The 57,671-nt window shown below is 58.0% G+C and carries 40 protein-coding genes (1 of these 40 running past the window's edge); 30 read left to right on the forward strand and 10 right to left on the reverse strand.

The annotated features are described in order from the left end of the window. On the reverse strand, positions 1–2,679 hold a 2,679-nt coding region (gene uvrA / locus HRF49_09110), incomplete at its 3' end, for an excinuclease ABC subunit UvrA (protein MEP0814804.1). A gap of 236 nt (positions 2,680–2,915) precedes the next feature. Here uvrA and HRF49_09115 point away from each other — a divergent pair. From HRF49_09115 to HRF49_09125, 3 genes are all read left to right on the forward strand, one after another. After that, positions 2,916–4,088, forward strand: a complete 1,173-nt coding sequence (locus HRF49_09115; protein MEP0814805.1) for a 1-deoxy-D-xylulose-5-phosphate reductoisomerase — start codon at positions 2,916–2,918, stop codon at positions 4,086–4,088. Between the two features lie 174 nt (positions 4,089–4,262). Continuing rightward, complete coding sequence (locus HRF49_09120) at positions 4,263–5,879, forward strand: efflux RND transporter periplasmic adaptor subunit (GenBank protein MEP0814806.1); 1,617 nt, start codon at positions 4,263–4,265, stop codon at positions 5,877–5,879. A gap of 15 nt (positions 5,880–5,894) precedes the next feature. Then, complete coding sequence (locus tag HRF49_09125) at positions 5,895–7,124, forward strand: ABC transporter permease (protein MEP0814807.1); 1,230 nt, start codon at positions 5,895–5,897, stop codon at positions 7,122–7,124. Between the two features lie 82 nt (positions 7,125–7,206). Here the strand turns inward: HRF49_09125 and lipA are convergent, their stop codons facing one another. Together lipA and HRF49_09135 are read right to left on the reverse strand one after the other, a co-directional pair. Further along, complete coding sequence (gene lipA, locus HRF49_09130; protein ID MEP0814808.1) at positions 7,207–8,103, reverse strand: lipoyl synthase; 897 nt, start codon at positions 8,101–8,103, stop codon at positions 7,207–7,209. Positions 8,104–8,339: 236 nt separating this feature from the next. Beyond that, positions 8,340–10,997 carry a PKD domain-containing protein gene (locus HRF49_09135; protein ID MEP0814809.1) on the reverse strand — a complete coding sequence of 886 codons (2,658 nt, stop codon included), beginning with the start codon at positions 10,995–10,997 and terminating at the stop codon, positions 8,340–8,342. Positions 10,998–11,197: 200 nt separating this feature from the next. On the opposite strand from HRF49_09135, the gene HRF49_09140 reads away from it, so the two are divergent. The 7 genes from HRF49_09140 (at position 11,198) to HRF49_09170 (ending at position 23,470) form a co-directional block, all read left to right on the forward strand. Continuing rightward, positions 11,198–12,901, forward strand: coding sequence for a phosphodiester glycosidase family protein (locus HRF49_09140; protein ID MEP0814810.1), 1,704 nt, complete (start codon positions 11,198–11,200; stop codon positions 12,899–12,901). A 270-nt stretch (positions 12,902–13,171) separates the two neighbouring features. Continuing rightward, entirely contained in the window at positions 13,172–14,320 is a 1,149-nt protein-coding gene (locus HRF49_09145) for an HD domain-containing protein (GenBank protein MEP0814811.1), read from the forward strand. Positions 14,321–14,432: 112 nt separating this feature from the next. Continuing rightward, on the forward strand, positions 14,433–15,194 hold the full coding sequence (locus HRF49_09150; protein MEP0814812.1) for an ABC transporter permease: 762 nt from the start codon (positions 14,433–14,435) through the stop codon (positions 15,192–15,194). 12 nt (positions 15,195–15,206) lie between these two features. After that, positions 15,207–15,962 carry an ATP-binding cassette domain-containing protein gene (locus tag HRF49_09155; GenBank protein ID MEP0814813.1) on the forward strand — a complete coding sequence of 252 codons (756 nt, stop codon included), beginning with the start codon at positions 15,207–15,209 and terminating at the stop codon, positions 15,960–15,962. Between the two features lie 11 nt (positions 15,963–15,973). Then, entirely contained in the window at positions 15,974–17,314 is a 1,341-nt protein-coding gene (locus tag HRF49_09160) for an MCE family protein (protein MEP0814814.1), read from the forward strand. 13 nt (positions 17,315–17,327) lie between these two features. Next, on the forward strand, positions 17,328–22,664 hold the full coding sequence (locus HRF49_09165) for a hypothetical protein (GenBank protein MEP0814815.1): 5,337 nt from the start codon (positions 17,328–17,330) through the stop codon (positions 22,662–22,664). 71 nt (positions 22,665–22,735) lie between these two features. Continuing rightward, a complete protein-coding gene (locus tag HRF49_09170; protein MEP0814816.1) occupies positions 22,736–23,470 on the forward strand; it encodes a hypothetical protein in 735 nt (244 codons plus the stop codon). Between the two features lie 13 nt (positions 23,471–23,483). On the opposite strand, the gene HRF49_09175 is transcribed toward HRF49_09170, so the two are convergent. Both HRF49_09175 and HRF49_09180 read right to left on the reverse strand, forming a co-directional pair. Next, entirely contained in the window at positions 23,484–23,735 is a 252-nt protein-coding gene (locus tag HRF49_09175) for a hypothetical protein (GenBank protein ID MEP0814817.1), read from the reverse strand. A gap of 102 nt (positions 23,736–23,837) precedes the next feature. Beyond that, a complete protein-coding gene (locus tag HRF49_09180) occupies positions 23,838–24,665 on the reverse strand; it encodes an acyltransferase (protein MEP0814818.1) in 828 nt (275 codons plus the stop codon). 132 nt (positions 24,666–24,797) lie between these two features. Here HRF49_09180 and HRF49_09185 point away from each other — a divergent pair, with 132 nt between their 5' ends. From HRF49_09185 to HRF49_09195, 3 genes are read left to right on the forward strand one after another with little or no spacing between them, the layout of a single operon-like run. Then, positions 24,798–25,868, forward strand: coding sequence for a TerC family protein (locus tag HRF49_09185; GenBank protein ID MEP0814819.1), 1,071 nt, complete (start codon positions 24,798–24,800; stop codon positions 25,866–25,868). 39 nt (positions 25,869–25,907) lie between these two features. Then, entirely contained in the window at positions 25,908–26,516 is a 609-nt protein-coding gene (gene maf / locus HRF49_09190; protein MEP0814820.1) for a septum formation protein Maf, read from the forward strand. Positions 26,517–26,521: 5 nt separating this feature from the next. Further along, positions 26,522–27,334, forward strand: a complete 813-nt coding sequence (locus HRF49_09195) for a hypothetical protein (protein ID MEP0814821.1) — start codon at positions 26,522–26,524, stop codon at positions 27,332–27,334. Positions 27,335–27,404: 70 nt separating this feature from the next. Here HRF49_09195 and HRF49_09200 read toward each other — a convergent pair whose 3' ends face one another. Continuing rightward, a complete protein-coding gene (locus HRF49_09200; protein MEP0814822.1) occupies positions 27,405–29,213 on the reverse strand; it encodes a hypothetical protein in 1,809 nt (602 codons plus the stop codon). 227 nt (positions 29,214–29,440) lie between these two features. On the opposite strand from HRF49_09200, the gene HRF49_09205 reads away from it, so the two are divergent. The 5 genes from HRF49_09205 to HRF49_09225 all read left to right on the forward strand — a co-directional run bounded on the left by HRF49_09205 (position 29,441) and on the right by HRF49_09225 (position 34,215). Beyond that, the gene (locus HRF49_09205; protein ID MEP0814823.1) at positions 29,441–30,097 is read left to right on the forward strand and encodes a dephospho-CoA kinase; all 657 of its coding nucleotides are present in this window, start codon (positions 29,441–29,443) and stop codon (positions 30,095–30,097) included. Continuing rightward, entirely contained in the window at positions 30,073–30,753 is a 681-nt protein-coding gene (thiE, locus tag HRF49_09210; GenBank protein MEP0814824.1) for a thiamine phosphate synthase, read from the forward strand. Before HRF49_09205 ends, thiE begins: the two co-directional genes overlap by 25 nt. Positions 30,754–30,803: 50 nt before the next feature. Further along, on the forward strand, positions 30,804–31,640 hold the full coding sequence (locus HRF49_09215) for a polyhydroxybutyrate depolymerase (GenBank protein MEP0814825.1): 837 nt from the start codon (positions 30,804–30,806) through the stop codon (positions 31,638–31,640). Between the two features lie 489 nt (positions 31,641–32,129). Continuing rightward, positions 32,130–33,602, forward strand: coding sequence for a hypothetical protein (locus HRF49_09220; protein MEP0814826.1), 1,473 nt, complete (start codon positions 32,130–32,132; stop codon positions 33,600–33,602). Between the two features lie 118 nt (positions 33,603–33,720). Beyond that, complete coding sequence (locus HRF49_09225) at positions 33,721–34,215, forward strand: hypothetical protein (protein ID MEP0814827.1); 495 nt, start codon at positions 33,721–33,723, stop codon at positions 34,213–34,215. Positions 34,216–34,282: 67 nt separating this feature from the next. Here HRF49_09225 and HRF49_09230 read toward each other — a convergent pair whose 3' ends face one another. The 3 genes from HRF49_09230 to HRF49_09240 all read right to left on the reverse strand — a co-directional run bounded on the left by HRF49_09230 (position 34,283) and on the right by HRF49_09240 (position 41,946). Beyond that, a complete protein-coding gene (locus HRF49_09230) occupies positions 34,283–37,930 on the reverse strand; it encodes a PKD domain-containing protein (protein ID MEP0814828.1) in 3,648 nt (1,215 codons plus the stop codon). Between the two features lie 87 nt (positions 37,931–38,017). Continuing rightward, positions 38,018–41,359: a M6 family metalloprotease domain-containing protein gene (locus HRF49_09235; protein ID MEP0814829.1), complete on the reverse strand. Its 3,342-nt coding sequence runs from the start codon at positions 41,357–41,359 to the stop codon at positions 38,018–38,020. Beyond that, positions 41,359–41,946 (reverse strand): hypothetical protein, encoded by a 588-nt coding sequence (locus tag HRF49_09240; protein MEP0814830.1) that lies wholly within the window; start codon positions 41,944–41,946, stop codon positions 41,359–41,361. Before HRF49_09240 ends, HRF49_09235 begins: the two co-directional genes overlap by 1 nt. 109 nt (positions 41,947–42,055) lie before the next feature. Between HRF49_09240 and HRF49_09245 the strand changes: the two genes are divergently transcribed. The 3 genes from HRF49_09245 to HRF49_09255 all read left to right on the forward strand — a co-directional run bounded on the left by HRF49_09245 (position 42,056) and on the right by HRF49_09255 (position 46,183). Continuing rightward, positions 42,056–43,672, forward strand: coding sequence for an aspartyl protease family protein (locus HRF49_09245; protein MEP0814831.1), 1,617 nt, complete (start codon positions 42,056–42,058; stop codon positions 43,670–43,672). Between the two features lie 94 nt (positions 43,673–43,766). Continuing rightward, the gene (locus HRF49_09250; GenBank protein MEP0814832.1) at positions 43,767–45,500 is read left to right on the forward strand and encodes a HAMP domain-containing histidine kinase; all 1,734 of its coding nucleotides are present in this window, start codon (positions 43,767–43,769) and stop codon (positions 45,498–45,500) included. Further along, positions 45,500–46,183 carry a response regulator transcription factor gene (locus HRF49_09255; GenBank protein ID MEP0814833.1) on the forward strand — a complete coding sequence of 228 codons (684 nt, stop codon included), beginning with the start codon at positions 45,500–45,502 and terminating at the stop codon, positions 46,181–46,183. The genes HRF49_09250 and HRF49_09255 overlap by 1 nt, the downstream gene beginning before the upstream one ends. Here the strand turns inward: HRF49_09255 and HRF49_09260 are convergent. Further along, entirely contained in the window at positions 46,180–47,226 is a 1,047-nt protein-coding gene (locus HRF49_09260; protein MEP0814834.1) for a hypothetical protein, read from the reverse strand. The two genes, HRF49_09255 and HRF49_09260, sit on opposite strands and share 4 nt — an antisense overlap. A gap of 208 nt (positions 47,227–47,434) precedes the next feature. On the opposite strand from HRF49_09260, the gene HRF49_09265 reads away from it, so the two are divergent. The 9 genes from HRF49_09265 to HRF49_09305 all read left to right on the forward strand — a co-directional run. Beyond that, positions 47,435–48,775 (forward strand): DUF4139 domain-containing protein, encoded by a 1,341-nt coding sequence (locus tag HRF49_09265; GenBank protein ID MEP0814835.1) that lies wholly within the window; start codon positions 47,435–47,437, stop codon positions 48,773–48,775. 235 nt (positions 48,776–49,010) lie between these two features. After that, the gene (locus tag HRF49_09270; GenBank protein MEP0814836.1) at positions 49,011–49,889 is read left to right on the forward strand and encodes a hypothetical protein; all 879 of its coding nucleotides are present in this window, start codon (positions 49,011–49,013) and stop codon (positions 49,887–49,889) included. Positions 49,890–50,054: 165 nt separating this feature from the next. Continuing rightward, positions 50,055–51,290, forward strand: coding sequence for a hypothetical protein (locus tag HRF49_09275; protein MEP0814837.1), 1,236 nt, complete (start codon positions 50,055–50,057; stop codon positions 51,288–51,290). Between the two features lie 126 nt (positions 51,291–51,416). Continuing rightward, the gene (locus HRF49_09280) at positions 51,417–51,926 is read left to right on the forward strand and encodes a CD225/dispanin family protein (protein ID MEP0814838.1); all 510 of its coding nucleotides are present in this window, start codon (positions 51,417–51,419) and stop codon (positions 51,924–51,926) included. A 126-nt stretch (positions 51,927–52,052) separates the two neighbouring features. Beyond that, positions 52,053–52,397: a DUF2752 domain-containing protein gene (locus HRF49_09285; GenBank protein MEP0814839.1), complete on the forward strand. Its 345-nt coding sequence runs from the start codon at positions 52,053–52,055 to the stop codon at positions 52,395–52,397. A gap of 76 nt (positions 52,398–52,473) precedes the next feature. Continuing rightward, positions 52,474–53,214, forward strand: a complete 741-nt coding sequence (locus tag HRF49_09290; protein MEP0814840.1) for an SIMPL domain-containing protein — start codon at positions 52,474–52,476, stop codon at positions 53,212–53,214. Between the two features lie 13 nt (positions 53,215–53,227). Next, entirely contained in the window at positions 53,228–54,310 is a 1,083-nt protein-coding gene (locus tag HRF49_09295) for a phosphodiester glycosidase family protein (GenBank protein MEP0814841.1), read from the forward strand. 358 nt (positions 54,311–54,668) lie between these two features. Next, the gene (gene pheT / locus HRF49_09300; protein ID MEP0814842.1) at positions 54,669–57,173 is read left to right on the forward strand and encodes a phenylalanine--tRNA ligase subunit beta; all 2,505 of its coding nucleotides are present in this window, start codon (positions 54,669–54,671) and stop codon (positions 57,171–57,173) included. A 31-nt stretch (positions 57,174–57,204) separates the two neighbouring features. Further along, positions 57,205–57,671, forward strand: the 5' portion of a protein-coding gene (locus tag HRF49_09305; protein ID MEP0814843.1) for a hypothetical protein. The gene runs 184 nt beyond the window's last position; the window shows 467 of its 651 coding nt (coding positions 1–467); it begins with the start codon at positions 57,205–57,207; its stop codon lies beyond the right edge, outside the window.

The following is a 57,671-nucleotide window of genomic DNA, read 5'->3' on the forward strand; positions in this document are numbered from 1 at the left end:
GAGGTCTATTATCCAATCCGCGCTCTTGATCACGTCCAGGTTGTGCTCGATGACGACGACGGTGTTCCCCGCGTCCACAAGCCTGTTGAGAACGCCCAGCAGCTTGCGAATGTCGTCGAAGTGCAACCCGGTCGTCGGCTCGTCCAATAGGTACAGCGTCCGCCCGGTCGCCCGCTTGGACAGCTCGCGAGCGAGTTTTATTCGCTGCGATTCGCCGCCCGAAAGCGTCGGCGCGGGCTGCCCCAGCTGGATGTAATCCAGCCCCACCTCCGCGAGCACCGAAAGCCCGCGCGCGATCGGCGGGATGTTCGCGAAATGCTCCTGCGCCTCTGCCACCGTCATATCCAGCACGTCCGAAATCGACTTGCCTTTGTACTTCACCGAGAGAGTTTCCCGATTGAACCTCCTGCCCTTGCACACGTCGCAGGTGACGTACACATCCGAAAGGAAGTGCATCTCGATTTTCTTCACTCCGTCGCCCTGGCACGCCTCGCACCTCCCCCCCCGCACGTTGAAGCTGAACCGTCCCGGCAGGTACCCGCGCACCTTGCTTTCCGGAAGCTCCGCGAACAGCCCGCGGATTTCGTCGAACAGCTTCGTGTACGTCGCCGGATTCGACCTCGGAGTGCGTCCGATTGGCGACTGGCTGATCTCGATCACCTTGTCTATGTTGTCGCCGATGCCGCGTATCTCCTTGTATTTCCCCGTGCGCCGCGGCCGGCCGCCGATAAGCTCCGCGGTGGCGTTGTACAGCGTCTCGTTTATCAGGCTGGACTTGCCGCTTCCCGACACGCCGGTGACGGCAACGAACCGCGCAAGCGGAATCGAGACGTCTATTTCCTTGAGATTGTTTGCGGAAGCGCCGATTATTTCGATTGCAAGCCCGTTTCCGTTCCGTCTCGTTCCGGGCAGCGGAATTTCGATTTTTCCTCCAAGATACTTGCCGGTCAGGGAGCCGTCGTCCTTCGCAAGTTCCTTCGCGGTGCCGACCGACACTATTTCCCCGCCGTGCACTCCCGCGCCCGGCCCGAAATCGAAAATCGCGTCCGCGGTGCGCATCATTTCTTCATCGTGCTCGACCACGATGACGGTGTTTCCAAGGTCGCGCAGCCCCACGAGCGAATCGATAAGCTTGCGGTTGTCGCGCTGGTGCAACCCGATGCTCGGCTCGTCCAAAATGTATAGCACGCCGACCAGCCCGCTTCCGATCTGGCTTGCGAGCCTGATACGCTGGGATTCCCCGCCCGAAAGGGTCGGCGCGCTGCGGTCCAGAGTCAGATAGTGCAACCCCACGTTTTCCAGAAACGAAAGCCGTTCGCGTATTTCCTTCAGCACTTCTTTGCCGATTTTTTCTTCTACGGCGGACAGCTTAATCCCTTTGAAAAACGCGGACGCGCTGGTGATGTCCTTCGAAACGATTCCGTCTATCGTCTCGCCGCCCAGCCTGACCGCCAGGGATTCCGGCCTCAGCTTCTTTCCCCCGCATGCGGGGCAGGGCTTCTTCGACATGAAATTCAAGTAGTAATTGCGCATGCCCTCGGACTGCGTTGTCTTCGCCAGCCGCTCGATCTGGTTCGCGAATCCCTCGAACCGTCGCCTTCCGCCTCGGTATTGAAAGCTTCCCCCGCGCAAAACAACATATTTGGCCTTGTCGGGAAGTTTGCACCACGGCATATCCATCGTCCCGCCGTACGCCTCGACCATCGCGCGAAGATATTTGCGCCATCCTTCGGTAACTTCCGCGGTGAAGCTCCAAAGGTTGATCGCCCCGCCGTCTATCGAAAGGCTGTCGTCCGGAATCAATATGTTCTCGTCAACCTTGAGCTGAACGCCCAGACCGTCGCAACCCTTGCACATCCCGTACGGGCTGTTGAAGCTGAAGTGGTGCGGCGAAAGCTCCTCGTACGAAATCCCGCACGGAATGCATGCCCGCTGCTCGCTGAACACAACGTCCTCGCCCGACTCCACCTTGTGCAGAATGAACCTGCCCTCGCCCTTGCGCAGCGCGGTTTCGATGCTTTCCGCCAGCCTTCCCGCGCCTTCCGCGTCCACGCTCAGCCTGTCCACGACAATCTCGATATCGTGCTTCCGCGTCTTCGCAAGCTTGATGTTTTCGTGCAGCGAGTAAATGTTCCCGTCTATGCGCACGCGCGCGAATCCGTCCTTTCGCGCTTCGTCCAGGAAATCCGCGTACTCGCCTTTGCGTCCCGATACCAGCGGCGCGAGTATGTACAACCGCGTTCCTTCCGGCAGCGCCTGGATGCGGTCTATCATCTGGTCTATCGTCTGCGCGGTCACCGGCTCGCCGCACTTCCAGCAGTGCTGCTTCCCGATGCGCGCGAACAGCACGCGCAGGTAGTCGTATATTTCCGTGACGGTGCCGACGGTGCTTCGCGGATTGTGCGACGCGCTCTTCTGCTCTATCGCGATGCTGGGCGATAGCCCCGCGATGTGCTCCACGTCAGGTTTGTCGAACTGGCCCAGGAACTGCCGCGCGTAGCTCGAAAGCGACTCAAGATACCGCCGCTGGCCCTCCGCGTAGATCGTGTCGAAGGCGAGCGAACTTTTGCCGCTCCCGGACACGCCCGTGAAAACGACCAGCTTGTTGCGCGGGATGCGGACGTCTATGTTCTTGAGGTTGTGAACCTTCGCACCGCGGATTTCGATGAAGTTTTCCATATGAAAAGGCCAAACGCTCCGGCAAAGCGGAAATTCACCGTAAATCGGCGAACCCTCAGATTACCACGGCTAAGTGAATCGCGGTAGCCCCATGAATGCCCGCAAATAGCGGCATGGAACGAGTCAGCGGATTCCCCGCAAGCCAAAGCTTAGCAGAATTTGGCGATAATTACTAGACGTGCGTATAGATTAAGCGGAAATCGCTTTCGGCGAGCGCCGTTGTATAATCGCTCCCCATGCCCAAACGCATCGCAATCCTCGGTTCCACCGGCAGCATCGGTCGGCAGGCGCTCGAGGTCGCGCGCGAAATGGCGCCGGACATCAGCGTCGTCGCGCTTTCCGCGCACTCGAACGCGGACCTGCTTGCCGGTCAGGGCGCGGAATTCGGCGTCCGGCACTTCGCAATCGGGGACGGAAACGCCAACGATTTGGCGGGCAAGCTTCCTTCCGGCTCGAAACTCTATCGCGGAATCGACGGGCTTTGCGAGCTCGCTTCGCTTCCGGACGTGGACTTGGTTGTATTCGCCGTCTTCGGCGCGGCGGGGCTTCGGCCGCTCGTCGCGGCAATCGAGGCGAAAAAAGACATCGCGTTCGCCTGCAAGGAAGCCCTCGTCGCGGGCGGCGAGCTTGTGATGAACCTTGCCCGCAGGAACGGCGTCGCGTTTCTCCCGATCGACAGCGAGCACAACTCCATCTGGCGCTGCATGAAAGGACGCGACGCGTCATCCATACGCAGGATCGTTCTTTCCGCCACCGGCGGGCCGTTCCGCGGCTGGACGCGCGACCGGCTTTCGGCGGTCACGATTAACCAGACGCTTGCACATCCGCTCTGGCAGATGGGCAAGCGCATAACGGTGAACAGCGCGACGATGATGAACAAGGGGCTTGAGATAATCGAGGCGCACCATCTTTTCGGCCTGCCCTCCGATAAAATCGGCGTGGTTGTGCATCCCGAAGGCGTCATACACGGATTCGTGGAGCTTTCCGACGGCTCGTTTCTGGCGCACGCAAGCCCGGCCGATATGAAATTTCCCATCCGCGCATGTCTGGCGTGGCCGGACGAGCCGCGCGCCGACAGGCCTGCGTTGGATGTTTCTTTGTTTTCCGGCCTCGCATTCGAGTCTCCGGATGAATCGGTCTTTGCGCCGCTCGCGCTCGCCCGCCGCGCGCTTACCGAAGACTGGAGCTTCGCCGTCGCGCTCAACGCGGCGAACGAAGTTCTGGTGGACCGCTTTCTGGCGGGCCAAATCGGATTCCTTTCCATTATCGACGGGCTTTTGTCCGCGGCGGAGTCTTTTCACCGCCACGCCGGCCGCCCGCATACGATAGACGAGGTAATCGCCCTGGACGCGGAAGTGCGACAAAGTTTCGAATCAGCAGGCTCAATCGCAACGGGCGATATCGGCTGATTCGCTCGAAATCGCCGGCGTTTAATTTTCTTTCGGAGCATTACTGCTACAATTATTCGCCCATTCCGGCTCCATTTGAACATCCCGGCGCCACGTGCGTCAATCCAACGGTAAAGAAAGATGTCCAATCACTCCTTGTTGGCGCTTAACCGCCCGCCGTCCCCGCGGCGGGCATTGGCGCGCTTGTTTCCCGTTATCGCCGCGGTTTCGTGTCTTTTTGCGGCGGCTTTGCTTGCTTCCTGCGCAAAGGAAGAAAAGGAAAAGCCGGAAGAGTACACAGTCAAACTCGGCCAGATTCGCGATTCGGTCATTTGCGACGGCACTATCGAGCCGGTCACCTCTGTTGAGGTTAAAAGCAACGCTTCCGGAGTTGTCGAGTACCGAGCCTTCAACATCGGCGATCTCGTTCGGGAAGGCGACGTGTTGTTCCGGCTGGACAAGAGGCAGATAGAGGAGCAGGTTACGCAGGCGCGCGCGCGCCTCAAGAGCGCGAAAGCCCAGCTTGCGCTCGCCAAAAAGAGCCAGACGCCGCGCGAGCTGGTGCAGCTGGAAAACGCGGTCGCGCAGGCCGAGTTCGATCTCGCTGACGCCGAAGAGCGTTACAACCGCATAAAGGAGCTGCACGAGAAGGACTTCGCCACTCAACAGGAGTTGGACGACGCGGCGGCCACGCTGGAGCGCGCCAAGCTCAAGCTTGAGCTCGCGCAAAAAAACCTGCGGGAAAGCAACGCAGGCGGCACGAAGGAAGAGGTGGAAATGGCCGAGGCGGCGGTGACGCTGGCGCAAGCGGATTTGTCCAACGCGCTGGAGGAGCTTCGTTACACGACGATTACCGCGCCGATGACCGGCGTGATACTTGCGCAAGATGTCGAAGTCGGCGATACGGTCACTTCGGCGACCCGCGGAAGCGGCGCGGGGACCACGCTCGCGGTCATCGGCGACCTGTCCAAAGTGTACGTCCGCGGATTTGTGGATGAAAGCGACGTGGGAAAGGTGACGCTTGGAATGCCCGCCGAGGTCAGCATCAACAGCTACGCGGGCCGTACGTTCAGCGGAAAGGTCGCGAAAATATACCCGCAGGCGACCGTCAACCAGAATGTTACGACGTTCCAGGTGGATGTCGAGCTCGACCAGGGTCAGTTCATTACACGCCAGACTGCGCCGGAAAAACTATCCGGCTCAAATCCTGCGATAGCGAAGCCGTATATCGGAGTCGAAGGCGAGACTGGAGATTCGGCGGAAAGCGATGCCGCATCCGCAACCGGAAAGGACGGCGGCGATGCGAAGGATGCATCCGGCAAAAATCCGAATTCGGGCGGAGAGACAAAAAAAACCGAACCGGAAAAAACGGGCGCTAAGGCGTCCGATGAAGTGCAGTCCAGCCAAAAGCAATCATCCGAGGCTGCGCAGGCAAAGCCCCCAGCAAATGGAGCCGGTACACCCGGAAGCCAGTGGAGCGGAAAGCGGAACAACAGGCGGGGCGGCGGAGCGGCAACGTCCGGCCCGGTGGAAATCAGAATCGGAATGACAGCCGATGTGGAAATAATCATCAAGGAAGTGCCGGACGCGCTCACGATTCCGGTTTCTTACGTCAACTTCCGCGCGCGCGAGCCGGAGGTAAATGTAAAGAAACCGGATTCAAAAAAGGAAGACGACTACGAAGTCAGAGCCGTCAAGCTCGGATTCAGCGACGGCGTAAACATCGTGGTCGAGGAAGGCCTTACTGAAGGAGACGTAATCCTCCGCCTGCCTAAGGAAGAGAAAGACATTCCGGGCAGGAGAAGGTTCTAGCGGAGGCGGGCGGCCATGAACCCGATAATCACATTGAGAATGGCAATGCGGGCGCTGAATGCGAACGCGTTGCGCACCATTCTTTCGGTTACGGGCATAGTCATTGGCGTGGGATGCGTCGTCGCGCTGATGGCGATCGGCGAGGGTCAGAAGCGGGAGACGATGGCGATATTCGAGCGGCTGGGGTCGAATCGCGTTAACGTAATGGCGTCTTGGGGCAGGCGGGGCGGCGCAAACATCCCGAATTTCCGGCCTATCGCGTTCGATTGGCGCGATTACCAGACTCTTTTGTCCGAATCGCGAACGATCAAGGAAATTTCCCCGACGAACGACACATCGGGTCAAGTCAAGTATTTGAACAACGTGATAAACGCGCGCATAACCGGCGTAATTCCGGCGTACTTTTCCGCCGAAAACTTCACCCTGTTCGAAGGCAGATTGATTACAGACGAGGACGTCGCCACCGCCGCGCGTGTGGCGGTTCTCGGAAGCAAAACCTCCGAAGATTTGTTCGGCACCCGCTCCCCAGTAGGCGAAGTTATAAAGATCAACGGCAAGCAGTTCGTAGTCGTCGGATTGCTCGAAGAAAAAGGGCAGTTCGCGTGGTACAACCCTGACGAGCAGCTCGTCGTCCCGCTCACTACGCTCCAGAAGCGGCTGACTGGCAACAAGGAAATAGACGAATTCGTGCTCAAAACCTGGAATCTGGACGACACAACCGAAGCCGAGCGCGAGGCGACGGAAATACTTTCCCGGCTGCACAATGTTCCATTCGGCCAGGAGGAGGACTACATCCGCGTTTTCAACACCGGCGAGATGCAGAAGGAGCGGGAGCGCTCGGCGCACGTCATCAAAGTGTTCCTGTCGGTCGTCAGCGGGCTGACGCTTTTCATCGGCGGCGTCGGCATCATGAATATCATGCTCGTCACAGTCACCGAGCGCACAAGGGAGATCGGCATACGAAAGGCGCTTGGCGCGACCCGCGCAAACATAATCGGCCAGTTCCTCACCGAGACGCTGCTCATCTGTCTAGGAGGCGCGATTGTCGGAATCGGCCTTGGCGTGCTCGCGGCGAAAGGGCTTGGCAAGCTTCCGGAGGACGTGCAGTTCCCGGTGCCGATAATGCAAACGGAGTTCATCTTCCTCGCCGCGGGAGTGTCTGTCGCGGTCGCGCTCGTGTTCGGCATCTTCCCCGCGATGCGCGCGGCCTCGCTGGATCCCATCGACGCGCTGAAGTACGAATAGCGCTTCACTGACTACTGAATCCGTATGCACGGTGCGCCGCCAGGGCGATGAACCGGAAAAATCAACTACGCGGCAAGTTTTCCTATCGTTGCGGCAGCTGGTTTTCCGCGAAGTAGCTGCTCCGGACGAGCGGGCCGGAGGCGACGCCGATGAAGCCCAAATCCCGCGCGATTCGTCCCATCTCGTCGAATTCCTCCGGCGTCACGTAGCGTACAACCGGCAGCATGAATTTGTTCGGCTGAAGGTACTGGCCGATTGTCACCATGTCCACGTCACGGGCGCGCAGGTCGCGGAGCACATCGACCACTTCTTCAAATTCCTCGCCCAGGCCGACCATCAGCCCGCTTTTGGTCAATCCTTCCGGGAACATCTTTTTCGCCTCGGCGAGGACGGCGAGACTGCGTTCGTATCGCGCCTGCGGGCGCACCGGGCGGTAGAGCCGCGGCACGGTTTCGACGTTGTGGTTGAAAACTTCCGGCCGCTCGTCCATCACGATTTTGAGCGCTTTGAAGTCGCCCATGAAATCGGGCGTGAGGACTTCAATCGTCGTTCCAGGCTTCAGCTCGCGTATTTTGCGGATGCACTCGGCGAAGACGCCCGCGCCGCCGTCGGGCAGGTTGTCGCGGTTGACGCTGGTTATCACCACATGGCGCAGGCCGAGACGCACCACGCTTTCGGCCAGGCGGGCGGGTTCGCTCCAATCAACTTCCTTCGATACGCCCATCTTGACGTTGCAAAAGCCGCATGAGCGGGTGCAGGTGTCGCCCAAAATCATAAACGTTGCGGTGCCGCGGTTGTAGCACTCGCCGATGTTGGGGCAGTTGGCCTCCTGGCAGACGGTGTGGAGGCCGCCCAAGTCTGCGAGCATCTTCTGCCAGTTGCCGCCGCGGACGGCCTTGACGCGCAGCCATGACGGGCGCGGCCCCGCAACGGGTGGCGCCTCTCCGCTCTTCGTAAGCGCCGAAATCCGGGCGGCCATCCTTGCCGCGCTGCAGGGCTTTCGTGAGGATGCGTCGTAGTTTTCGCGTCTTGCTTGCTCGTTGGCGAACGCCGCGGCCGCGCGCGCGACTTCATCCGCGTTTTCGGCATCGCGCGCGCCGCGCGCGCGGTCGAATTCCGGTTCGGATACGCGGGCCGCCGTTTCAGGTACCGCCTTGAATGAATGTGTCATGCCGGCGTATTGTACCAACCGGCGCGACGAATATCCGGTTTTTCTTATCCGAGCTGGGGCTTGGGAAACATCGCGAAATATATGTTGTCGTCGCCCATTAGCTTGTAAACGATGTTGGGGTCTCCCGACTTCGTCACCGCCATCGCGGCGCATTCCACAACGGCGCCGTCGATCGGACCGTCCAGGCCAAGCTGAGGCACGCTGTAGTTATACTTGGATTCGTAATAGGAAATTTTGAACGGAGGATCGCGCGATTCATCTATTTGGTAGAAGTAAATCTCTCCTTCCGGACCGATCGCCGCCCCGCTGTCGGGATACAGCACCGGAATGCCGCTCGTGCTCTTGAACTCGTACGTCGCGCCGTCCCAGCTTGCCCAGGCAAGTTGAGGGGTGTCGGTGAACGTCGCCAGAGCCATCACGTATTTGCCCATTCCCGGCAGCCATTCGATGCGATAGATGTTTTCGTACTGGCCGTCCAAATCCTCGCCTGTGTGCATCAGCCATTCCGAGCCGTTCCACTCGGCGCGCGTCCATTTCAGATTCGCGGGATCGCAAAGCCAGGTCTGACCGGCGAGGTCCGATTCGAACGCGAGGTTGGAACATTTGGGATTGTAAACGCCCGTTCCGAACTCCTTGAATTCCTCGTTTCCAACGTGGACCAACGTATACTCCGGCATAATCAGCCATTGGTATCCCAGGAATCCTTCGGTTTCGGACGCGCCGACGATGATTTTCGACCAGTCGGAAATCGTTCCGTAACTTTTGTCCGTCCATCCCGCGCCGATGTCGTAACTGAAATCTCCGAAATCCTCGAACATCTCGTTCCAGTTCACGCGTCCAACGAAGTATTTCCGGTCGCCGGAGATCGCGAGCTGGACGGCGTCGCGGCCTCCGTATCCGATCGAGCCGATGCCGACGAAATCCGCTCCGTTGTATTCGTATACTTCAAGCGCAAGTTCGAGCCCCGCCACTCCGGCCGCGACCGTAGGCCTCCCGTCCGGATCGAATGCAAGCGAAAGACTGCGAACGTTCGACCAGCTTGCAACCTTTAGCGTGTTCCATTCATCCCCGGCCGTAACTGTAATTTGAACCGCATCCTGCGACGTGGCGCCGTCATCGTCCTCGACTTCCAGCCGCGCTGTGTGAATTCCTGCAAAATTATAGGGAAAGCTCGTCGTGCCGTCGGTTTCGCTTTCGAAATCCCACAGCCCGTCGTCGGTGTAGTCCCATCTGTACCAGGCGATGTTTCCATCCGGATCGCTTGATTCGCCGGCGGAAAAATTCACCGTCAGCGGCATCGTTCCCGAAGTCGGGAACGCGTCCGCCACCGCGACCGGCGGCAGGTTCGCTCCGGATTGCGGAGTCGCATTCACAGGGCCCGCCTTGCCGCTTTCGTGCAACGCGGCATCGAGCGAGGTGAGCCAGAAGTAGTACGTCGTCCCGTTCGTGAGCGGCGATACCGTATATTCCAAAGCGGCGATCGGCGCGCCGTTGACCTTCGGCGGCGCCGGATCGAACTCGTCGGTGGACATATACAGGTTGTGTCCGACGATGTTGGGATCTGCAGGATCGTCCCATGTAAGCCGCACCTGGCCGTCTCCCGCAAATGACGCGAGTCCCGTCGGCGGATTGATCGGAGGAACGTCCTGCACCACGATATCGGCTTCGTTGGAAAAACCGCTTTCATTGTCCGACGCGTCCACGGACGTCACGCGGAAATACCAGTGCAATCCCGGAGTTACGCCGTCGGTCACATCGAACGTGCTGGCAGTAACAATCGCAGCCGTATTCAGTTTTTCAGGCGACGGATCTCCGGGGGAGTCGGAGCGGTAAACGTTGTATCCCGCCAAATCCGGCTCCGCGTTGTCGTCCCATTCCAACCGGATTGTGGTTTGGTTCGGCTGCGTAACGGAAAGGTTCGCCGGCGGCGCGGGCGGCGTGGAGTCCGCATTGAACGTGTAATTCACATTGTACGAATACGCGTCCCCCTCGACTCCATCCGAATCAACCGGGCGCAGAGAGTAAACGATCATCCGGGCTTCGCCGCCTGGCGAGTCCACAAGCGAGTACTGCGGCCACCTTCCGTCCCGCCAGCCGCTTCCGCCCGGTGTCGGCCGCGGTATTGTTGGAAGTTCCGGATCCGCGCCGTTCGGAATAAACACTCCGTCGCGATACACGTTGTAGCCCGCGATCGTTTGCAGGTAGTTGATCGCGATAGGCGTAACGTCGGAGACACCTATTTCCCCGCTTTGATCGCCGTCCACGACGGCCCGCCTCTCGTTTTCTTCTCCGGATTCGGGAATGCCTGAGGATATCCATGCGGCGGTTTCAAGAAAGCGGAGAGCGATAGGCGTAATGTCGGATACTCCTACTTCTCCGCTCAAATCGTAATCGCCCTGAAGCCGCTCAAGAAAAGCAAGCCTCAATGTGCCGTCCGGCATGGTAAGGGACTGAACCATCTGGGGACGGTTGATGTCGCCCGAGGGCGGCGCTGACGCGACGCGCGGCGAATGCGTTCCGGGATCGATTTTGCCGAGCCGGACAAGCTCGTCGAAAAGCATATTTTTGAGTTCGGCTTCGGTGGGAATTTGCCCCGATGGCGAAGCGGCCGCGCCGGTGCGGCCCGCCGCGGTGCAGGCGAAATTGAAAGTTGTTCCCAGCAGCAGCGCAAACGCCAAAATCGAAAACTGAATACCCCGCATTTCGCATCCGCTCCTTCAGCCGTGAAAAGGCACAATTAATTATATCCGGTGGCCACCGGAAGCCGGGCTGGCGATTTAAGCGTTCGCAAAGAGTTCGGTAAATGGTTATAATCATTGCGGGGCGGCGCTTTGCTGGGGTTCAGTAAGGGGTTCGATTCATGTTCTGTTTCCGCCGGGCAGCTTTGATAGCCGCGGTTTTTGTGGCTGCGCATACGCTATTCCCGCGCGCGTCGCACTCCGCCGAAGTTACATTTAGAACCGAAGATGTTTTCGGCGTGAAGTGCCGGATAATCTCGATTCCGATGTCGGGCAAGGAATACCGCCTGAACGTGGAGGTCGCGCGCGGCTTCCCCGGTACGGACGAGGAATTTCCGGAATACATCAAGCGCACAAATCCGATAGCCGCAATCAACGGCACGTTTTTCGGAAAGAATAATCTCATTCCCGTGGGCGACATCGTCAAGGACGGAAAGCTGATCCACTTTGGCGGAATTGGCACCGCACTTGCGCTTACCAAGAATAACGAAGTCAGGTTCATTGACGTTGAGCGATGGCAGCACATGGACTGGACGCCCTACCTTACTGTGCTGGCCGCGGGGCCGCGCCTTGTTACGAACGGCAAGGTGACGGTGGACCCCAAGGGGCAAGGATTCAGCGACCCGCACGTGCTCGGCAAGGCGAACCGCATCGCGATCGGGTTGACCACAGCAGGCGATTTGCTGCTGGTCGGCGTCAGAAGCGCGATTTCGCTTGAAGAATGCGCGGCGATAATGATCAAGCTCGGTTGCACCCAAGCGATGAACAGCGACGGCGGGGCGAGCCAGGCGATGTACTTCCGCGGCCAGTACGTGATTACCGCCGGACGCAAGCTCACGAACGTTTTATACGTCGTACCCTACGAGAAAGCGCCCGAAGGATTTGGCGGAATTTCCGGAGGCGCCGGCGAAAGCAAAAGCGCCGAGCAGTACTTCGACAAAGGGAAAGAGGCGATGGCTTCGGGCAAATGGGCGGATGCGGTCGAAGCCTTCAAGTTGGCGACTTCGATTGATCCGAACCAGGCGGCGTTCTACAACTCACTTGCAGAAGCTTACGGCAAACTCGGCAAGAGGCGCGAGCAGGCTATCGCACATCGCCAGGCCGGCAAAATCTATCTGTCGAAGGGCATGTACGACGTCGCATTGAAAAAGCTCGCTGAAGCATTGAAGCTGTCAGGCGAAGACCCGGAAACGTACAGAAACATGGGGCTGGCTTACGAAGGATTGGGCGACACCGATCACGCGGTCAAAATGTACAAGCTGGCCGAAATGTCCGCATTTTCGCAAAGCGGAACGGTTAATCCAAAGGACGTGAAGAAGAAGGGGCCGGATTCCGCCGGCGAAGGCCCGGCGGCCGCGGAAGCCGCGCCGCCGGCTGAATTGGAGGCGGAAGCGCTCCCGCTTGTAGAGCCGGCGGGGCCGGGTTTCGACGGAACCGTTTCAGGACAAATCTTTCGCGAGCGGAACATCGGTTTCAGTCTGTCTTGGCCGGAGGGCTGGGAAGCGAAAGTGGAGCAGGAAAAAATGGTGATCTTGCTTTCGCATAAGGAAATGCCCTTCTATGGAACGGTGCAGGTTTTCGAGGCTGACGATGCCGATACGCTTGAGGAATTCGAAAGCATGTATGTCGGCGGAACTTACAAGACGGAAATCAGGCGCTATTCGACGGAAGTGGACGGCGCGCCCGCGCTCCGCACGCTGTACGAAGAAATAGTCAACGGAAGAAGTTGCGGCGAGCAGTATTTCTATGTCAAAAAGGGAAGATGGATGATCGTCATGAGTTTTATGACGTACGCGGAGCACTATGCCGAAGGCGGCCCCGATTTCGCGCAGATAGTGAAGGGGCTGACGCTTAACGGCGCGGAATAGGCGCGTTGGCGGGTCATTACGGGCGTCTGGAAAGATTGAAACGGATCAGGAAAATAAAAAGCCCGCCGGCAACTTTGGTCGAGGGCCGGCGGGCCAACCATTAAAAGTACACGCGCCCCAACGGGCCGATTAAAATATACCTTATCCGCGTTCGGATTGCAAGCGCGATCGGCGGTTTTTGAAAATTTCTTTCCATTCCCCGGACGCGGGAATTCTTATCCCTGCCAGTCCAATATAGACAGCAATTGCATGAAGTGCTAAAATCAAACCGTGAATAAACTCTATAGAGTTAAAGTAGACAACCTTGTGCCCGGCGCGATTCTGGAAGGCGACATACTGAGCGCCAAGCAAGTGCTTCTGCTCGGCGCGGGAAGGAAACTGACTCCCGGATTCATCTCTCTTCTCGGGGATTGGGGAATTTCGTACGTTTACACTCCCAGCACCCAGTTCCCGATTGACGAGGAGCACCAGCGCAGCTTCACTCCGCATTTCGACGCGATAGCGCAGAACAGGGAGGAGGTCTTTTACAACGCGGGACTCCAGTTCGTGCTTTCGGACGAAGAAAGAAGGGTTTACATTTCCAGAGTCAAGGAGAGGTTCGGCAGGATTTCCAAAAAACGGGCGATCGAGCCCGGCGACATTACGGATCTTGTCGAAGATTTGGAGCAGAGGAAAACGAACTTTTCGGACAAGATTATTCAGATGTGGCACAACGTCGCGCAGCACGATTACCTGTACAACCGTGCGCTTAACGGAGCGTTGCTGTTCAACCATTTGCTCGAAGAAAGCGACCTGGACGGCAGCACTCGATTTGAAATGACCGCCGCGGCTTTGCTTCGCGACATTGGACACGCGTTTTTTCCGCCCGACCTCAAAAACAAGCGCGGGCCGCTTACCGCCGGCGAATTCAAACTCGTACAGAATCACACGAAAGTCGCTTCGCAGCTTTTAACCAACTCGGGATTCATTGGCAGCGACGCCGTACGGGCGGCCCGCGGCCACCACGAAAAATATGACGGTTCGGGTTATCCGGACGGGCTGCGGGGCGAGGAAATTCCGCGTTCCGCAAGGCTTTTGGCGGTTTGCGACACATTCGACGCGATAGTTTCCACACGCCCTTACAAGAACAGGATGAGTCCGTACGAAGCGATAGGCGAGGTGTGCGGGCTTTCGGGCGTCCACTTCGATCCGGCGATGACGGGGAGATTCGTCAGGTGTTTCGGGCTTTATCCGCCTGGCACGTTTGCCGTGCTGTCGTCCGGCGATGGGGGCATCGTCGTAAAGAATAACGAAGGTTTGCCGGTAAGACCCGTAGTTCGCTTGCTGTTCAGCTCGGACGGGACTCCGGTGGACAAGGTCGCGCTGCTCGATCTCTCCAAGGAAACCGATCTTTTCGTAAGCGAAGTTTTTCGCGCATAGGCGATTTTGGCTTGATTACTGCGTTCCTGCCGCCGATTTCTCGCCGAAACGGCGTCTGCCGCCTTTGCTATACTTAACTTTCGGTATGGGGCCGAGGCGTCCGGAGGAATCGTTGAGCAGGGCCGTTTTTCTATTCGTGGACCGCTTTTTCGCCTTTTTCGGCGGCGTTTTCATGCTGCTGGGGAAGGTGGTCTGGTACGTGGTGCGCGGCCGTTCAAATCCGGGCCTGACCATTGCCCAGATGTCCAACCTGGGAATCGCAAGCATAGCAATAGTCTGCCTCGTGCTGGCGTTCGTCGGAGCGTCAATCACCTACATCATCGCGGAGGAAATGGCGTCGAGAGGCCTTAAAAGTTACGTCGGCGGCTTGATTCTGCTTATTTTGCTGCGCGAAATGATTCCCGTGCTTACCGGAGTGGTGCTCGCGGGCAAAGTTGGCGCGAGCGTGACGAGCGAGATCGGAAGTATGAAAATCAGCGAGCAGATTGAAGCCCTCAAAGCGCTTTCGACCGATCCTGACTGGTTTCTGACGATTCCGCGCGTTCTGGGAATCGTTTTGATGTCGCCCGTGGTGGCTGCGTTCGCGGGCTACGCCGGATTCTACTCCGGTTACCTGATGGCCTGGGAGCAGACGCAGACGCAGTACATAACTTGGATGGCGGAAGTTCCGTCGTTCGTCGAGTACAGCGATTTCCGGGCTTGTCTGATAAAGGTGCTTGTCTTCGCCGCGACGGTCGGCCTGGTAGCCTGCTATCACGGCTTCAACGCGGACAAAGGCGCGGCGGGAGTCGGCAAGGCGGTGACGTTGAGCGTAACGAACAGCATAGTCCTGATTTTCGGTCTCGACCTTTTGCTTATGCCCATTCTTTTCTAGTTTTGGATTTGGATGATCGTTTTCGACAAAGTCACGGTTGGATTCGGTGAAAAGCTCGTTCTGGACGAGGCCAGTTTCGCGCTGCCTGCCCGGAAGATCAGTTACATAATCGGGCCGAGCGGCTCCGGCAAAAGCACCATTCTTAAGGTGATAATGGGGTTCGTGCGTCCCCGGTCGGGGCGTGTGGTTATAGACGGCGAAGATGTGACGGGAATTTCCGAGCGGCAGTATGCGCGCGTCCGCCGCAAAATGGGGATGGTCTTCCAAGGCTCGGCGCTTTTCGACGGGATGACCGTTGCGGAGAATGTCGGCTTTTATCCGACGTTCCGGGAGCGGGAAAGGCCGCGCGTCACGGCGAGGCGGGTGGCCGAAATCCTGAAGCAGCTGGGTTTGGCCGGGACGGAAAAGCTTTATCCCAGCGAGCTTTCCGGCGGGATGAAGCGCCGCGTCGCGCTTGCCCGCGCGCTTATCTACCAGCCCAAGATTCTGTTATACGACGAGCCGACAACAGGTCTCGACCCGATGTCCATCGAGCTGGTGGACGGAATAATCCGCGAAGCCAACGAAAGATTCGACGTGACATCGGTGGTCGTGAGCCACGACATATCTAGCGTGTTCAACATCGCGGATTACGTGATTTTCATCGACGCCGGAAAGCCCGTCGAGGTGGGCGGCAAGATGGGGATTCTGACACACGCGCATCCCGGGGTGCGGCGGTTTTCGATGGGATTCCAAAAGCTCGCGGAAAGGGTGCACGAAGCGATTTAACGGGTGATCATATGGCCGATTTCAGTACGCAGGCGAAAGTTGGATTGTTCATTCTGGTCGCGGTGTTCATGGTGTACGCCGGAATGGCCGCGCTCGAAAAAAAATTCAGGGGGCAGTCCTACACGATAGACGTCACTTTCGAAGACGCCAAAGGCTTGGCGAAAGGCGTCGACGTGCGCATCAACGGCATTGTGGAAGGGGTCGTTGCGGACGTGGAACGGCCCGAGGATATGAACGTCGCGGTGCTGCACATCAAGCTGCGCAAGGGAAAGCGGATTCCGGTTCACGCAAAGGTCATCGCATCCAAGGAGGGACTGATCGGCGAAAAGGTCATCAACATCAAATGGACGGACGAGGAAGAAATGAAATGGGCCGAGGAAGGCCATGTATTCCAAGGCGAGTGGGAGGAGGGATTCGACGAGCTTGTCGCGAAGGCGGCGAAGCTTATGACCAATGTCGAATCGCTTTTGTCCGAACTCTCAAGGACCGTCGACGAAGACCTGATTAACCAAATGCTCACGGATATTTCCGAAAAAGTGATTGACTCCATGGACGCGCTAAGCGCCCTTTTGTCCAACATGAATTCCCTTGTCGGCTCCAATTCCGACGAAATAAACAAGATTCTCAAGAACGTCGTCGATACTACGGAGGATTTCAAGCAGACGAGCGAGGAGATGAAAAAGCTCGTATCCGATCCGGTGCTTCATGCCCGCCTGGACAACATCACGGCCGGCCTGGAGGAAAGCGTCGCGAATCTGCAAAGCATTACTGCCAACGTGAACGATCTCGCAAGCGATCCGGAGCTGCAAAAGAACATCAAGGACAGCGCGAGGCTGACCGCCGAAACGCTCGAAGACGCAAAGGGCGCAATCGGCGAGCTGCGCGGCACGCTGAACTCGGTCAACGAAAAGGTGACCGAGGTATCGAAACTTTCCAAGATCGATGTATCCGGACGCGTAGGCGGCCGCTACGTACATCAGGACGATCCGGCGCCTGGAACCGACGAAAACCAGGCTCTCGCCGACGTGGAAATGCAGGCGGAAACGCGCCGCGGATTCGTTCGCGTGGGCGTCGAAGGGATCGGCGAGGACTCGACGCTGAATCTTCAAGGGGGGCGGCGCATTACGCCCGATCTTTCGATGCGCGGCGGTATCGTCAGGAGCAAGATCGGCCTCGGCATGGATTACAGGATGGGGCGCGCCATGTGGTCGCTTAACGGATACGATCCGAACGATCCCAAAATCAACTCCTATCTCGGTTTCAAATTGAACAGCGATTACTCGCTTCGCATCGGGGTGGAGGATGCTTTCGGCGAGCAAAACCTGATGGCGGGATTGACGTTTGAGTTTTAGGCGGCGAAGCGCAATGCCCGTTGGCGGAAAAAAGCTGCAAGGGGAACCGGGGACATATGCCGTCCGCAAATCCGGGCGCGGCAGGCTCGTTTTGGCCGCGCTGGTCTGGCTTGCGATAATCGCCGCTACGGTTTTCGCTTTGTTCCGGTTCTACCTGGGCGGGATGATTTCGAAGCTTCTCGTTAAAATCGCCAACGACAATCTGAACGGCACGGTCGAATTCGAGCGGATATCGCTCAACGTATTCACCGGCACGGCGCGCGTTTCGGATATCCGCATTTTCGACATCGAAGGCGGCTCCCCGGTCGTAGAAGTGCCGGAAGTGGAAATCGACGTTTGGCCGCTACTCGGGAAAAACTTTACGGCTACGATCAAGAACGCGCGAATTTCGGCGGTGCGGAATCCGGACGGCTCGATCAATCTTTTAAGACTTCTTAAACCCAGGGAAGAAAAAAGAGAGCCTGCCTGGAATGCAACCATAGATTGGTACGGAATCACCATAGATGCGGATGACAATTTCGGCATTCCGCCGGAGCAGCTCGCACGGATGCGAGGCGAGAACGGTTCGATAACAAAAGCGGAAAAATTTATCGCGCTTCTCGGACTCGAAGCGGATAAGGCTCAAACAAAGCGCTTCTCCCATTCGATTACGCTCGAACGGATATCCGGCGCGCTGCGATTCAAGGCCGCAGGAAGGGAAGCGACGGCGAGGTTCAAAGGCAGGCATGGCCAAACCGATTTTTCGGGCGATGCATTCCTGAATTTGGAGAGCGGAAGGGCAAGCGCAAATTTGACGTGGGGCAGGGAGGATTTCGAGTTCATCCGCGCTTACGCGGAGCAGGCGCTTCCGGTGATTTCGAAGCTCGATCCCCGTCTGGAAATTGAGCGCGTGCAAATCGAATACGCCCGAATGTCCGATGGCACTTGGGGAGCCAAAATAGATGTTGATCTGCCCTTGGCCTCCGCAACGTTTTACCGCGATACGCCGTTCGCTTTGACGGATTCGAAAGTGACCTATGATACGGGCGCAAAGCTGCTGGAGATAAAAAACGCGGGCGCGCGGTTCGGCGAGGCTGCCGCCTCGCTTTCCGGCTCCGCCGATTTCGCGAATGAAACTCTTGATTTCCAAGTCGCAATAAGGGACTTTGACCTATCCGTGCTGCCGGCCGCGAATGCGCCGTCGGGAATTTTGTCCGGGGATTTCAAGGTTGGCGGAACATTCTCCTCGCCGATGATTCGGGGGGGGGCGAAAGCAACCGGAGTATTCGCCGCAGGCCATGCCATCGGAAGCGTCGAAGCCGATTTTACCGCGTCTCCGGAACGCGCGGCCATTTCACGTTATTCGGTTTACGGAGGCGAAATAGCTGTTTCCGGCAGCGGCATCGTGACAAACGCGCCGTCCGCGGAGTTTAACTACGTTTTTCCTCCCACCCAGATAAGCCGCCTGGAGAGGCTCGCAGGCGCCAAGAAGGGCTATGTGGAAGGTCTCATCGGCTCGTCGGGCCGCGTATCGTACGCCGATGGTTCGCTGTCGGTTTCGGGTAACGCGCTTTCGCCCCGCCTGATTGCATCGAACGTCGAGGTGGAAGGAGTGCGCGCCGAATTCAAATTCGACGGACGCTCGCTTGCGATACCATCTTTGAGATTCGATTATTCCGCGCCGGGCGGCGTGACGATCGAGACGACTGCCCGGGTAAAGGCGGCCAACCTTTCCGGCGGCAAGATTCAAGTCGAGGTTGAATCCGAAAGCAGGCTGATTGGATTGGAATGGGCGGAGCACCATCGCCCGCCTGCCGCCGCAGCGGCGGATCTGTTCGGAATTGTTCCCGAGACCGGCCTTGCGGTGGATCCGAATGCGCCCAAAAGGGGAGTGGTAATCGAAAGCACTGACCCGTCGAGAATTGGAATGGAAACCTGGTGGCCCAGAAAGCAGGACGGCCTGGAGTCGGGTATTTCCGATGGACAGGCGGAGGTAGAAGAGGCGGAAATTGTCGAAAGCGTGTTGGGAATATTGGCCCCTCCCGTAATGAAAACCGTCGCTTGGTTGAGGGAGGGCGAACTTGCACCCAAAGAACGCGGCGGGAAGAGCGTCCCGGCGGCCGACGGCGCTGTTCCGGTCGTAAAGTATGTTGGATTGGCGGTGCTTGACCCGGCCGCACGCGGCGGACAACCGCCCAATATAACGCTTGAAGGACGGATGACGGCCGAGGGTATTTTGCTTAGGCCGGTGGATGTTGAAATAAAATCGGAAGGCGCGGCTGGAGAATCCTGGATTTACGCGACGGCAACCGGGAAATACAAGGACAGGGGATTCATGGCGCGCGCCGGATACAGGCCTTGTCTTGGCTGCGACCACGAGTTTAATGTGTACTTGCTTTACGGCAGCAGCGATTTCGCAGCGAAAGGAACGGTGGATATTGAAAAGGCTGCGGTTTCGGCGAAAATCGAGAGCACCGCAATCCAGCTGGAAGACCTGCTGGATGTCGAAGGGATGTACGGAAGCGCGACTCTCCAAGCTGACTTGTCGGGGGCGATTGCTGATCCGGAAGTAAATGGCGTGCTGTTGCTCGACAGCGCGGATTATCAGTCCCCCCGTCAGTCGCAATCCTTGATTTCGTTCAGCGACGGCCGTTTTCCGTTTAAGGCCGACGCATCCGGGATTAAGCTTTCGGACGGGATGTTTCATTTGGGGGGCACATCCCTTTCGCTGAACGGTTCGGTTGAGAAAGGCACGATGAACGTCGTGCTTGCCGGCGACAGCTTTTCTCTGGGAGACCTGACGCGCAACGCGTTTCCGGAAGTGGAAATTTCGGGGAAAGGCTCGCTTTCCGCATCGCTCACCGGTACGACTCGAAATCCGGACCTGCATCTGGCATATTTTCAAAGCGAGGGCGAGATTAACGGAGTGCCGTTTTCCGAAGCCGAGCTGACTGCGGAAGGCGATCTTTCCGGCATCGCAATCTCCAAGCTGAATTTGTCCAGCAAAGGCGGCCGAATTTCCGCATCCGGAAATCTTGACCTGATCGGCGATTTTCCTTTGAATGCCGGCATATCCGTGACCGATTTTCAGGCGGGCGTGGTGACCCCCCTTTTGCCGAAAGTGTCGGAGGCAAAACTTCTTGGAATCGTAAACGGCGATTTGGAAGTATCCGGAACGCTTAAATCGCCCGAGTTCCGGGTAACGGGTTTGACGATGCGGGACGGGTCGATCCTCGGCCAGCCTCTGGACGAAGCGTTTATAACGCTCAGCTACGCCGGCGATGAAGTCAAAATCGACAATTTCAGCGTTCAGGCCGGCGAGAGCACTGTTGTCGCGCAGGGCACGATCAACAAAAGCAACTTCAGCGAATCGCAGTTGTCAATCGACGCGTCATTTCTTGACCTTTCGCTGATAAATCCGTTTCTTCCGGAACGCATACCCGGCGAATTTCGAGGGAGCATTGGAATTAACACAATAGTCAAGTACGGTGATTTCGGGCCGTACATGCAGGGTTCTCTGCAAAGCGCGGGCGAGCTGGGATACGCGGACATTTCGCTCATCGGGGCCAGCGGCAATTTTACGGTTCGAGGCGACCGGATAGAGCTTGCGGACTTTGTTTTCATCAAGGAAAAAGGTTCATCGCTTCACATAGACGGAACGATTCCGCTTCCGAGCGAAGCTTCCGAGGCGATTTCCGAAATCGAAGTTCCGGGTATTTCCGGTCCTTCCGAACAGGCATCGCCCGGCCGCTTCGACCTGCATATGAGATCCGACGATTTCGAAATTGCGTATCTGACCGCGCTTATGCCCAACCTTGACATCAGCTCCGGCGGCACACTGACTGCGGATTTGAAGGTTACCGGATCCCTCAACAATCCTCTGATAGAAGGTGCGGTGCGTGTGTCTGCGGTCGACGCGGAGTTTTGGGGCGTACGTGGCGAAGGGGAGGCGTACGCGCGCGACCTCAAGTCCGGCCCGGTGATTTCGGCGGGCGAGGTTACGGGAACGATATCGCTGAAATACAATCCCAATCTTGATGCGAACACGTTTGAATTCGGCGAATTCAAGGTTTCCGAGACGACCGCGGGCGGCGTCAAAAAGGGCAAACCTGCGAAGCCGAAGCCGCTGTCGGCGGCCGGCCAACCGGAGGTGAAAGAGCACACCATAGAAATCGGCGGCGGGGGAACATTCAGGCTGCGTCCATTCAGGTTGTATCAGCTCGACGTGACCGCGATTCTGAAAAGGTTCGAGAAATTCACTCTGCCTGGCGTTTACCGCGGCCCGCTTGAAGGTTACGCCACTTTCACCAAGAGTCTCACCGACATCAACGTGCACGTGGGCGGCTCGATGACGCTTGGCACGGGCGGGGTGTTCACTCTCAAAGCGCCCGATCCCGACAGGACGCCGGTGTCGCTTCCAATCACGTTGGGAGAGCGCGCCAGTTCGTCCGGCCAGACGACGGCGGAAAACGCTGGTCCAATCGCTCCGCCGCAACGTACGATTTCGCCTCAAATCCTCAAGCAGCCGCTTAAGCCGTTCGAAGTGTATATCGAAAAGGGAGTGACGGTGCGCTTCCCGCCGCTTGTGGATTTGCGCGCGGAAATCCAGGGGGCAAAGGACAAGGAAGGCAAAGTCTCGCCGTTGAAAATAAAGGGAGATTGGCCGAACCTTGAGCTTGAAGGCGTGCTGGAAAGCTATAAGGGAAGTTTGATTCTGCACCGCCACACGTTCCGGATCGTCGAGCCTCCGTTCGAAATAAGGTTCGATCCCAAAAACGTGGACGAATTCGGAGTTCAGTACGCGTACGCTAAGGGAAAAGCCGCGGTCGTGCTGCCCGGCGGCGCGGGCGGATCAGGAATGGACGATTTCGACTTGTTTGACAATGACCTGACGATATACGTCAACATGGACAATCCGCTTACTTTGAACGCGCTCGGAGATGTGAGGCTCACAAGCGATCCGCCGCTTCCGGACGACGAGATAAAGCGCCGGATGCTCGGAGTGCTTCCGCCGGAAGGTTCTGTGCAGGGGCTGTCTCCCGAAATCCGCGACGAGCTTTACAATCTTGTAAGCGCAAGGGTGAGCAGGTTGCTCGAGGAAAAGCTGGACGTGGAGCAGTTCTCGCTGCGGATCGGCGAGCGGCAGGAGCTTTATGTGGACATCGAAAAGGAAATATCGGACAGACTTTCGCTGCTGTACAGCGCGACCTACTTCACCAGCGACGGCGAAAACGAAAAGGAGCAATTCGGCTTGAAGTACACATTCCTCAAAAGGCGGCTGTTGAGCGCTTACGTGGAAGCGCTTTACGATAACACCGACAGCGGCTTTTACGGAAACGAGTTGAATGTCGTGCTGCGCAGGAAGTTTTAGTCCGAGCCGCGCGCGCCGGCCGAACGAAGTCGCAATCCCTCCGCCCATGCGATTTCGGTTACAATAGTCCCGTGACGAATCTTGTTTTAATCATTCTGGTGGCCCTCGTCAAAGCGCTCGGCGGCGGCGGGCTGGTCGAAAAAGAAGTCGCCAAGGCCGTAGAGCAGGCGCTGGGCGACAAGGTGAAGGGCGTCAATGTCCAAATCTCGGCCGATCCCGCGACGTTCGTCGCCAAGGGCAAAATCAAGGGCATCGTGTTCATACTGGAGGATTTCGACGTGGATCCGATCGTGATCGAGACGACGAAAATCTCCATAGACGGCCTGAAAATGAACACGAAAGACGCGATTCTCGGCAAGGACGCGAAGATCAAGGAAATCGGCCCCGCTTCATGGGAGCTCGTGATCGGAGTCAACCAGTTGACCGCGGCGGTTCGCGAAAAGGCTCCGTTAATCGAGTCGCCGTATTTCAGGACGGTCGGCAACCAGCTCGAATTCACCGGCAGCTACCGGCTGAACAAGTACATTTCGGTGCCGTTCAAGGCGCGGGGAAGGCTGCGCGCTGTTTCAGGCAAGCGCGTGATGCTCGACCTGACGCATATGGACGTAAGCGGCCTGGGCATTCCTTCCGGAATAAAGGGTATGGTCGAGAAGGAAGTGAACCCGCTTCTCGACGTGGACAAGCTGATGGCCGGCAAGCGCGAGGAAATCGCGGCCTACGAGATGACGCTCAACCGCGAACTGAATCCGTTTATAGATGAAATCACGATCGGGGACGGCAAGATCGTGGGAACCGGAACTATTTAGACCGCCTGACGGTTTACTTGCCCTTCTTTTTCAGGACGGCGGCTCTCAACCTTTCTTCAAATTCGTACTCGTCGCGCACGCCCTTGACGTCCGGATTGAGCCACATGCCGAGTTTGACCAATGCGCGCAGAATTTGAGTCGCGCGCAACGCGGAGCCTTGGGTGAATTTCGCTTCGCGGGCGCATGCGTCCAGCCACGCCATCATGTCTCGCGTGAACGCCGCGGGAATGCGGTGCATGTCTTCCGTAAGTTTTTTGGCAGGCATAGGTCACCCCTTGTGTTAAAACATTTAAGAGCCGTCAGTTTAGCATATTTTCAGCCATTTGACCACAAGTATCCAAAAATCCGAAAGGCCGCGCCGGTTCGCCTATTTCCCGGCGGGATAGAACTTTATCTGCGGAATCAGGAACCGCATGAACGCCGTTTCCTCCTCCGTTCCTATTTTCGAATAAGTGCGGGTGAGCGTTGAAAAAGTCGAAACTCCGGCGATTTCGCAAGGCGCGCCGTCAGTCAGCCTGATTTTGGAAAAGTCCAGCGCGCGGCCTTGGGCCGCCATTTCGATCTTGAATTCCTCGAATTTCCGCCGCAGCCGCTCCAGTTTCTCGGCCGCCGAAATCTCCTCGAACGGCGCTCCCATTTTCTCCGTCAAATCGCGCGCCGGTACTCCTCCGTACACGCGGTTCGGAGGAATGTCATGCGTAACAGCCGCGTTCGACAGCACCAGCGACTTTGCGCCGATGTTCACCGGCGCGACGGTCACGCCCACGCCCAACCATACGTCGTCGCCCAGAGTGGCCGGCTTGGTTGAATGATATCTGCATCCTTCCACGGTGTCCCCTCCGGTGAAATGCGTCCAGATGTTGCACTTGGAGGACAAAATGCAGCCGCGCCCGATGTTCAACGGCGCATTGCAATTGAGCACGACGTCCTGGCCGATCCAGCAGCAATGCCCGATTGAAACCGTCTCGTATCCGTACACCGTGCATGGGCCGTTGATGGTGCACCAGTCCCCGATTTCGATGGATTTCAGCGCCGCGCGAAAACCCTTTCGCACATGGGTGTGATCGCCGATGACCACCCTTTCGGCGGGATTTCCGTCAAGTCCGCGGATTTTCACGTCCTCGTCCACAACAGCGCTTGGAGAAATAATGATCTCTTTCGCAAATATGCCTTCAAGTTTTCTTTCCTCGGTCACGAAGTGATTGTATCACCGAATCATTCGTTTGGACAGCCGCAGGTATTCACCGAATTTCTGCATAGTCGGATTCTCGGCGTGTCGCGCCCGGTCGCGATTTCACTGTTTTCAAACACTTCGGCATGGTATAGAATGTTGGCTTCATTTTCCATCAGGGAGCACTGCTTGGCGAGTATTTTTCTTTGGCCCCAGGGGGCCTTTCTTTTTGCCGCGGCGGCGCGCGATGCCGGGCACGCGCCCGCGTCAGAGGGACCGGTTTGGCCGGTTTGGGCATGGATCGCCTTTGTCGCGTTCATCCTCGCTATGCTCGCGATCGATCTCGGACTGCTGCACAAGCGCGCGCATGAAGTAAAACTCAAGGAAGCGCTTACCTGGTGCGCAATCTGGATATCGCTGGCGTTCGCCTTCAATATCCTTGTCTGGGTGCTTCACGGTCCAACCCAGGCGCTGGAGTTTCTCACCGGTTACGTTATCGAGTACTCGCTTTCAGTCGACAACATTTTCGTATTCATCCTTATATTCAATTACTTTCATGTGCCGCCGGCGTATCAGCACCGCGTGCTTTTTTGGGGGATTATCGGCGCGCTGACGATGCGCGCCGGCATGATCGCTGCGGGCGTGGCGCTGATTACGGCGTTTCACTGGATCGTTTACGTTTTCGGCGCGTTTCTTGTGTTTTCCGGAATCAAAATGATTTCCTCCAAGGGCAAGAAGTTCGAGCCGGAAAGGAACCCGCTGCTGAAAATTATCCGCAGGATCGTCCCGTTGACGGACGGCTTCCGCGGCCAGGCCTTTTTCGTCCGCATCGCCGGCGGAGTCTACTCCACGCCGCTTTTCATCGTGCTTGTGCTTGTCGAGTTCACCGACCTGGTTTTCGCCCTGGATTCCATTCCCGCGATTCTCGCGATCACCAAAAACGCGTTCATCGTGTTCACTTCGAACGTTTTCGCGATTCTCGGACTGCGCTCGCTTTACTTCGCGCTTGCGGGAGTGATGAATATGTTCCGGTACCTGCATTACGGCCTGTCCGCGGTGTTGATTTTCGTCGGCGTCAAAATGGTTATGAACGGTATCGTAGGCGAAGGATTCATCCCGATTGGAGTATCGCTCGGCGTCGTCGCGGCGCTTATCGCCGCAAGCGTTCTGGCGTCTATTTACATTCCCGCGAAGCCGACTGAAGGCCACGGCCACGGCTCGGTATAACCCTCACGCTGTGATAAACTCCGCGCCGTGTCGAAAGGCGTGCTGATACTTGCAAGCACCTCCCCTCGTCGAAAGGCGATTCTGGAATCGCTGGGATTGGAGTTCGAAATCGCCGTACCGGAGGGGCTGGATGAAAGCCTTCTTCTGGGCGGCGGCCTCGTCGCCCGGACTGAAATCCAAAGCGAGGAAAAGCTTGTCGAGCGCGTCGAGCGCCTCGCCTCTCTCAAGGCCTATTCGGTCGCCAATCTCAATCCGGCGCGGCTTGTGCTTGGAGCGGATACGATAGTCGCGATCGACAGCGTGGTGCTGGGAAAGCCGTCCGACGCGGACGCGGCTTTTGAAATGCTTAGGATGCTTTCGGGACGCACGCATTTCGTATACACGTCGCTTGCACTGGTCAATATCGCGGAGGGGTTGGAAATAACCGCGACGGAAAAAACCGCGGTCACGTTCAATTCCCTTTCGGAATCACGCATAAGAAAGTACGTGGAAATTGACGCGCCGTACGACAAGGCGGGCGGCTATGCGATCCAGGGGATCGGCTCGCTGCTTGTCAGGCGGATAAGCGGCTGCTATTGGAATGTGGTGGGGCTTCCGGTGGGGTTGCTTGACCGGATGCTGTTGCAGGTCGGAATCAACTTATTGTAGAAATCATGCTGGAAAGAAGCGAAACGAAGGGGCATCGCGAATCACCTGTGCGCCCGTTCCTGCGGAGGTTCGTCGCCAGCTGGCGGGCGCGCCATTTGGTGCTTACGATTTTCGCATTCGTCGTTTTCATTCTTCCCGGCCCGGTTATATTGGCGATTCTGTTCGCTTTCGTTCGCCGCGGCGAGAATCCCATCGATTCGTTGGTTTACATGATGCCCATGCTGTTTTTGGCCGCGATGTTTCCGCTGTCGCTTTCATTTTGGGTTGTTGCGGTGTTTCTGTTTTGGCTCGTTTTCTGTCTTCCTGCGGGGATAATGCTCATTACCGCGCCGCGGTTCCTTGCTCCCGTCGCTCTCGGCCTCATTGAGCGGCTCGACCTTAATTACCTGATTTTCGTTCCGATACTGGACGACGACTTCACGCGCAGCCGGTTCATGGAGGCGGTCGCGGGCGCGCCGGTTTCGGACGAGCGGATAAACCGCTCGCTTTTCGACCGGATCTGGTGGATGTCTTCCCAGATGCGTCCCGATTACCTGCTTGGGGGCATTCCGGGATACCTTGCGTCGCGCTGGCCCGAACTTCCCAAATCGCTCACAAACGCCGGGCTGCCCGTCAGCCGCCTAGGTTCCTTGGTTCTTCGACAGTGGTACCTGTACCTTTCCCAGGCGATAGCGTGGTTTTCATGCTGCAACAGCTGCTGCTGCGCGTACGTTTTGATTCCCGCGCTAATGTATCGCTTGGCGATAACCGTGCATTCGCTTGCATATTCGGCCGCGTACTGCAAGCTGCTGGTTGACGACTGGCCGTGGCGGATCTGAAATGCGAAGTGGATATCGGACGAATTAACCGTCCGCTCGCGCCGCTTTGCAGAAAAACGTTATGCTCCCGTTATTCCAGGCTCACTTCGACGGGGTTGCTGGTCGCGACATAGCCGAAGAATATCGCGGGATTCTGCACTGCGGGATACTGACAGAAAACCCGCGCCCAATCGCCCGCGGTGAGGTTGGAATCGTCCGTCAAAAGCTGCCCGCCAGCGCCGAACGCAAACTGCGCGGACGGATTGGCGGTCTCGTGGACTTCCATCCAGCCGACGTATTCGGTTATATCCACTCCGCCGATGGGCGGCGTCTGGTCGCCGTCCGTGCCGGGGTCGGGATCCCAGCTGTCGTCGAATGTCGCGACTGCGGTAAAACTCACGGGAGTTCCCAATGGTGTCGTGACCGGTCCGGTTGAACCTGTGGAGGTTGTCATCGTGATCTCGGTGCAGGACATTACCGGTATTTCTATTGTGGCGCGAACGTCGAAGTCGTCCGCAGCCATCGCACGTACCCTTGCGAATCCGCGGTCGAGTCCGGTTACCAGTCCTTTCGTACCGGCATCGTTGCCGACGGTTGCGGTGCCTTGGTGCAGCTCGATGTCCCACAAAACTTGGTTCGTCACATCCACTTCCGCGCCGCCGGTGATGGGCGTGCCCCATGCGGTCAACTGCACCTGCGGCCGGGCGAACGGCTCGGCCGTCGCCGGATCGACACGCGACGCCTCGGTGATGATAAGCGGAATCGCGTTCGGATCGGCCGGAAGCTCTATCCTGATCGACTGCAGCGATATCGTCGCGTCAACCTGGACTCCGTTGCTCGGTTGCCCGAAGTCGTCCGAATTTGTTGCCGGGTCGAAACCGACTGGCACGACGCGGTAGAACGTCGTGTTTTCGGGCGCGGCCGCGGGCTGCCATGTGTAATGCAGAAATCCGTTTGTCGTTCCCGGATTCGAATTAACGCTCGAACGAGTGACGGTAACGCCCGCGGCAACCGGCGTCCAGTTGGTCGTTCCGTTGGGACTGGTCTGCACCTGGTAGCCTTTGATGTTCGTCAGGTAATACAAAGCAATCGGAGTGATGTCCGACACGCTCACTTCAAGATTCTTGTCGTAATCCACAATCGGAAGCCAGGGCTTGGATCCGTTTGGAAGCGTATCCAAATAGTTGAGTGCAATCGGCGTGATGTCGGAAACGCTAACCTCGCCGTTGTTGTCGCCGTCTCCGACGTTCCTTTCAAACCAGTCGAATTCTGGAACCGGACCGAGCGTATTTACGTTCAGCAGAACCTGATTGACTGCACCGGTCGGCGCGTAATTGTCCGGGTTCTGGGCATCTTTCGCCACGTACCTGTGCGGGCCGAACGGGACGTTGTCGAATACGACGGTGCAAATCAGCCCGCTGCCGTTCACACCCGGCTTGCGGTCGTAGTAGGTGCGGGCGATTCCGACGGCTACATGCTTCCAGTAGCCGGTTATCGCAAGTGATACAACTTCGCCCGCCGTCCCCATGAAGTCCGTGAACTCCACCCTGTTGGGCTTGTAGGTGCCGGAGTCGTAGTTGAGTTGGAACAGCACGTAATCCACGTCCACGAAATCCTTGGCGAAAATCTGGACTCTCGTCGTCCCGTCTTTTCCATCCAGGGGAACCACTTCGAAATTCCTCGCCCAATCGGGACGGACGGCTGAATGGTCGTCCAAAGGAACCAGTACGAACGCCGAGTTCTTCTGGATTCGCTCGGTGTCGCCGGTGCTCGGCCAGTCGTTGTTGACGAACTGGTACTCCTCCGGCTCGTGGGTCATGCTGCCGCCGGTGCAGGCGGGAATCACGCCCAAAACCAGCGCAGTCGCTGCAACGAGGAAGATCGAATAAGTCCCTTTCACTTGCGCACCTCAAAACTGGGCGTGCAAAACCGCCCGGAATACCGGTTTCATGATACCACAAAGCGGCTTCCCCTACACACGGCGTAAGTATGTGATTGCGGAGCCGTTAAATAGCGCGGCGGGTGCTTCGGTCTGGACATCCGATTGCCGAACGAATGGACTTGCGCGATAATCTTTTACGGGCGGTTGATGCGCAAAGGCCGCCGCCGTTACGCCGGAGAGCCGCGATGGAAACCAAAGGAGCGCCAGCCAGGAAAAAGCTGCCCAAGCTTGTGGTCGGGCTGACCGGCGTCGCCGCCAGCGGCAAAAGCACGGTCGCCGGAATGTTCCGGGATTTCGGTTTCCAGCACACTTCCATAAACGAGGCGTTAAAGCGCGAGGTCGAAGCTATGTCGCTTCGCGTAACTCGCGAGAACATGAAATTCGTCGGAGAGCGGCTGTTTGCAAAGCACGGCTGCGGCATTCTCGCTGTTTACGCGCGCAGCTGGATTGTGGAAAAAGGCGGCGCGTTCTGGACAATCGAAGGCATCGCCAATCCTCATGAAGTGGCGGAGCTGAACAAGCTCCCTTCCTTCATCCTGGTCGGAGTTGAATGCGGCTTCGAGCAGGTTTTCATGCGCATGGCGATTATGCGGCGGCGCTCGGACATGGCCAGCCGCGGGCGCATAGAAAAGCATTTCTACGAGCAGCTCGGCGAGGAGGGGGTCAAAGGCTACTGGCAGATCGGCCGTTGTCTGGAGCTTGCCGAATACACCATTGACAATCATCGCCAGTACGATCCCGATGTAGATTTAAAGACGACGGACTTGTTTCGACAGGTGGAGCGCTTCGTCGCACAGCGGGGGGTGATGACGCCGCCATGGGCGCGGGAAGGTTCCGAATAGCCGAGGCGCTCGCTTCGTGTCCCGCCTACCCGATACTGGACTCGTCCACGCTGGACGGGAGGAGCCAGGTGGAATGGCTGGACGCGGTTCTTTCCGGCGGCGTGAAGGTCGTACAGCTCCGGCTCAAGGACGCATCGCGCGACGATTTGCTCGCGCGCGCCGCGCTGTTCGGCGCGATGTGCAGGGAGGCAGGAGCGCTTTCCATAATCAACGACCACGCTGACGTCGCGCTGGTCACCGGTTGCGACGGAGTGCATCTCGGCCCGGCCGACTCCGGAATCGCCGAGGCGAGGTCGAGCGCGGAGGCTTGGGAGCGCCGCGATCTAATAATAGGCGCAAGCGCGCGCGCGCCTGAGCGCGCCCGCGATCTTGAAGCCGCCGACGCGGATTACATCGGATGCGGCGCATGCTTTCCCACCGATACCAAAATCGACACCGAGTATATCGGCTTGGATGGATTAAAGGCCGTCTGCGCCGCGGTCTCGATACCGGTCGTCGGAATCGGCGGAATCGGCTGGGACAATTGGGAGGCCGTGATGGAATCCGGCGCAAAAGGATTCGCCGCGATTTCGATGTGGAATCTATCGCCCGGGGAAATCCGCGCAAAGCTTGATGCGCTCATGGCCGCCCGGCGCGGCCGCGGGGAAAGGGACTGACGCTGGAAGCGGAAGGCAAGGACATCGCGATTTCGTTCGAACATTCCGGCTTGCAGCGCCGATGCCTGGTACATCTCCCCGCCGGATTCTCTGACTCGAAACCCGCGCCGCTGGTGCTTGTGCTTCACGGCGGGCGCGCCACCGCGCACAATGCCGTCCGCGTGACGGGAATGAATGCCGTGGCCGACCGGCACCGGTTCATCGCCGCTTATCCGGAGGGCACTGGCGACCAGTTGCACCGCTACAGCTGGAACGCCGGGCGCTGCTGCGGCCGCCCGCATCGCGAGGGTACCGACGACACGGGATTCATCGGGGAACTCGTCAATCGCCTTGCCGCGGAATTCGAAATAGACCGCGCGCGCGTTTACGCCTGCGGAATGAGCAACGGCGGGATGATGGCGCACCGGCTGGGTATCGAGCTGTCGGACGTTTTCGCCGGGATCGCCTGCGTCGCGGGCTCGATCGAGTTTTTCGACGCCGAGCCGCTTTATCCCGTCAGCGTCGCTATATTCCACGGCACCGCGGACGCGCTCGTGCCGTACGATGGGGGGCCGGGGCCGGCCGCGCCGCGCGAAATAGACCACCTGCCCGTGTCGCAGGCGGTCCGCTACTGGGTGAAGCGCAACGGCTGCAACCCGGCGCCGTTAGCAGAGGAATACGGCCCGCTTGTGGACTCGCCCGGCGGCGCGCCGGTGCGCGAAGTGCTTAAGGAAACCTACGTCGGCGGCAAGTCGGGGACGGAGGTCGTGCTTTGGACGGTGCGCGGCGGCCTGCACGCGTGGCCGGGAGGCAGGCGCGGAAGCAGGGACAGCGACGAGCCGACGCAATCCCTCGACGCGAGCGAAGAAATATTGCGGTTTTTCGACTCGCACCCCAAAAGATGGTGACAGCCCGTTTTCGTCCTTTATGGGATTGCACCGGTTTGCCGGCGCCCAGTTCGAAATCGGAAGCGTTCACCCCCGTCAGCTTGTGATTTAGCGGCAGCGCGTACGCGACGCGGATCGCACCGATTATCGCGGACTATCGCGCGGCATGGCATTGCGCGCGCTCCCCGCGATCGCGCGTGGTTTTCAGACCCCCTAACGCGCCGTTTTCGCGGGATTTGCGCGGCCCGCTCCAGCAGAGTTCGCGGACTGAAGTCCGCGCTTCCTGATCGACTCAACAACTTCAAAACTCAACGACTCGAATACACAGCAACGCAAAAACTGGAAAACCAAGCAGCTATGCAATTCGACCGCTTGTTTACCAGATTCCATGAAGGAAAACAGAAATATCTGTCGGTATCGACAGCTTGTCAACATCGCCCGGCGGGGCGGCGGCCGATCCGCGGTTTTGTACGGGCTTGCGGTCAGGATTGTGCTACAATCGCGCGCATCATGAGACCGGCAATACTGCTTGCGCTTGCGTCGGGACTCCTAGCCCTGACCCTTCCCGCGTCCGCCCAGACGGTTTCGTCCGGGTATTCCAAGCTTGCAGACGGCGTCTACGCGTTCACCGCGGACGGCGGCGACGCCGGTGTCGTCGTCGGCTGCGAGCTGGGCACGGACGTGAAAATCATCGTCTCCCGGAACTACGGGCCGCTCGAAACCTACTCGGTTTCGGAACAGCTCACGCTCCTAGGCCACACCGAGCAGCCGCTTCTGGTGACGGCCGGCTTCGACAAAGACGGCACTCCGGACGCCCTGATAATGGGCATTCCAGCCGAGCAGGACGCCTGGCCCGTCTTTTACAAATTACGGTTCGCGCAGGACGGCATTACAGCGGATTCCTATCCATCCAAAGTTATCGCAGGAATGTTCGAGGAGCCGGGTTCGTGGGCGGAGCTTTGCCCGTTCTATTCGAGGCAGGAGACGCGCGAGGGATTCAGCTCGCTTTACCAGAGCGCGTACGTGTGGACGAAAGGGGAAGGCTTCGCGGGGCTGGTCTGGCGCGAGAACGGGATCTGGGAAGTCCGGTTCGAAGGTGCGGACGTGACAGTGGACAGGATTTACGCTCCGCTCGAAGGATCGACTCTGGCCCCTGTTTGGAGCGCGTGCCGCTCGCCCAAGGGCAAGCTGGGCGCGCTCGTGGCCGAGGTCGCTCCGGAAGTTGCCGCGCCGCCGGAATCCGGGGCTTTGCCGGAACCCGCGGAAGAAGAAGCGGCGACGGCGGAGGATACCTCTCCTGAAGAAGAAATTGCTCCCGAAGAGGAAGCCGCGGGGGACGAAGGGACGACTCCAGGCGGGGAGACGGAATCCGCGGGCGGTGGTACTGCCGAAACCGGTTCCGAGCCCGCAGATGCAGGGGAGGCCGGAGTGCCTGCGGAAACCGCGGAGCCTGCCGGGCCGGCTGAATCTGCGGAGCATACGGATATTATTCCCGCGCCGAAACCGGAGCCGCGGGTCAAACTCGTTTTCGTCACGAAATTCGACAAGGACGTAAGGATGACGACGGCGGCCAAGATGGCCAATCCCCCGGTGTTTCTTGCGTCTGCACTCGCCGTAGACGGAAGGCCATTCGCCTACTGGATTACCCCCACGCAAAAGGAAGGCGTGTACAAGGCTGGATACTGGGGATTGTCATTTCTGGAGACGGCCAAGATAAAGCCATTCGAGCTGGCTCCCGCCGCCAAAACCGCACCTCCATTCGCTGCAATGAGGGGTTTGGGGCTTCCGGCACTGATGACCGACAATTCCGGCACGGTCGTGACGTTTCTTTCGGACGGGAAGACGCCCGAATGGGTGATGCAAAACGAGTACAAGCCCGCGGGCGCGGCCAAGGGGTTCGGTACGGCGATGGGCGTCGGCGCAACCGCCTGGTTCATCCTTGACGGATCAACGCTAATGTGGCACTGGCACAAAAACAAGTAGCTGCTGCTCACGGTCGTTGAGCCGCCCTGTAAATTCGATTGCAATTATTCCGGATGGCCTCCTTGGCGCGATGCGCGATTGAAAGCGGGTATAACTAAGTGTCATCGAGGAGGTTCAAATGCGCAATCCGGGTTCGATCTTCGCGCTTGCGGCGGGAGCCGCGGCGCTTCTTTTGGCGGGCTGCGGCGGCGGCAGCGGATTTCTGGGGCTCGGCGGCCAGCCCGACCGGACGCCCAATATCGCCGGAACGTGGACGCTTACCGAGACCACGACGGACGATCCTTCCGGCAATTCCTATCCCGGCGAGACCAAAACGTTCGACCTTGTAATCGAACAGGACGGGGAAAACTTCACGATTACCGCGCCCACCGTAGAAGGCGCGCCGAAGGGGCATGGGACGATTAACGGCAATACGTTCACATTTGAAGCCGACTATTCCTTCGGAGCGAGCGGGGGAACATATTCGGTGGACGGCTGGGTGACCGGATCGCTGTCGGACAACACGCTGACCGGACACGGGGTGATAGACCTTGCGCTGATTGCGGGCACAGACCGGCTTGGACTGCACGGCGTGCGCATCAGCTTCAACTGGAGCGCGGCGAAGAAAGCGTAGAACGAAGAGCAAGCACCGAAACATTCCGACGGCAAAAACCAGACTCATCGAAATAGCGCTGTGCGGGCTACGGCACCATCCTTATAAAGCGAAGGTCGCCGCTGCCGCTGTCAAAGTAGCTGATGGCTGGATTTCCGCCCGCAGTTGTCAAACTGGTGTAATAGCCGGTGCTGCCCGTGCTATCCAGGATTTGAGGAAGCCCCCAAGCGTCTCCGTTGGCGTCAATCGCCCATACGAACTTCAAATCGTCGTTCGTGGTGCTGAAATAGCTGATCGCCGGTCTCCCGGCCAGCACAGCAAGAGAGGTATACTCCCCTGAAATGTCGGTGCTGTCCGGAATAACGGGCATATCCCAGGTTGCCCCACTAAGATCCAAGGAGCGTACGTAGCGAAGATCGCCATACGTAAAATCGTAGTAGCTGATCGCCGGTCTGGAATTGACAACTTTCAACGAGGTGTAGCGTCCGACATTTCCCACGCTGTCAACCGTAACCGGCGTTCCCCAAATTGATCCAGTCCCGTCGCTGGCGCGGACAAACCTCAGGTCGCCGTTCGAGGAATCGTAGTAGCTAATCGCGGGATTCAGGTTGACGATGGAGAGTGATGTGTACTGCCCCGTTATTCCGGTGCTGTCGACTGTTATGGAAGCGCTCCATGATGTGCCGTTTGCGTTGGTCGCACGGACATATTTCAAATCTCCGTTGCCATAGTCGTAGTAACTGATTGCGGGATAACCGGCAATGTCGCAAAGCGAAGTGTAGGTTCCCACTGTGCCAACGGAATCGACTATAACGCTAGCTCCCCATGAATTGCCATCGGAGTCGTTTGCGCGGACAAAGCGCAACTCGTCGTTTATCGCGTCGAAGTAGCTGATGGCGGGATTGCCTCCTATTACCGTCAGCGAGCAATCCGTCCCGACGTGTCCCGCACTGTCCACGGTTACGGGCATACCCCAGGACGAACCCGATGTGTCGCTAGAACGGATGTATCGCAAATCGTCGTTTGTATCATCGAAGTAGCAAATCGCGGGATTTTGATTGACAATTGACAAAGAGGTGTATGACCCTGTAACCCCCGCACTGTCCAGAGTCTGCGGAGATCCCCATCCGCGGACGATTAGGGACTTGTCATCCACTGCCATCGCGCCGTCGTCATCCGTTACCCTAAGCTTGATCGTGTAATAGCCGGCCGTGCTGTACGTTTTATCCAAGTAGTTTGTCGTGCCCGTATCGGTTTCGAAGCTTCCGTTGCCGTCGCTGTCCCACTCGTACTTGGATAAGTTTCCGTCGGGATCCGAGCTGCAGGTTCCGCTCAGCCTGACCGATTCGCCCGTTTCGACTTCGTTCGGAATGAGCTGCAGAGCGGCGGTTGGAGCCGCATTTACCGAAATCCCGTGCCCCGCGCTATCCTGCTCGCCATCGTCGTCGGTTACCCGCACCCAGGCGTCGAACTCTCCGTAGTAACCATAGGTATAACTCAGCACCGCGCCTCCGTCGTAGACTTCATAATTGCCGTCCCCGTCGAAGTCCCAATCGAAACGCACGATGTAGCCGTCGGAGTCGGTCGAGGCGCTCGCACTGAAGTCGACCGTCAGCGGGCAGTTCCCGCTCGTCGGATTCGCGGCAATTTCTGCAATGGGAGCTTCGTTGCCCTCCACTCCGACATCGATCGATACGGTGTCGCTCGTTTGCGCGCCATCGTCGTCTGTCACGCGCACACGAGCAACGTATAGCCCGGGTTCGATGTAAGTGTGCAGGGCGAAATTCGCCTCGCCATAGGCTTCGTACGTTCCGTCGTTGTCGAAGTCCCATTCATACCTGACAATTTCTCCATCTGCATCCCACGAAAGGGAGGCGTCCAGAATTGTTGGAAGGGGAGCGTCGCCGCTTTCAGGAATCGCAGAAAGCGTGACTTCCGGCGGTTCGTTGCCTTCTACGTTAACGGTGATTGTAATTGTGTCGGTCGCGCGCGCGCCGTCATCGTCCTCAACCCGAACTTTGACTTGCGGGCTGCCGGCCGAATTGAATGTGTATCTCGCGATACCACCATCGGTAATAGCGTCATACTGGCCGTTTCCGTCCCAGTCCCAAGCGTATTCCACTATGCTGCCATCGGCATCGCTCGACCCTGTTGCGTTGAAACTGACTTCAAGCGGCGCCATTCCTACGGTGGTATCCGCAATCAAGTCCGCGATAGGTGGACTGTTTGCGGGACCGTCAGGCGGGAGCACCTGTATCGTTGCAGTATCCACATCCCATGCCCCCTGGTCGTCGGTGACGCGGAATTTCGCATTGAAGATTCCGGGATTCGTATATGTATGCTGGACATTCGGATCCGCAGGGCTGGTCCAGTCGAAATTGCCGTCGCCCTCGAAATCCCAAGCGTATTCTTCAATGGTACCGTCGTCGTCTTCCGCCCAACCCTCGAACTGCACGTCGAGCGGCGCAACCCCCGAGGTCGGGCTGCCGATGCCCAGTGCAACCGGCCTCGAATTCGACGTCACCACAATCGACACCGCGGCGAAAGCCACTCCCCCCCCGGAGTTCGTGCAGCGCACGGACGGGCGGATTATTCCGGTGTTCGACGTGTCGGCTTGGGCTATTCCTGTGGAATTGGATTGGTCGAAATCGCCGTCCCCATCCAGGTCGAAGTCGTAGTTGTCGCCGCCGGTCGCGGTGAGCGTCACGGTTTCGTTTCGCCCCGCGCTGGCCGCGCTCGCGGTGAGCACCGCGCTTGCGCAATCCCCAGAAAGCGGCGCAGCGCTTTTCACTTCCGAAAACGAATGGGTGTTGCAGGACGTGTCAATAGAGGCGACCGCGATGTACTTCTTTGCGGTTGTCGGCACGATGATGCGCGGCAGTCCGTATATCTGCGCTTCCAGCTTTTGCTGATTGTAAATTGCCGGTTCGAATATCCGCCCGAAATCGCTGTTGGATATGATTGTGTAATATCCGGCGAGATCGGACGCGGCCACCTCCGGCCATTCGACCAAAATTCCTCCGGCAACCGGCGTGAGCGTGGGAGTGCCGGGGACGGGCGGCGGTTCTTCGTCGGACGAGTCGCGCGGATGTATCGAAATCCCGACGCAGTCGAACGCTGCGCCGTCGAACGCGACGATCGCGACATATACGATTCCAAGCGGCGATGTGTAATCGCCCACGCCCGCTCCCAATCGCAGCTGCGAATCCGTGAACGGGCCGCGCCATTTCCACGTCCCGTTGGCGTAGTCGGACAGCCCGATCCAGTATTCGCTCTGCGCGCCTCCGGGCATCGGCTTCAGATTCACGTCGGCCGTTACGATACCGGGCTCTTCCCCGCCGAACGGTATCCGGTAAATCGCATAGCTGACCAGCCGCTCTCCCGGCTGGCCGCTGGATATCGAGGCCGCCTCGCCAGATTCGGAAACGTAACCCGACGACTGGTACCACTCGACGCCGGGGACGAACTCGCAATCCGGGCAAATGGCGGAAGCGGCCCTTTCGTCGCCGGACAGATCTTCCGGAATCACGAATCCGCGTTCGTCGGTTTTCTCCCAGGGCTGGACGAAGTCCGAAGGCAGCGACTCGGGCCAGGCCGAGCCTGCGGATTGATCGACGTGCGGAGACAAAACCGGGGTGGTTGCTGCATCCGGGGAAACAATCGATGAACTGCTGCGTTCGCACGCAAGCGCAGCCGCGGCGATAAGCGCGACTATGGCAAGAACCGCTCCCTTCATTTCGGCCCTCCTTAGGCCAAAATCGCCCCCGCGGGAGTCACGCCCCTTTGGGGGGCGTTTTGATTATACCACTTTCATAATCCGGATTCAGTACTGCGAGATGTCCGTGATATCGGGCGCGGGCAGAAGCGGCGTGAAGCTGCTCCACGATGTCTGCAGCGAATGCCTGAAAACGGTGATGTTTCCCGGAGCGGCGTTGGCCGGGACCGTGAATGTGATCGCGGTCGGAGTCCAACTCACGCAATTCGCGCTGGGAATCGTCGTCGTTCCGGAAGTCGTGGGAACCGATACGAAATTGCCCTCGGAGAGCGCGCCGAAGCCGCGGCCGTTGAGCGTGAAATTCTGGCCGATTACCGGCCTGCCGTTCGATGGAACGCAGGAGGTCACTGCCGGCGCCTCGAGAACGCCGAAGTAGTCCACCCACCAACCTTGATACGTGAGTCCGCCGTCCGAGGAGAGCCTGAGGCCTACTTTCACCTCCGTATCGCCGGTGAAAGCGGACAGGTCGAGGTTGCGAAGAGTCCAGTCCGATGCAAGTCCGTCGTAAGTCGCAAGAAGCGTCGAGGTGTTTTGATCGGTGTAAAGATAAACGTATGCGAAGTCGTAGGAAGGCTCGGTGCGCACCCAGCTTGCGAACATCAGCCTGGGATTGACGAGCCCCGCAAGGCTTACCGACGGCGAGAAAGCGAAGTCGGCTTCGCCGTTCCCGTACCCGCTGGTGTTTATTCCGCAAAACAGCGAATTGCTGCCCGTGTAAGCCCGGTTGCCGACCGTGTGCCAGAATCCGAGCCCTCCTTCGTTTTTCACATACCAATTCGCGATGCCTGATTCGAAATCGTCGAACAGCGGCTCTGCGGTGACGGTGTTGGATATCGTGTAGGAAGGCGTGTCTTCCACCATCTGGCCGTCGGAATCGAATACTTTGACATTTATCGAGTTGCTTCCGTTGAACATCCAGCGCGTGTTCCAGTCGAAGTTGAACGGAACGGAAGCGTCGGTGAACACCAAGTAATCGCCCAAATAATACTCCGCCCTGTCCAACCCCTCGTCGTCGGACGCGGTCACTTGAATTACCCGCGTTCCCGAAAGCGTGCTGCCCGGCGAGGGCGAAATGCCGGTGATCGAAGGCGGCGAAGAAAGCTCCTTCACCGAGAAGTCGTCGATCCACCAGCCGCCGTTGCCCGGGCCGTCAGCCAGCGAATTGCTGTTCAAGTGGAAAAGAAGGTAAACCTCGTCTCCCACATAGTCCACCAGGTCCACGTAAACGCTGTTCCACGTGGATGCTTTGGAGCCGTTGTAGCTGGCGAGCGCCTTCATCGTTGCTCCGTCGTCGTTGGTTATAAACACCGAGCCGAAGTTCTCGCCTTGGGTGATTATGTACTTGTGCTTGAACCGCAGAATCGGATGGGTCGCACCGGCAAGCGACAAACGGACGGAGCAAAGGAAATCGTTTTCGTTAAAGTCGTATCCGGGACCGATGCCCATGCAGTGGGTGGGAGATGCGGCGTCTCCGTTGTAATAACGCCAGTAAGCGTCGCCGGTCGGATTCGATATCGCCCACTTCGCGGCATCGGTGATAGCGTCGGAGTACGGTATCGAGAATCCGGAATTGCTCACCGTTACGTTGCGCTTGTCCGCTCCGATTTCGCCCTCGCTGTCCGTGGCGACGGCCCTTATTTCGATCGAGCCGTTGTAAGTGTTTTGAGAAACCCAGTTGATCGAGTACGGCGATGTCAAATCCTCTCCGACAAGCCGGCCGTTCGCGAAAAATCGCACGCCGGCGATAGTTCTGCCGGACGAGGGCGTCGCCGTCGCGCTGAATGTGACGCCGTTCGATACCGTGTCGCCCGGGCCGGGCGAGGTAATCGAAACAACGGGACGCGTCGGCGTGAGGACGCGGATATCGAACGTCGCCGGATTGCCGATCGCGCTGAAGTTTTCGATCACGACGGAAGTGTCGTTGAGCTGGTAGTCTCTCGACGTCGGATTGGAGGACGCGGAGAACGCGTTGGTGTAACCCGCCGCGCCGTTTCCGGAGAAATAGGGATCCTGCGAGCTGCCCAAATCGTTTTTCCGGTCCAACGGATCCTTGCCGTTCTCGTCCTGGCCGCGAGCGCTTTCCAAATCGACATGCTTGTGAAGTTCGTTGCTGTTGTCGGTATTGCCTCCGCCCACACTGTCGTCGATATGCCAGATCAAAACTCCTTCTCCGGGACGCGTTGAGTCGGTTCCCGTCTTCAGCCTGTTTTCGACAAGGAAGTATTCCTTGCCTTCCTTGCCATTGGTCCAAACCTTAAGCACATCGCCCGCAACGTGAATGTCCGGAAGGGAATAGCCCGTGTAATCGTCGTCTATTACTGTGGGCGTCACCCAGCCGAGCATCGCGCGCCCCCAAGCGCCCGGTGACGGGACCTTTTGAGCATTGTCGTATTGATAGGCCATAAGATCCCAGGCTCCAAGTCCGTTCGAGCTGTAGTCGATGTCGTACAGGTCCGGAAGACCAAGTATGTGGCCGTATTCGTGGCAGGAAATCGTCATTGTCCATGAGTCGTTTCCGGACGAATATCCTGTGAGAAAGTACGCGTCGATAATCACGCCGTCAACGTGGATGTTAAGCCCGCTCGAACGATGCGGCCAGAGACCGGGCACGAACTCGGCCTCGTTGTAAAAGATGATGAAAGTGTCCACATAGCTGTCGCCGTCAACGTCGAATTCGCTGAAATCCACGAACGGATCCGCCGCCTGGATCGTTTCGTTGATGAGTTCTCCGGTGCGGCTCCAGTCTTTGTAGTAGGCGCGGTTTTTGGAGGTCTGGTACCAGCCGGAGTTGGGGCCGTTGTCGTCGGTCGTCCCCGATATTTCGAATTTGCCGAAGCTCACTTCCTGGTAATAATCGTTGCAAGAAGGAAGCGACGCGGTTCCGTCCGCGAAAAACCTGTCGTAAAAGTAGTCAACGTCGTATGTAGGATAGTTCGCGGTCGAATCGGGAAAGTCCGTGCGAAGCACGATCCACTTCGCTGTTCCGAATGACAAAGCCGCGGAAGGTTTCTTGCCTTCCGGCGCGGAGTAACCGAGTTCCAGCAAGTCCTTGTAGTCCAGGCGGCCGTCCGCGTTGCGGTCGTACTGCCAGAACTGCCTTGTATCCGCTCGCGGCGCGCGCACTTCGTCCATTTTGTCCGCGCCGTAACCCGACGAAACAGCGTTGTAGATTTCGTCGTCGGGAACCAGGAACTCGCTTCTATCGCCGAATTCGAGCTTGTTAAGCGTCGGATAAACCTTTTTCCAAAGCTCGGCGTTCGCCGCGCTTTCGGCGAACCACTCTTCGGGAGGGCGCACCGTCGCCGAGGCCGGCTGGGTCGCGGAGCCGATTAGGGCGATCGACAGCACAAGTGCAAAGCAGCATTTTAGACGGGGGCAGAATGAAATCATCAAATTTCACCCCCGGCGATTATTTCGAGATCCCGCTTTTTCCGATCGCGGACGATCGGCGGCTCGAACCAGCCGATTGAGATGTCACCGGCAGGATCCAGGACTTCAAATTTGAATTCGGCAAGCCTGACCGCGCCTGACAGCCCTGGGCCGATGTACTTTTTCGACAGGGCGAAGTCCAAGCCAAGCGATGTTTCGGTTGCGAACTCTATTCTGTCTTCCGGCGCCCCCCAGTTGCCGTCCGGCGTCATTGCCAGAAACTTCAGCGCCGAGCTGTCGTATGCGAGGGTGCCGCCTATTTGGTAAAGGTCGGAAACGGAGGTGGCCGAAAGCGTGATTGAAAGTCTGTCTCCTTCCCTTTCCCGCGTGAGCCAAAGTTTCGGCGCGCCTGTGCCGCGCGACGCTTCGTCCAGCACGCTTTGGGGAGGCGGAGCCGTCGAATTCGGCTGGGCAGGGGGCGCACCGGTCTCGTTTGGGGCGGATGTGCGTGCGCCCTTGGAACATGCAAAAAACGACGTTGCGGCGGCCACAATCAAAAGGATGATTCCGGCCGTCCACCGGAAAACATAAAAACGGATAAGTTTCACATTACACCTCGGGGATGATGCCGGTAATATACTACCTGAGCCGGAAGCTCTTCTGAACGGATTTGCAACTAATTCCGCATTCTGCAGCCCAGGCGTAAAAGGAGGTTTCATGTCCAAACTTGTCAAATTGGCGCGCATTTTGATGCCGCGGATTTGCATCGCCGCCGCCGCGGTATTCGCTGCAGCCGCTTCATGCAGCGCGGTGCGTCCGGATCCCTGGACGGAATTCAGGAACCATGAGCTGGCGCGGATGGCAGAAAGCGGTTCTCCCGAGAGCTTTTACACCGTTTACGAAGGCTCGTTCGGGCCGATGGAGATCAGGCTTTTGACTTGGCTGGCCGGCGACAATCTGTTCCGGATGGATTCGGATATGGGCATCGTTAAAGTCGCGATGGGTTACGACGGGAACAAGGGCTGGATTCAGATGGGAGACTCGCCCGCGAGAGAGCTTTCGAGCGCCGAAGAAGAAGACGTTTTTTCATCTCTTTACTTTGATGGTTTCGAATATTTGAACGACTCCGAGCTTCAAGTCGGCGAGCCGCAGGCAAGAAACTGGGGGGGGGCGAAGGTGTGGGAGATTTCGCTTGTGTCTCCACAGGGATACAAGCGGGATCTGTTCGTCGCGGATGGCTCCTGGGAGCTCGCGGGTTACCGCGCTTACGGAACTTCAACCGGCCTGATGAAGCTGTTCGACAGCGAATGGATCGAAGGGGTGCAAGTTCCGAATAGAGTTGAAATGGAGGTCGAGGGCATTCCCATTCCGCTGAACCTGAAGCTGGTTGAGGCGGAGGTCAACGTAGAAATAGCCCCGGACTTGTTCGTCCCGCCGGCGGGGACTGCATCCAGTCTGATCGCATTATCCGATGAAAAAACCGTGGTGCTGCCTTTGCAGCGCGAGGACACCGGGATGGTTGTAATAGATGGTGCTTTGGGATATGCACGCGGATTGTTCTTGTTCGATACGGGCGCGGCTCACACGGTTTTGGACGCGCGCGCCGCGGCAAGCGCGCGGTTCAAGGAGGATCGGCCATTTACGGCAATCGGCGTGGGCGGTACGGCTGATTCGCGGATAGTCCGTGGAGGCGAATCTGTATCGGTCGGCGCGGGCGGCGGGTTTAGAATGCCGGATGATTCATTTTTCATCGTTATGGATCTTGGCACTGTATCGAAGGAAATGGGAGTTGAACTGGCCGGGATTTTCGGTGCGGATCTATTGAGCAAAGCCGAAATCCGGCTCGACTTCGCAAGGGGAGAAATGGCCGTCACAACGAATGAGCCGGGCGATTCGGAGGGCGGCAAAAAGCCGGTCAATTCATCGGACGAAAGCATAATCAGGCTGGGAGAGCTCGTGCTGGTTGAGGGCGAATACGGCCCGGATAAAAGTAAAATCACGCTTTTGGTGGATACGGGTTTCAGGGGCAAGGTGGGAATTTTGTCCAGCGGCGCAGAGCGGATGGGACTTGACGTTTCGCCCGCGCGCGGCCGCGGCTTCGTTTCGGGAATAGGAGGAGTAACCCGCCTGGAAGGTTCGGTCAAGGAGCTTGATGTCCAATTGTTCGGAAGGAGCTGGAAAATAGAAAACGCTCCGGTGATTTCCGGCCCGGTTTCCAGCCTTGTCGGCGGAAGCGCGGACGGACTGATCGGTATCGAGTTGCTGTCCGAGCTCGTGCTCGAATTCGACTATGCAAACGGGGTGATCAGAGTGATCGAAAGCGCGGCCAACTAGCGCGAAAGCGGCTGCAGTCTGCTAACATCAACACAAGCCGCTGCGGCCGCCTGCGCCGCTGCGGCGAACTGGAGGATGCCTTTCGAGGCCGGAAGTGGCAACCGTAAAGCAGCAGCTGATAAGGCGGATCTTCGTCGCGGGAGTTGTGTTGTTTCTGGTGGTGCTGCCCGCGGCGATAATGGCCTATTTGGCCTACAACAGCCTGCGGGAAATCAGGATAAGGGAGGATTTCTTTTTCGAGCAGGTCGGGCACGACCTTTCCAAAAGGTTGATCTCAACACTCGAGATGCCGCTTTACGGGCCGGGATTCGAACTTGCGGAGCGTTTCGTCAAGGGGCAAAATTTCGGCGATCCTGCGGAAATCAGGGCAGTCCTGGGATTCCTTGAGAAATCCAGCGAAATGAGCGACGCGTTTTTTTGGTATCCGGGGTCGATGTATCCGGCAGCCGTCCGTTCGCTGTATTACGATCCAGAGTCGTTTACGGAAAAGCCGGTTTCGGAACTCATCAAGCCGATAGAAGAGCGGACGCTTCAGGTGTTCAGGGAGGGCGAAGCTTTTAGGGATCTGCCGCGCGGTTTCACGCCGAAGACCTACCAAGGCTACACGGTCGCAATCTGGGGAATGCGGTTCGCCGACGAAACCTGGGTGATGACGCTGGTCGCGGAGGAATCCGGCAATACGATTGGATTTCTTACCTATCGTTTGAACGAAAAGGAGTATTTGCGTCTAGCGAGGGGGCTTTACAACGAGATGTTTCCTTCGGGCAAAATCATGGGCGGAATGGACGAAGTCCCGCGGGATTTGGGGGCGGAAGTGTATTTCAACCTGCTGCCTTTTAACGACGAGGCGCATGAAGCGACGAGCGATATCGCGGCCTCCAGAAATTACGTTTACGACTCGAAGGGATACGAATCATCGTTGTGGGGAATCCGGGTTTTCGTCGCCAATCGGGAGCGCGTGCGCGTCAACGACAGGCTGGTCACTTCGATGCTTGCGCTGCTTGCCGGTTTGTTCGCGCTCATAGTTTTGGGCGTTTTGCTGCTTTATTACTTGGTGTCGAAGGAGTTGCAGCTAGCCAAATTAAAAAGCGGATTTGTGTCGAATGTAAGCCACGAGCTGAAAACGCCGCTTTCGCTAATCAGGCTGTTCGCGGAAACGCTCGAAATGGACAGGGTCGAGTCGGAACAGGAAAAGAAGCGCTTTTACTCGATTATTCATAACGAAAGCGTCAGACTGACCAATCTTATAAACAACATTCTGGATTTCAGCCGCATCGAAGAGGGCCGCAAGAAGTATGAAATGGCCACCGAGGATTTGAAATCGTTGTTGTCGGATACCTTGGATGCGTACGCGTTTCAGCTTGACACGGCAGGATTCAAGGTGAACGTGCAGTCGGGCGACGGCGAATATTTCGCTGAAGTTGACCGGGACAGCTTCAAGCAGGCCGTGCTGAACTTGCTCGACAACGCGGTGAAGTACAGCGGGGACGAGCGCCGGATAGATGTCGGACTGTCACGGTCGGGAGGATTCGTCCGCGTGTCCGTTCGCGACTACGGAATCGGCATACTGCCTCAAGACCTCACGCGCGTTTTCGACAAATTCTTCCGGGCGGGAAACGAGGATGTTTACAAGGTTAAGGGAAGCGGGCTGGGGCTTGCCGTGGTCAGGCATATTATGGACGCGCATTCGGGTAGAATAGACGTGAGAAGCGAGCCGGGCAAGGGCAGCGAGTTTTGCCTTCTGTTTCCGGAAAGCGCTGGATCGCGCGAACCCGGCGAAGGCGGTGCCGGGCCGCTTCGACAACCTTCCGGGGGCCGCAAAAGTTGATGGCTAAAATCTTGGTTGTGGAAGACGAGCCGGACATGAGGTTCGGCCTGGAGCACAATCTTCGTTTCGAGGGATATCAAGTAATCTGCGCCGAGGACGGCAAAACGGGTCTGGAAATGGCGCGGTACTCGTCTCCCGATCTCGTGCTTTTGGACATTATGCTGCCGGGAATGAGCGGGCTGGAAGTTTTGCGCCAGCTAAGGAAAGAACGGCGCGGTCTTCCGGTGATTCTCGTCACCGCCAAAGGCCAGGAGATGGACAAAATTATCGGCCTGGAATCGGGAGCGGACGACTACATTACGAAACCGTTCAGCGTGAAAGAGCTGCTTGCGCGCGTCAACGCCGTGCTGCGCAGATACCAGAGCCGGGGGGAAATAGGGGAGTACTCGTTCGGCGACGTGAAAATAGATTTCAAAAATATGCAGGCGACCAAAGGCGGGCGGGATTTGGAATTCACGCACAGGGAATTCGAGATAATGAAGGTTTTCGTGCGTCACAAGAACGAAGTGATTCCGCGCTCGGTGCTTTTGGACGAAGTTTGGGGATACGAGTCGAAGGTGTTCCCGAACACGCGTACCGTCGATACGCATATAGCCAAGCTGCGAAAGAAAATCGAGGACGACACCGAGAATCCGCACCATATAATCACGGTGCACAGGATGGGCTACCGCTTCATGGACTAGCGCACGTTGATCGTGCGGACTTCCCCCATCCAGGAAACGGTTCTTATGTTGTAGTCGGACGAGTTCGCCAGATAAAGTGTCTTTTTGGAGTCCACGACGAGGTCCAGGTAACTGGCAAAGTCCGCGTTGAATCCGTTGCCGTCCTTGTTGGTGCCCGGATTTTTCGGCGAGCCGGCGAGAGTGTAAACGTAATACATCCCCGACGCCGCATCCCAGGAAAGCTGGCGGACGCAGTGATTCTGGTTGTCCATCACGAAAAGATTGCCTTCCTTGTCCGCGGCAAGTCCGGTGAGCTGCCAGCCCAAGAGAGCGCTCGTACCCGGCCCGTCGCGGAATCCGACTTCGCGCGTCCCGTCAGGCTTGAGACCGCCCGCGATCGTGGTCAGGTTACCTTGCTTGTACTGCCTGATAAGTCCGTCGGTTCCCTCGGCGATGAATATCGAGCCGTCCGGACCGACCGCTAGGTATGACGGATTGCGCAGCTTCGCCTGAAGCGCCGGGCCGTCGAAGAGTCCCTTCGACTCCTGGGTTATACGTGCGCCCTCTCCCGCCCCCTCGTATACCGGATCCACCCCGGCGAGCCTTTTGACCTGGCCCGAATTGTCGTATTGGAGCAGCCAGCCGTTTCCGATGTCGCCGATGAAGATGTTCCCCGCCGAGTCGATCGCAAGGCCGTCGGGCTGGAACCGCCCGGAAATGAAAGGATCCGGGCTGATTCGCGGATCCCCCTTGGTCAAAATCGTTTCCGCCTGGCCTCCGCTTATGCGAAGAACGCGCCCGCCGCGAAGGTCGTTGGCGAAAATCGTTCCGTCAGGAGCGACGCGTATCCGGCTCATTTCCGCCGAGACGCCTTGATCGGAATTGATGTTCTCGACTCGCTTGTTTATGCGCCTTTCTATGTCCGGCCCGTACAGGAAATAAAGCGCGCCGTCTGGGCCGATTGCGACCGAGTGAACTCCGTCCCAGGACATCTGCGCCCGCGGCGCCCCCACGTAGATTGCTATGGCGGCCAGCACCGCCAGGATTGCGACTGCCTTTCTCACGACTTGCCTCCGGTGAGTCTACCCCTGACTCATGACGATTGTAACAGACATTTATTCGATTGCGCGCTCGCGCATTCGAGAGCGCTGCCGCCGGCGTTTTCCTGCGCACATCCGCGGTGGTAAACTTATGGCTGACGGAGGAGTTTAACCGCCGTTCCGTTTCGCGGAGCAAAAGGAATCCGGGCATCCGCCCGAAAGGGGAATCGAAATGAAGATTCGCGTGTTGGTACTTGCCGCGGCTTTTGCCGCAACGGCGCTTTCGCTTTGCGCGTCGGCGTCGGAGCTGTCGCTTACCGTTTACAACGACAATTTCGCGCTCGTTCGCGACGTGCGCACGACCACTCTGGGCGAGGGGATAAACCATCTGACGGTGACGGATGTCGCCGCGCTTCTCGATCCGACCAGCGTCCATTTCAAGGTGCTGTCCGGGCCTTCGACGTACCTGCTGGAGCAGAATTTCGACTATGACCTGCTTTCAAGCGACAAGCTGCTGTCCAAGTACATCGGAAAGGAAATCACGCTTGTGGATACGCAAACGGGAGTCCGTTCGCGAGTGAAACTTCTGTCGACATCGGGCGGCATGGTCGTGGAAAAGGACGGAACTGTGCTTCTCAATCCGGGTGGACGAGTGGAGCTGTCCGGCGGGACGGGCGAGCTTCTGCTGGAACCGACGCTCAACTGGGACATCGCGGCGGACAAGGCCGGGACTGTGAACTACGAGCTTTCGTACATGACAAGCGGGATGTCGTGGAACTGTGATTACGTGTTCCTGCTGGCGGACACGGAAAAAACCGGCGACATGGAAGGCTGGGTGACGCTGAACAACAACAGCGGCGCGACCTACCGCGACGCAAAACTACAATTAATCGCGGGCGACGTGCGCCGTGTGCAGGAGCCGGCGCCGGCCGGTTGGGCCGGAGCCGTTCCCGAGGCCGCAAAGATGGCCGACGGCGCGGGATTTCAGGAGGAATCGTTCTTCGAGTACCACCTCTACACGCTGCCGCGCGCGACGACGATAAAGATGAACCAGACGAAACAGATAAGCCTCTTGAACGCGGCGGACATTCCGACGCGCAAGGTGTACATCTATCCCGGCGGCGACAAGGTGCAGGTCAAGGTCGAGTTCGACAACGAGGAGGCGAACAACCTGGGCATCGCGCTGCCGAAGGGCAAGATACGCGTGTTCAAGCGGGACAGCGCGGGCGTGCCGCAGTTCATCGGCGAAGACTGGGTCGACCACACTCCGCGAAAGGAGACAGTGCGGCTGTACATCGGCGACGCGTTCGACATCGTGGGCGAGAAAACGCAGACGAACTACTCTGACATCGGCAAGGGCTACCGCGAGACCTGGCAGGTGAAGATCAAGAACCGCAAGGAGAAGGAAGCGATCACCGTCGTCGTCCCGCACCAGATATACGGCGACTGGAAGATGGTCGAAAGCAACTTCGACTACGTCAAGAAGGACGCGTGGACCGCGGAGTTCAAGGTCCCCGTCGCCGCGGACGGCGAAGCGACGCTCAACTTCACGTTCGAGGTGCGGTGGAAGTAAGCCTGGCCCGGCCATTAGCTCAAATCGCTTAACATAAGACGGTCTAAAATCGGCTTAAAAAACGCGTTCGCGGAATTCTCCGCCGCGTAAACTCGAAAAAAAAAAAAAAAAAAAAAAAAAAAATCGCTCCGTTTTGCGGGGTTTTTGGGCTGAATTTTTCGAGCGGAGCTTTTAACTGGTCTTGACAGTGCCAGCGAGTGCCGTTTCGATGGTATAATTTTCTGGCGGCCCGGTCTTGTATGCAGCCAAGGAGATGGGGGCAATGAGGTTTTTTAGCGGTTGTGTTTTGGCGGCATTTATCGCAGTTGTTGGTTTAGCGTCATCCGTAAGCGCGCAACAGAATGTTGCAGATGCAAGCGTCAAATGGGCGGTGATTTCCCGTTCGGGAGAGCTGGGAAAACATTGGAATGAGCTTAATCCGGACTGCGGAGTACGACTTCAGGCATACCTGAATTCGATCAAAAGATGTCTTCCTTCAATGTACCTGGAGTCGGTTCCTCAGGTTGAAATGAAATGCGAAGTCTCGGATTTTCAGGGATGGTGGAAAGAGCCGAAGTTGGCTGTATCTTCCGCCTATGTCGGTTCCACTCAAGATTTCCAGCCTGCCGCACTGCCATTCCTGCTGCTTCGCATCCGACTTGATGACGCGGTTTATCAGAGACTCAATGTCAAGCACAATATCTGGTATTTTGACTTTCCAATCGAGGTCAGCAAGTCCAGAAGCTCTCCTGAATTCTTCGGCGGGTCGTTTGGAGTAAGGCAAGTGCCGCTTCCCGCGTTCGATAAGGTGACGCTGGAATGGCGCGACGATCTAATTAGTCAGATTCAGGCACGCAATAAACGCAAACTTGAATTCACCATTTCCATTGAGTATGCGAACGACGAATATGGCAAGTACATCAGCAAGATTATTTTCGAGGATGCCCCGTACATAAACAATTTTACCGGAGATCTACAACTTAGTAAAATTGAATACTGCTACACAACAAAAAACGGCATATGGCTACCGGAATCGATCAACCAAAGCCGATGGATTCAATGGGAAGAATGGTCGCTTGCAAGGCGAACATACAAGTTCAACCAATATAAGTTCATTCAAATTGTTCCCAGCTAGCATTTTGTAAGATCAAGGCCAAAAGGGGGGCTTATGCAACGCAAATTTGCGATGCAGGTTGCTTCATTTGCGGCGGTGTACATCTTGCTATCGGCAGCAGCAGTTGCTGACGAAGGGCCGCGCGGAAACCTTTAGGTAACGATTTACAACAGAAGCTTCGCGCTGGTGACGCAAAAGCGATCGTTTAACGTGGTAAAGGGATTAAACGAAATTACCGCTACGGACATCGCACCGAAAATCGATCCAACGAGCGTGCATTTCAAACCGGTCTCCGGCCCGGCAGTCACAGTGCTGGAGCAGAACTTCGACTACGACCTGCTTTCCGCGGGCGTGCTTTTGCAGAAATATATCGGCCGCGAAATCACACTGGTGAACAACAAAACCGGCGACCGGCAGAAGGTTACTGTGCTTTCGGTATCGCGCCGGCTTATCGTGGAAAAAGACGGGATTGTTTTTTCGCCTTCGGATTTTTATATGCCTTGTTCCCACAGCATTGAGCTTCCCGACGGAGCGGGCGAGCTGCTCATCTCGCCGACGCTCAACTGGCAGATTGAAGCGGAGTCGGCGGGAACGCTCGAATACGAGCTTTCCTATTTGACGGATGGCCTGGACTGGCGCTGCAGCTATATCCTCGCGGTGGAAGAGGACGAGTCGATGGCCGAGCTTGAAGGGCTGGTGACGCTTGAAAACGAATGCGGAATTTCGTTCGAAGACGCGACACTCAACCTGGTGGCAGGAAACGTGCGCATCCGGAAGCCAGGGCAGTTCAGAACCTATGCGACGATTGACGAAGACGGAGACTGGATCGGGGAAATAAAGGACTCGCAAATTTTCGAGTACCACATGTACACGGTGCCCTGGCCGACTTCGATACAGAACAATCAGCTAAAGCAGATAAAGCTGATCGGAGCGAAAAACGTTCCCGTGCGCAGGATTTTGACTTACGACGGCTTCGGTGCGAACGTGAACCTTGTTTACGAATTCGACAACGTAGAGGAAAACGGGCTGGGGATCCCGCTTCCGAAGGGTAACGTGCGAGTCCAGCGGCGCGACAGGCGGGGCGGGATTATCGAACTGGGAAAGGACTTTCTCGACCACACTCCAAGAAAAGAGACGGTGCGCCTGAAGGCGGGTTACGCGCCCGGATTGCAGGCGGCCGTCAAGAAATCGGATTACGACAAAAAACGCCGCCTGCGCGATTATGAGGTCAAATTCTGGAACCGGACGCGAAGAAGCGTGGAAATCGAGTATGAATTCGGACTTCAGCCGGGGACTTGGAAAATATCCAATTCGAGCCTTGAATACGAGCGAACGAGCGTTACGACAGCGGTTTTCAAAGTTCCCGTAGGCGGCGGCCGGGTTTCCTTCCTTAGATTTTCTGTGGTTTTTCCGAAAAAATGATCAATTCGAAATTAGCACTGAACTGGCCAAATCGTTGCCCGGCGGCGCATTGACACACCGGATTGACGGGCATATACTCGCCCCGGCTGTAGCGGTACATCTCATTTTTTCCGCCGGAGACGCCAGATGATTTTCTGCAGGCATTGCGGGACAAGCAACGTTGACCACGCGTCTTTCTGCACGGCCTGCGGACAGCCGATCAAGGAGCCCGCATCCGGGGAGGGACAGGCGCTTCCTGATGCCGGGAGCGCGCCCTATTCGCAGCCGCCGGAAACCGGGCGCCCGCAATATTCGCAGCCCCCGGAAGCTCAACGGACCCACGCGCAGCCGCATCCCCACGCGGGCGGATACTACGGCGGGCAGGGCGCTCCGCCGCCGCAGGTGAAAAACTGGCTGGTCGAGGCAATCATCGCGACGATCTGTTGCTGCGTTCCGCTTGGCGTCGTTTCGATAATTTTTGCGGCTCAGGTGAATACAAAGCTTGCGCAGGGGGATTATGCGGGGGCGGTATCATCCTCCAATAACGCGCGGCTGTTTTTCATCCTGGCGCTTGTTCTCGGCTTGATTGCGAACATTGCGGCGTTCGCGCTCAATTTCGCGGCGATTATGGCGGAAATGGGCACCGGCGGATTTTAAACCGTGGGAAATGCAAGCCGCGAATCAGGAGCAGGATCAACCCGTCCGGGACAATGGAACTTCGCGTCCGCGTCCGGGAAGGCTTTCATAGTCCTGTGCTGGCTTGCTTTCGTGCTCGGCGCGGTCATGTTTTTGAAATTCGATCCTTCCGAATCGCGATTTCTGCCCCGCTGCGTTTTTCACTCCCTCACCGGGCTTTACTGCCCGGGATGCGGAACCACGCGCGCTTTTCACGCGCTTGTGCACGGCGATTTCGCGGCCGCGCTGCGCGACAACCTGTTTTTCGCGGCGCTTTTGCCGGTGATTCTCTGGCTGCTCGCGATTGAAACGGGCGGCGCGTTTTTCGGATGGCGGCCGCGGCTGCGGCCCGCGCCCGCGGCGCTGCTTTGGACGCTTCTGGCGGCGCTTATCGCGTTCACCGTGCTTCGCAACATCCCCATTCCCGCGTTCGAATTTCTTCGGCCGCGGTAGCCCGTATCTCGCATGCGACCTTGCCCGCGGCCGGCGCGGTTATAATTGACCGGGGGTGCTCCCCAGGAGGCCGTGCATGTCTTCCGATAAATTTCCCCAGCATTTCTGGGGTCTCGTCGTCCTGTCCGCCGCGCTGGTCGTTTTCGCGGTTATCGCATCCGCCGCGGCGGTCAAAATCAAGCGCGCGAACGACCTGATAACGGTCACCGGCTCGGCGAAACGCCAGATTACTTCGGACTACATAACCTGGGGCGGCTCGGTGTCGTTCCAGGCGCTGACGCAGCAGGCCGCGTACGCCGAAGTGGAGAAATATTCCGCGCGCGTCCGGCAGTTTTTCAAGGACAAGGGCGTGCCCGACGAGTGGATAACGTTCAATCCGCTCCAGAGCGAGCGCTACGTGATCACCGACAAGCACGCGGACGGCAGCGAAACTCGCCACTGGGAGTACAGCATCACCCAGACTTTCGAAGTGAAGGGTGAGGACGTCGCCGCAATCGAGGCGCTGCCCGGAGAAATAGCTGTGCTGTTGAACGAGGGGATTCCGCTTGAGTCGTGGGCGCCGCAATACTTGTACACCAAGCTTGCGGATATCCGCGGCGAGCTTCTGGCGGAGGCGACCAAGGACGCGAAGAGCCGCGCCAAGGCGATCGCCGAAAGCGCGGGGGGCAGGGTCGGCTCGGTTCGCCAGGCGCGGATGGGCGTGTTCCAGATTACGCCGCGGTTCTCTACCGAAGTGTCGGATTACGGAATGTACGATACTTCTTCGCTGCAAAAGGACGTGACCGCGGTGGTGTCGATCACGTTCGCGGTGGAGTAGCTCGGAGGAGAAAATGAAAAAGATCGCGGTTGCATCGCTGGCGGCTTGGATTTTGTGGCTCCCAATATCCGCGCCCGTGTGCGCGCAGCCCTCGGTTGTATCGAAAAAAATCGAGGCGGGCGGAAAATCCTTTCAGGTGAACGTAGTCCGCGCGCCGCTGTCGCTGTACCGGCCGAAGGTGCTGCTTGCGAAGGGCAAGGTTGGCGCGACTGCGACTCTGGAAGAGATGGCCGTGGGCGCGGGCGCGGCCGCGGCGATAAACGGCAGCTTTTTCGACGCGTATTCCAAGGACGAAATAAAGTCGCCGTATCACAACTTGATCACGGGGGGAGCGGTTGCGCACATCGGCGATACGGGGACGACGCTTGGATTCGCGGAGGACGGGGGATACCTGATGGAGCGGCTGAAGATCCGCATCAAGGGCGGGCTGGATTCAAACTACGGCTGGCCGGACGACTGGTACGCGTTCCTTCTGAACCACACCGCGGAGCAGGCGAGCGTCGCGGCCGTGTACAACTCGCTGTGGGCGGGCGACTCCACCCCCGCGAAGGGAACGCAGATAGCCGTCGGAAGCGACTACAAGGTAAAGGAATCCGGCGCAGGGCCGATGCTGATTCCGAAAGGCGGATTCGTGATAGTGTTTTCGGGGGGGGAGGAGTACCTTGCCAAGAAATTTCTCTCCGGGCGGATTGTGAACGTTCGCTGGACGTTTGCGGATGCGGGCGCGCCTCGCGGCAGCGAAGATCATTCCGCCGCGTTCTGGTCGAAATGCACGGAGGCGGTGGGATGCGGGCCGCGGCTCGTCGCCGGCGGCGCGGTCGCGTACAAGCCGGAAGCCGAAGGATTCATGAGTCCCAAAATCCTGACGAACACCGGCGCGCGCAGCGCTGTGGGCGTCACCGCGGGCGGCGAGATATTGTTGGTCACTTGTGGAAGCGCGACGGTGCGCCAGATGGCGGACGTGATGCTTGCTTTGGGCGCGTACGACGCGATTAATTTGGACGGCGGCGCGTCGAGCGGACTGTGGGCGGACGGGAAATACGCGACGGCGCCGGGCAGAGAGCTTTCGAACGCGCTGGCGCTGGTGGCGAGGTAGGCTGCCAAGCAAAGATTAGGTAATTTCGCCGATGGATTCGAGGTGCGCGTTGCTGCCGGCTTCGAATTTCCTTTAGACTACGATTTCGCAATCACTTTGCTTGCCGTCGAAAAGATTATGCCCCGGTTTGGCAAATCGGGGCAAGGCTGTCGTCCGCATAAAACTTGCGTTGGGCGGAGCGCATGGATACCGGAATTCATCTTCGATGTTCAGGCATTGACGCCGAAGCGGCTTTGCGGGATCGGGGCGGGGCGCAGTTTGGACAACGGCGCTTAAAATCGTGCTTGCATTCACTCCCCCCCCTGCTATAATGCGGGCGCGGCGGAGGTTTGGCCGCCGCGTATCGCGGAGTGGAACGATGAAAGTCCTTCTTTCCTGGCTTAGGGAGTTTGTGGATTTCCGGCTGGAAGCGGCCGAGATCGCGCGCGGCCTGACGATGCAGGGCACCGAGGCCGAGGGCTTTACATGTTTCAGCGCGTATTTTACGGAAGGCTGCGTAGCCGCCAGGGTGCGGGCGGAAAAAGGCGAGGAGGACGAAGGGGTTTTCGGATACGAAATCGAAATTCCGGACGGGCGATTCCACGCGCGGTCGCGCGCGCGGCACATCCCCCCGGGATTCACGATTCTGGCGCGCGGCGGGGGCGGCCCGGGCGCGGTGTTTGAGATTCCGACGCTTGCCGAGCTGGGCCTGAATTCGCTGCGGTTCCCGCTGGTCATTCCCGATGCGCTCGGCTGGAACGGAGTGCGGGACGATGCGGTCTTGGAATTCGACACGTTGTCCAACCGCGGCGATCTGCTTTCGCATATAGGAATCGCGCGCGAAGTTTCGATTCTCACCGGCAATTCCTGGCGCGAACCCGCGGTGTTCGACGGCGCGGGCGCGACGGATGAAAAAATCGCGCGGCCGATAAGGCTTGACGCGCCCGATCTGTGCCCTCGCTACATCGGGATGGGATTTTCCGAGCTGCGCATCGCGGATTCGCCCGACTGGATGTGGTACCGGCTCGCTTCACTCGGCGTCAATCCGATTTCGAACATCGTGGACATCACGAATTACGTGCTGATGGAGTTGGGCCAGCCGCTTCACGCGTTCGATCCGGCGCGCCTCGACGGCGGGATTATCGTGCGGAGGGCGGCGGACGGCGAAAAGTTCACGGCAATAAATCACAACGAATACACGCTGGCGAAGGACAACCTGGTCATCGCCGACGAAAATAAAGCGGTCGCCATCGGCGGGGTGATGGGCGGCCTGGAAAGCGAGGTAACGGAAGAAACGCGCGAGCTGTTTTTGGAAAGCGCGTATTTCACGCCGGTCGGAATCAGGAAAACGTCCAAGCGCCTGGGGCTTATGAGCGATTCGTCGCTGCGGTTCGGGCGGGGGGTGGATCCGGAAGGCACGCTGCGCGGAGCGCTTCGGTTCGCATATCTTGCGCACGAACTCGGCGCGGGGCGATTCGTGCCCGGCAGTTTCAGGGACGCTGATGAAAGACGCGCGGAGCCGCAATCAATATCGTTTGCACTTTCCAAGGTCGAGAGCCTTCTCGGCCTGAAACTCGCCGAAAATAAAATCACGGGGCTGCTTGAATCAGCGGGATTCACGGTTTTTGGCAAGCCCCCGGTCGTTAGCGTGACGCCGCCGTCCTGGCGCGGCGATCTCGCGATCGCGGAGGACTTGGTCGAAGAAGTGCTTCGGCTGTACGGGTACTCTAAACTCGAACCATCAATGCCGACACTGCCGCTCGCCGCGGGGAGGTTCGAGGAATCGTTCGCCTGGGAGGCGCGGATTCGCGATATCTGCCGCTCGATGGGATTGCAGGAAATACGCACTTATTCGCTTGTCAATCCCTCGGTCGGGAAAAGGTGGCAGGGAAGGGCGGAAGGCGCACCAGCGGAGGATTGGTCGTATGTGGAGATCGCCAATCCGGACACGGCAGAAATGAGCGTGCTTCGGACTTCGCTCGCGCCCGGACTGGTCGAAGTCCTTACGCTCAACCGGCGCAAGCATTCGGAGCCGATTCCCGTTTTTTACGAGGTGGGGCGTGTGTACCGCACAGGCGAGCCTTCGGCGGATTATGCGTATTCCATTGATAGGAACGGGGCGAAGTATTTCGAGACACGGACGCTGGCGTTCATCGTAGGTGAAGATTCCGTCTCACCGGCGGCCGCCGGCCCCGAATTCGGGAATGTATCACCGCTTTTCGCCGCAAAAGGAATTGTGCGGCGTCTGGTGAATGAACTCGTGAGCGATGGTGGATTTGCCGGTGCCGGCCCTGAATGTCCGCGGTGGCTCGAGCGCGACAGATCCGTAGCCGTTCTCGCATCGGGAAAAACGGTCGGATATGTGGGAATACTCCGCAACGAGCTTGACGCGATGGAAGGCGCGCGCGGAAGGATCGCCATCGCGGAAATCAATTTGGACGCGTTGCGTGCGGCAAGGGCGGATTTCCGCAGGGTAATTTCGCCTTCGCAATTTCCCGCGATTTTGCGCGACTTGGCGCTCGTTGTTCCGCTCGAAACACCTGCTGCGGAGCTTCTTACGACAATCCGCGACGCGGCGGGGGGGAGTCTTGCGGATGCGTTCGTGTTCGATCAGTTCACCGGCAAGCGACTGGCGCCTCGGGAAATCGGCGGCAAAACGGTTCCAGTAAAAAACCTTGCGTTCTCGCTTCGTTTTCAGCGCGCGGACCGGACGTTGACGAACGACGAGGTGGACCGCGCGATCTTGTGCGTGCTTTCGTCGTCGTACGAAAAGCACGCGGCGGTCCTGCGCGACTACGAGCAGGTAAAAAGCGATTCGATTTTCGCCGATCCGGAGCTATGGGCAAAGGTGTTGGCGTTGTACCGCGCGTCCGCGCGCGAATAATTGTTCACAATCCCATGCAGGAGGTTTTGAAATGGCAGCAAGTGGAAGCAAGGGCAGGTATGCGACAAAGAATTCGCATTTGTACGGACGCGGATTCAATCTGAAGCGCAAAACCGCGGTCGAATTCTGGCAGTACGGATTCAGCGATTTGATGGCGAACATCAACCGCGGCGTCTTCGCCAAGTGGATGGTGGCGTCCATATTGGGCGTCAAGCCGTCGCCGCGCGACGTGTTGCGGGAGTTCGACTTCGTTTACGAAGCCAAATCCCGGCCCGTGTCGGTTTTCGTCAAGGCGTCGGCGGTGCTTCAGGTGTGGGGGCCGACCCGTCACTTCGAGTTCGACGGGATGAAACCCGACCGCTTAAAGAAGGACGGAATCACCTACACTGGAAAACGCTCTTTTTGGTCCGACCTGTACGTATTCGCCGTACAGATGCACGAATCGGAGAAAGGCTGGGACGCTTTCGATCTCGACCAGTGGCGGTTCTGGGTGCTTCG

This window comes from bacterium, assembly GCA_039961635.1.
GTDB lineage: Bacteria > 4484-113 > 4484-113 > JAGGVC01 > JAGGVC01 > JABRWB01.

Excerpts from the sequence above, each read along its gene's own strand:
- HRF49_09220 (MEP0814826.1), top strand. The coding sequence starts at position 32,130 with ATGAGACCGGCAATACTGCTTGCGCTTGCGTCGGGACTCCTAGCCCTG.
- HRF49_09160 (MEP0814814.1), top strand. The coding sequence starts at position 15,974 with ATGGCCGATTTCAGTACGCAGGCGAAAGTTGGATTGTTCATTCTGGTC.
- HRF49_09185 (MEP0814819.1), top strand. The coding sequence starts at position 24,798 with ATGTTGGCTTCATTTTCCATCAGGGAGCACTGCTTGGCGAGTATTTTT.
- HRF49_09285 (MEP0814839.1), top strand. The coding sequence starts at position 52,053 with ATGTTTTTGAAATTCGATCCTTCCGAATCGCGATTTCTGCCCCGCTGC.
- HRF49_09165 (MEP0814815.1), top strand. The coding sequence starts at position 17,328 with ATGCCCGTTGGCGGAAAAAAGCTGCAAGGGGAACCGGGGACATATGCC.
- HRF49_09225 (MEP0814827.1), top strand. The coding sequence starts at position 33,721 with ATGCGCAATCCGGGTTCGATCTTCGCGCTTGCGGCGGGAGCCGCGGCG.
- HRF49_09235 (MEP0814829.1), bottom strand. The coding sequence starts at position 41,359 with ATGATTTCATTCTGCCCCCGTCTAAAATGCTGCTTTGCACTTGTGCTG.
- HRF49_09175 (MEP0814817.1), bottom strand. The coding sequence starts at position 23,735 with ATGCCTGCCAAAAAACTTACGGAAGACATGCACCGCATTCCCGCGGCG.
- HRF49_09195 (MEP0814821.1), top strand. The coding sequence starts at position 26,522 with ATGCTGGAAAGAAGCGAAACGAAGGGGCATCGCGAATCACCTGTGCGC.
- HRF49_09125 (MEP0814807.1), top strand. The coding sequence starts at position 5,895 with ATGAACCCGATAATCACATTGAGAATGGCAATGCGGGCGCTGAATGCG.
- HRF49_09245 (MEP0814831.1), top strand. The coding sequence starts at position 42,056 with ATGTCCAAACTTGTCAAATTGGCGCGCATTTTGATGCCGCGGATTTGC.
- HRF49_09205 (MEP0814823.1), top strand. The coding sequence starts at position 29,441 with ATGGAAACCAAAGGAGCGCCAGCCAGGAAAAAGCTGCCCAAGCTTGTG.
- HRF49_09265 (MEP0814835.1), top strand. The coding sequence starts at position 47,435 with ATGAAGATTCGCGTGTTGGTACTTGCCGCGGCTTTTGCCGCAACGGCG.
- HRF49_09155 (MEP0814813.1), top strand. The coding sequence starts at position 15,207 with ATGATCGTTTTCGACAAAGTCACGGTTGGATTCGGTGAAAAGCTCGTT.
- HRF49_09255 (MEP0814833.1), top strand. The coding sequence starts at position 45,500 with ATGGCTAAAATCTTGGTTGTGGAAGACGAGCCGGACATGAGGTTCGGC.
- thiE (MEP0814824.1), top strand. The coding sequence starts at position 30,073 with ATGGGCGCGGGAAGGTTCCGAATAGCCGAGGCGCTCGCTTCGTGTCCC.
- HRF49_09230 (MEP0814828.1), bottom strand. The coding sequence starts at position 37,930 with ATGAAGGGAGCGGTTCTTGCCATAGTCGCGCTTATCGCCGCGGCTGCG.
- lipA (MEP0814808.1), bottom strand. The coding sequence starts at position 8,103 with ATGGCCGCCCGGATTTCGGCGCTTACGAAGAGCGGAGAGGCGCCACCC.
- pheT (MEP0814842.1), top strand. The coding sequence starts at position 54,669 with ATGAAAGTCCTTCTTTCCTGGCTTAGGGAGTTTGTGGATTTCCGGCTG.
- HRF49_09135 (MEP0814809.1), bottom strand. The coding sequence starts at position 10,997 with ATGCGGGGTATTCAGTTTTCGATTTTGGCGTTTGCGCTGCTGCTGGGA.
- HRF49_09115 (MEP0814805.1), top strand. The coding sequence starts at position 2,916 with ATGCCCAAACGCATCGCAATCCTCGGTTCCACCGGCAGCATCGGTCGG.
- HRF49_09290 (MEP0814840.1), top strand. The coding sequence starts at position 52,474 with ATGTCTTCCGATAAATTTCCCCAGCATTTCTGGGGTCTCGTCGTCCTG.
- HRF49_09280 (MEP0814838.1), top strand. The coding sequence starts at position 51,417 with ATGATTTTCTGCAGGCATTGCGGGACAAGCAACGTTGACCACGCGTCT.
- HRF49_09295 (MEP0814841.1), top strand. The coding sequence starts at position 53,228 with ATGAAAAAGATCGCGGTTGCATCGCTGGCGGCTTGGATTTTGTGGCTC.